The organism is Candidatus Bathyarchaeota archaeon (assembly GCA_018396705.1).
Lineage (GTDB): Archaea > Thermoproteota > Bathyarchaeia > Bathyarchaeales > Bathycorpusculaceae > DRVP01.
The window spans coordinates 57,672-115,142 of the sequence record JAGTQZ010000002.1 but is presented as its reverse complement, the minus strand read 5'-3'; the positions used below and the strand labels follow the sequence as shown (position 1 = coordinate 115,142).

General features: G+C 43.3%; 62 protein-coding genes (1 of these 62 cut by a window edge). 26 read left to right on the top strand and 36 right to left on the bottom strand.

What is annotated here, in order from left to right:
• From KEJ24_01395 to KEJ24_01375, 5 genes are all read left to right on the top strand, one after another.
• A protein-coding gene (locus KEJ24_01395; GenBank protein ID MBS7646482.1) for an NAD(P)-dependent oxidoreductase crosses the window boundary here: on the top strand, positions 1-314 show its 3' end. It extends 610 nt beyond the left edge of the window; only the last 314 of its 924 coding nucleotides appear in the window; its start codon lies beyond the left edge, outside the window; it ends in the stop codon at positions 312-314.
• A gap of 91 nt (positions 315-405) precedes the next feature.
• A complete protein-coding gene (locus KEJ24_01390; protein MBS7646481.1) occupies positions 406-1,335 on the top strand; it encodes a thiamine pyrophosphate-dependent dehydrogenase E1 component subunit alpha in 930 nt (309 codons plus the stop codon).
• A gap of 10 nt (positions 1,336-1,345) precedes the next feature.
• Positions 1,346-2,335: an alpha-ketoacid dehydrogenase subunit beta gene (locus tag KEJ24_01385; GenBank protein MBS7646480.1), complete on the top strand. Its 990-nt coding sequence runs from the start codon at positions 1,346-1,348 to the stop codon at positions 2,333-2,335.
• 8 nt (positions 2,336-2,343) lie between these two features.
• A complete protein-coding gene (locus KEJ24_01380; GenBank protein ID MBS7646479.1) occupies positions 2,344-3,516 on the top strand; it encodes a 2-oxo acid dehydrogenase subunit E2 in 1,173 nt (390 codons plus the stop codon).
• 39 nt (positions 3,517-3,555) lie between these two features.
• Positions 3,556-4,293 carry a lipoate--protein ligase family protein gene (locus tag KEJ24_01375; GenBank protein MBS7646478.1) on the top strand — a complete coding sequence of 246 codons (738 nt, stop codon included), beginning with the start codon at positions 3,556-3,558 and terminating at the stop codon, positions 4,291-4,293.
• On the opposite strand, the gene KEJ24_01370 is transcribed toward KEJ24_01375, so the two are convergent.
• From KEJ24_01370 to KEJ24_01350, 5 genes are all read right to left on the bottom strand, one after another.
• Positions 4,274-4,621 carry a carboxymuconolactone decarboxylase family protein gene (locus KEJ24_01370; protein ID MBS7646477.1) on the bottom strand — a complete coding sequence of 116 codons (348 nt, stop codon included), beginning with the start codon at positions 4,619-4,621 and terminating at the stop codon, positions 4,274-4,276. The genes KEJ24_01375 and KEJ24_01370 overlap by 20 nt on opposite strands.
• A 283-nt stretch (positions 4,622-4,904) precedes the next feature.
• The gene (locus KEJ24_01365) at positions 4,905-5,810 is read right to left on the bottom strand and encodes a signal peptidase I (protein ID MBS7646476.1); all 906 of its coding nucleotides are present in this window, start codon (positions 5,808-5,810) and stop codon (positions 4,905-4,907) included.
• A 113-nt stretch (positions 5,811-5,923) separates the two neighbouring features.
• The gene (locus tag KEJ24_01360) at positions 5,924-6,133 is read right to left on the bottom strand and encodes a hypothetical protein (GenBank protein ID MBS7646475.1); all 210 of its coding nucleotides are present in this window, start codon (positions 6,131-6,133) and stop codon (positions 5,924-5,926) included.
• 31 nt (positions 6,134-6,164) lie between these two features.
• Positions 6,165-6,365, bottom strand: coding sequence for a hypothetical protein (locus KEJ24_01355; GenBank protein MBS7646474.1), 201 nt, complete (start codon positions 6,363-6,365; stop codon positions 6,165-6,167).
• A 147-nt stretch (positions 6,366-6,512) separates the two neighbouring features.
• Positions 6,513-7,019, bottom strand: coding sequence for a GNAT family N-acetyltransferase (locus KEJ24_01350; protein MBS7646473.1), 507 nt, complete (start codon positions 7,017-7,019; stop codon positions 6,513-6,515).
• A 126-nt stretch (positions 7,020-7,145) separates the two neighbouring features.
• Between KEJ24_01350 and KEJ24_01345 the strand changes: the two genes are divergently transcribed.
• Together KEJ24_01345 and KEJ24_01340 are read left to right on the top strand one after the other, a co-directional pair.
• Positions 7,146-9,053 carry a hypothetical protein gene (locus tag KEJ24_01345; GenBank protein ID MBS7646472.1) on the top strand — a complete coding sequence of 636 codons (1,908 nt, stop codon included), beginning with the start codon at positions 7,146-7,148 and terminating at the stop codon, positions 9,051-9,053.
• Positions 9,025-10,905, top strand: coding sequence for an ATP-binding protein (locus KEJ24_01340; GenBank protein MBS7646471.1), 1,881 nt, complete (start codon positions 9,025-9,027; stop codon positions 10,903-10,905). Before KEJ24_01345 ends, KEJ24_01340 begins: the two co-directional genes overlap by 29 nt.
• 3 nt (positions 10,906-10,908) lie before the next feature.
• Here KEJ24_01340 and KEJ24_01335 read toward each other — a convergent pair whose 3' ends face one another.
• The 6 genes from KEJ24_01335 to KEJ24_01310 form a co-directional block, all read right to left on the bottom strand.
• Entirely contained in the window at positions 10,909-12,234 is a 1,326-nt protein-coding gene (locus KEJ24_01335) for a hypothetical protein (protein ID MBS7646470.1), read from the bottom strand.
• Positions 12,235-12,402: 168 nt separating this feature from the next.
• Positions 12,403-13,371 (bottom strand): pyruvate ferredoxin oxidoreductase, encoded by a 969-nt coding sequence (locus tag KEJ24_01330; GenBank protein MBS7646469.1) that lies wholly within the window; start codon positions 13,369-13,371, stop codon positions 12,403-12,405.
• A 15-nt stretch (positions 13,372-13,386) separates the two neighbouring features.
• Positions 13,387-14,619: a pyruvate ferredoxin oxidoreductase gene (gene porA / locus KEJ24_01325; GenBank protein MBS7646468.1), complete on the bottom strand. Its 1,233-nt coding sequence runs from the start codon at positions 14,617-14,619 to the stop codon at positions 13,387-13,389.
• Positions 14,620-14,635: 16 nt separating this feature from the next.
• The gene (locus KEJ24_01320) at positions 14,636-14,920 is read right to left on the bottom strand and encodes a 4Fe-4S binding protein (protein ID MBS7646467.1); all 285 of its coding nucleotides are present in this window, start codon (positions 14,918-14,920) and stop codon (positions 14,636-14,638) included.
• Positions 14,917-15,483, bottom strand: a complete 567-nt coding sequence (locus tag KEJ24_01315) for a pyruvate ferredoxin oxidoreductase subunit gamma (protein MBS7646466.1) — start codon at positions 15,481-15,483, stop codon at positions 14,917-14,919. Before KEJ24_01315 ends, KEJ24_01320 begins: the two co-directional genes overlap by 4 nt.
• 71 nt (positions 15,484-15,554) lie before the next feature.
• On the bottom strand, positions 15,555-15,887 hold the full coding sequence (locus KEJ24_01310; protein ID MBS7646465.1) for a PadR family transcriptional regulator: 333 nt from the start codon (positions 15,885-15,887) through the stop codon (positions 15,555-15,557).
• Positions 15,888-16,007: 120 nt separating this feature from the next.
• On the opposite strand from KEJ24_01310, the gene KEJ24_01305 reads away from it, so the two are divergent.
• Positions 16,008-16,334 carry a PadR family transcriptional regulator gene (locus KEJ24_01305; protein ID MBS7646464.1) on the top strand — a complete coding sequence of 109 codons (327 nt, stop codon included), beginning with the start codon at positions 16,008-16,010 and terminating at the stop codon, positions 16,332-16,334.
• A gap of 248 nt (positions 16,335-16,582) precedes the next feature.
• On the opposite strand, the gene KEJ24_01300 is transcribed toward KEJ24_01305, so the two are convergent.
• The 21 genes from KEJ24_01300 to KEJ24_01200 form a co-directional block, all read right to left on the bottom strand.
• A complete protein-coding gene (locus tag KEJ24_01300; GenBank protein ID MBS7646463.1) occupies positions 16,583-17,455 on the bottom strand; it encodes a prephenate dehydrogenase/arogenate dehydrogenase family protein in 873 nt (290 codons plus the stop codon).
• On the bottom strand, positions 17,452-18,525 hold the full coding sequence (locus KEJ24_01295; protein ID MBS7646462.1) for a pyridoxal phosphate-dependent aminotransferase: 1,074 nt from the start codon (positions 18,523-18,525) through the stop codon (positions 17,452-17,454). Before KEJ24_01295 ends, KEJ24_01300 begins: the two co-directional genes overlap by 4 nt.
• 59 nt (positions 18,526-18,584) lie before the next feature.
• Positions 18,585-18,851, bottom strand: coding sequence for a chorismate mutase (locus KEJ24_01290; GenBank protein ID MBS7646461.1), 267 nt, complete (start codon positions 18,849-18,851; stop codon positions 18,585-18,587).
• A gap of 2 nt (positions 18,852-18,853) precedes the next feature.
• Positions 18,854-19,960 carry a chorismate synthase gene (aroC, locus tag KEJ24_01285; GenBank protein ID MBS7646460.1) on the bottom strand — a complete coding sequence of 369 codons (1,107 nt, stop codon included), beginning with the start codon at positions 19,958-19,960 and terminating at the stop codon, positions 18,854-18,856.
• Positions 19,938-21,236 (bottom strand): 3-phosphoshikimate 1-carboxyvinyltransferase, encoded by a 1,299-nt coding sequence (gene aroA / locus KEJ24_01280; GenBank protein MBS7646459.1) that lies wholly within the window; start codon positions 21,234-21,236, stop codon positions 19,938-19,940. The genes aroC and aroA overlap by 23 nt, the downstream gene beginning before the upstream one ends.
• On the bottom strand, positions 21,233-22,120 hold the full coding sequence (locus KEJ24_01275) for a shikimate kinase (protein MBS7646458.1): 888 nt from the start codon (positions 22,118-22,120) through the stop codon (positions 21,233-21,235). Before KEJ24_01275 ends, aroA begins: the two co-directional genes overlap by 4 nt.
• Positions 22,117-22,986 (bottom strand): shikimate dehydrogenase, encoded by an 870-nt coding sequence (locus KEJ24_01270; protein ID MBS7646457.1) that lies wholly within the window; start codon positions 22,984-22,986, stop codon positions 22,117-22,119. Before KEJ24_01270 ends, KEJ24_01275 begins: the two co-directional genes overlap by 4 nt.
• The gene (gene aroD, locus KEJ24_01265; protein ID MBS7646456.1) at positions 22,987-23,670 is read right to left on the bottom strand and encodes a type I 3-dehydroquinate dehydratase; all 684 of its coding nucleotides are present in this window, start codon (positions 23,668-23,670) and stop codon (positions 22,987-22,989) included.
• Positions 23,667-24,746 carry a 3-dehydroquinate synthase II gene (locus KEJ24_01260; protein ID MBS7646455.1) on the bottom strand — a complete coding sequence of 360 codons (1,080 nt, stop codon included), beginning with the start codon at positions 24,744-24,746 and terminating at the stop codon, positions 23,667-23,669. Before KEJ24_01260 ends, aroD begins: the two co-directional genes overlap by 4 nt.
• Positions 24,743-25,552, bottom strand: coding sequence for a 2-amino-3,7-dideoxy-D-threo-hept-6-ulosonate synthase (locus KEJ24_01255; protein ID MBS7646454.1), 810 nt, complete (start codon positions 25,550-25,552; stop codon positions 24,743-24,745). The genes KEJ24_01260 and KEJ24_01255 overlap by 4 nt, the downstream gene beginning before the upstream one ends.
• A 26-nt stretch (positions 25,553-25,578) precedes the next feature.
• The gene (locus tag KEJ24_01250) at positions 25,579-26,874 is read right to left on the bottom strand and encodes a hypothetical protein (GenBank protein ID MBS7646453.1); all 1,296 of its coding nucleotides are present in this window, start codon (positions 26,872-26,874) and stop codon (positions 25,579-25,581) included.
• A gap of 264 nt (positions 26,875-27,138) precedes the next feature.
• Positions 27,139-28,179, bottom strand: a complete 1,041-nt coding sequence (locus KEJ24_01245; GenBank protein MBS7646452.1) for a homoserine kinase — start codon at positions 28,177-28,179, stop codon at positions 27,139-27,141.
• The gene (locus tag KEJ24_01240) at positions 28,176-29,669 is read right to left on the bottom strand and encodes a 2-isopropylmalate synthase (GenBank protein MBS7646451.1); all 1,494 of its coding nucleotides are present in this window, start codon (positions 29,667-29,669) and stop codon (positions 28,176-28,178) included. Before KEJ24_01240 ends, KEJ24_01245 begins: the two co-directional genes overlap by 4 nt.
• Before the next feature lie 15 nt (positions 29,670-29,684).
• The gene (locus KEJ24_01235) at positions 29,685-30,716 is read right to left on the bottom strand and encodes an isocitrate/isopropylmalate dehydrogenase family protein (protein MBS7646450.1); all 1,032 of its coding nucleotides are present in this window, start codon (positions 30,714-30,716) and stop codon (positions 29,685-29,687) included.
• Positions 30,703-31,209, bottom strand: a complete 507-nt coding sequence (locus KEJ24_01230; GenBank protein MBS7646449.1) for a 3-isopropylmalate dehydratase small subunit — start codon at positions 31,207-31,209, stop codon at positions 30,703-30,705. Before KEJ24_01230 ends, KEJ24_01235 begins: the two co-directional genes overlap by 14 nt.
• A gap of 3 nt (positions 31,210-31,212) precedes the next feature.
• A complete protein-coding gene (locus KEJ24_01225) occupies positions 31,213-32,466 on the bottom strand; it encodes a 3-isopropylmalate dehydratase large subunit (protein ID MBS7646448.1) in 1,254 nt (417 codons plus the stop codon).
• A 23-nt stretch (positions 32,467-32,489) separates the two neighbouring features.
• Positions 32,490-33,476: a ketol-acid reductoisomerase gene (gene ilvC, locus KEJ24_01220; protein ID MBS7646447.1), complete on the bottom strand. Its 987-nt coding sequence runs from the start codon at positions 33,474-33,476 to the stop codon at positions 32,490-32,492.
• A 19-nt stretch (positions 33,477-33,495) separates the two neighbouring features.
• Positions 33,496-34,008 (bottom strand): acetolactate synthase small subunit, encoded by a 513-nt coding sequence (gene ilvN, locus KEJ24_01215; GenBank protein ID MBS7646446.1) that lies wholly within the window; start codon positions 34,006-34,008, stop codon positions 33,496-33,498.
• A 4-nt stretch (positions 34,009-34,012) separates the two neighbouring features.
• The gene (ilvB, locus tag KEJ24_01210) at positions 34,013-35,683 is read right to left on the bottom strand and encodes a biosynthetic-type acetolactate synthase large subunit (GenBank protein ID MBS7646445.1); all 1,671 of its coding nucleotides are present in this window, start codon (positions 35,681-35,683) and stop codon (positions 34,013-34,015) included.
• A 326-nt stretch (positions 35,684-36,009) separates the two neighbouring features.
• A complete protein-coding gene (locus KEJ24_01205) occupies positions 36,010-36,318 on the bottom strand; it encodes a hypothetical protein (GenBank protein ID MBS7646444.1) in 309 nt (102 codons plus the stop codon).
• Between the two features lie 143 nt (positions 36,319-36,461).
• Positions 36,462-38,078, bottom strand: coding sequence for a 2-isopropylmalate synthase (locus tag KEJ24_01200; GenBank protein ID MBS7646443.1), 1,617 nt, complete (start codon positions 38,076-38,078; stop codon positions 36,462-36,464).
• Positions 38,079-38,158: 80 nt separating this feature from the next.
• Here KEJ24_01200 and ilvD point away from each other — a divergent pair, with 80 nt between their 5' ends.
• The 10 genes from ilvD to hisI all read left to right on the top strand — a co-directional run bounded on the left by ilvD (position 38,159) and on the right by hisI (position 47,390).
• Positions 38,159-39,823: a dihydroxy-acid dehydratase gene (gene ilvD / locus KEJ24_01195; GenBank protein MBS7646442.1), complete on the top strand. Its 1,665-nt coding sequence runs from the start codon at positions 38,159-38,161 to the stop codon at positions 39,821-39,823.
• 10 nt (positions 39,824-39,833) lie between these two features.
• Positions 39,834-40,667, top strand: a complete 834-nt coding sequence (gene pheA / locus KEJ24_01190) for a prephenate dehydratase (protein ID MBS7646441.1) — start codon at positions 39,834-39,836, stop codon at positions 40,665-40,667.
• A 274-nt stretch (positions 40,668-40,941) separates the two neighbouring features.
• A complete protein-coding gene (gene hisG / locus KEJ24_01185) occupies positions 40,942-41,907 on the top strand; it encodes an ATP phosphoribosyltransferase (GenBank protein ID MBS7646440.1) in 966 nt (321 codons plus the stop codon).
• Complete coding sequence (gene hisD / locus KEJ24_01180; GenBank protein ID MBS7646439.1) at positions 41,904-43,193, top strand: histidinol dehydrogenase; 1,290 nt, start codon at positions 41,904-41,906, stop codon at positions 43,191-43,193. The genes hisG and hisD overlap by 4 nt, the downstream gene beginning before the upstream one ends.
• A complete protein-coding gene (gene hisC / locus KEJ24_01175; protein MBS7646438.1) occupies positions 43,190-44,320 on the top strand; it encodes a histidinol-phosphate transaminase in 1,131 nt (376 codons plus the stop codon). The genes hisD and hisC overlap by 4 nt, the downstream gene beginning before the upstream one ends.
• A 3-nt stretch (positions 44,321-44,323) precedes the next feature.
• Entirely contained in the window at positions 44,324-44,899 is a 576-nt protein-coding gene (hisB, locus tag KEJ24_01170; GenBank protein ID MBS7646437.1) for an imidazoleglycerol-phosphate dehydratase HisB, read from the top strand.
• Positions 44,900-45,505, top strand: a complete 606-nt coding sequence (gene hisH / locus KEJ24_01165) for an imidazole glycerol phosphate synthase subunit HisH (protein MBS7646436.1) — start codon at positions 44,900-44,902, stop codon at positions 45,503-45,505.
• Positions 45,506-45,514: 9 nt separating this feature from the next.
• Positions 45,515-46,234 carry a 1-(5-phosphoribosyl)-5-[(5-phosphoribosylamino)methylideneamino]imidazole-4-carboxamide isomerase gene (hisA, locus tag KEJ24_01160; GenBank protein MBS7646435.1) on the top strand — a complete coding sequence of 240 codons (720 nt, stop codon included), beginning with the start codon at positions 45,515-45,517 and terminating at the stop codon, positions 46,232-46,234.
• Between the two features lie 5 nt (positions 46,235-46,239).
• A complete protein-coding gene (gene hisF / locus KEJ24_01155) occupies positions 46,240-47,043 on the top strand; it encodes an imidazole glycerol phosphate synthase subunit HisF (protein MBS7646434.1) in 804 nt (267 codons plus the stop codon).
• A 2-nt stretch (positions 47,044-47,045) separates the two neighbouring features.
• Positions 47,046-47,390, top strand: coding sequence for a phosphoribosyl-AMP cyclohydrolase (hisI, locus tag KEJ24_01150; GenBank protein MBS7646433.1), 345 nt, complete (start codon positions 47,046-47,048; stop codon positions 47,388-47,390).
• On the opposite strand, the gene proC is transcribed toward hisI, so the two are convergent.
• Complete coding sequence (gene proC / locus KEJ24_01145; GenBank protein ID MBS7646432.1) at positions 47,387-48,196, bottom strand: pyrroline-5-carboxylate reductase; 810 nt, start codon at positions 48,194-48,196, stop codon at positions 47,387-47,389. The two genes, hisI and proC, sit on opposite strands and share 4 nt — an antisense overlap.
• 214 nt (positions 48,197-48,410) lie before the next feature.
• On the opposite strand from proC, the gene KEJ24_01140 reads away from it, so the two are divergent.
• From KEJ24_01140 to KEJ24_01115, 6 genes are read left to right on the top strand one after another with little or no spacing between them, the layout of a single operon-like run.
• Positions 48,411-48,584, top strand: coding sequence for a hypothetical protein (locus KEJ24_01140; protein MBS7646431.1), 174 nt, complete (start codon positions 48,411-48,413; stop codon positions 48,582-48,584).
• 53 nt (positions 48,585-48,637) lie between these two features.
• Positions 48,638-49,819, top strand: a complete 1,182-nt coding sequence (locus KEJ24_01135) for a hypothetical protein (protein ID MBS7646430.1) — start codon at positions 48,638-48,640, stop codon at positions 49,817-49,819.
• A gap of 17 nt (positions 49,820-49,836) precedes the next feature.
• Complete coding sequence (locus tag KEJ24_01130) at positions 49,837-50,889, top strand: N-acetyl-gamma-glutamyl-phosphate reductase (protein ID MBS7646429.1); 1,053 nt, start codon at positions 49,837-49,839, stop codon at positions 50,887-50,889.
• Between the two features lie 7 nt (positions 50,890-50,896).
• On the top strand, positions 50,897-51,706 hold the full coding sequence (locus KEJ24_01125) for a [LysW]-aminoadipate/[LysW]-glutamate kinase (protein ID MBS7646428.1): 810 nt from the start codon (positions 50,897-50,899) through the stop codon (positions 51,704-51,706).
• Complete coding sequence (locus KEJ24_01120; protein ID MBS7646427.1) at positions 51,699-52,910, top strand: aspartate aminotransferase family protein; 1,212 nt, start codon at positions 51,699-51,701, stop codon at positions 52,908-52,910. Before KEJ24_01125 ends, KEJ24_01120 begins: the two co-directional genes overlap by 8 nt.
• Positions 52,867-53,982: a M20/M25/M40 family metallo-hydrolase gene (locus tag KEJ24_01115; GenBank protein MBS7646426.1), complete on the top strand. Its 1,116-nt coding sequence runs from the start codon at positions 52,867-52,869 to the stop codon at positions 53,980-53,982. Before KEJ24_01120 ends, KEJ24_01115 begins: the two co-directional genes overlap by 44 nt.
• 64 nt (positions 53,983-54,046) lie before the next feature.
• Here KEJ24_01115 and KEJ24_01110 read toward each other — a convergent pair whose 3' ends face one another.
• Both KEJ24_01110 and KEJ24_01105 read right to left on the bottom strand, forming a co-directional pair.
• Positions 54,047-54,652 carry a fumarate hydratase C-terminal domain-containing protein gene (locus tag KEJ24_01110; protein MBS7646425.1) on the bottom strand — a complete coding sequence of 202 codons (606 nt, stop codon included), beginning with the start codon at positions 54,650-54,652 and terminating at the stop codon, positions 54,047-54,049.
• Between the two features lie 10 nt (positions 54,653-54,662).
• Positions 54,663-55,538, bottom strand: a complete 876-nt coding sequence (locus KEJ24_01105) for a fumarate hydratase (GenBank protein MBS7646424.1) — start codon at positions 55,536-55,538, stop codon at positions 54,663-54,665.
• A gap of 158 nt (positions 55,539-55,696) precedes the next feature.
• On the opposite strand from KEJ24_01105, the gene radA reads away from it, so the two are divergent.
• Together radA and KEJ24_01095 are read left to right on the top strand one after the other, a co-directional pair.
• A complete protein-coding gene (radA, locus tag KEJ24_01100) occupies positions 55,697-56,704 on the top strand; it encodes a DNA repair and recombination protein RadA (protein ID MBS7646423.1) in 1,008 nt (335 codons plus the stop codon).
• A gap of 1 nt (position 56,705) precedes the next feature.
• A complete protein-coding gene (locus KEJ24_01095; protein MBS7646422.1) occupies positions 56,706-57,152 on the top strand; it encodes a hypothetical protein in 447 nt (148 codons plus the stop codon).
• 1 nt (position 57,153) lies between these two features.
• Here KEJ24_01095 and KEJ24_01090 read toward each other — a convergent pair whose 3' ends face one another.
• Positions 57,154-57,453, bottom strand: a complete 300-nt coding sequence (locus KEJ24_01090) for a hypothetical protein (GenBank protein MBS7646421.1) — start codon at positions 57,451-57,453, stop codon at positions 57,154-57,156.
• Positions 57,454-57,471: the final 18 nt, after the last annotated feature.

Below are 57,471 nucleotides of genomic sequence, written 5' to 3'. Positions count from 1 at the left end.
GGCTTGACCCAGCTTTGATAGTTGAAATATGGAACAACAGCATTTTCAAGACGTATATAACCGAAACTAAGGGAAAAAAAGTTATAGATGGAGACTGGACCCCAGCTTTCACGTTAGAACTTGCTGCCAAGGACACCCGATTGGCTGTTGAAATGGCAAGGGAAGTTGGTGCATGTGTCCCATTAGGCAGTCTCATCGAGCAGCTTTATAATACTGCAATAGCCAATGGAATGAAGTCACTTGATTATTGCGCACTAGCAGCTATGTATGAGCGTCTAAGCAATGTTAAAGTATCGCGTCCTTCAAAATCGTAAAGCCCCCATCCTCTCCTTTTTATTTTCCTCTATTTCATAATCAAATGGGAGTGAGCATTTGGAAAGTTTGAATCATAATCTTTTAACATGGATGTACACAAAAATGCTTGAAATACGTCGATTTGAGGAAAAAATAGGCGAAGAATACGGGAAAGGACTTGTACCTGGACTGGTGCATCTCTCCATAGGCCAAGAGGGTGTTGCGGTAGGAGTGTGCGCTAATTTGAAAGACGATGACTATGCAATCGGCACCCATCGAGGCCATGGAATTGCAATTGCGAAAGGAGTACCATTAGACAAACTTGCAGCTGAAATTCTAGGGAAAGAAAGCGGTTGTTGCAAAGGCAGAGGTGGTTCCATGAGAGTTGCATACATCAATAAGGGCTTATTGTATTCCTGTCCCATAGTAGGAACAGGTTTACCGTTAGCAGTGGGAGTGGGACTATCAATAAAATTACGTAGAACTAATCAGGTTGCCGTAAGTTTCTTCGGAGACGGTGCATCAAATACCGGGGACTTTCATGAGGCGTTAAATCTAGCAGCTATATGGAAGTTGCCCGTAATTTTTGTATGCGAAAATAATATGTACGCCATTTCGGTGCATATTAAAAAGTCAACGTCTGTAGAGAATATTTCGGAAAGAGCGCGTGGATATAATATTCCTGGAATCACTGTCGACGGAAACGATGTAATCGCAATATATAATGCGGCGCGTGAAGCTATTCAAAGAGCAAGAAACGGCGGTGGTCCTACTCTAATTGAATGTAAAACTTATAGAACGGTTGGTCATGGAACGACCGACCCGGGAGTTGCTTATAGATCCATAGAGGAAATTGACGAGTGGAAGAAGAAATGTCCAATAAACAGATTGAGGAGCTACTTGATTGCTAACAGGATACTTAGTGAGGAGAGTCTCCAACGGATAGAGGGTGAAGTAGAGGCAAGGGTTAAAGAGGCCATAAAATTTGCAGAAGAAAGTCCATACCCATCTCCGGACCAGGTAGCAGAATATGTATACTAATGGTGGTGATATGAGGGAAATAACTTATGTTGAAGCTTTAAATGAGGCGTTAAGAGAAGAAATGCGTAGAGACGAGCGCGTTATAATACTAGGCGAAGATGTCCAATTAGGATATTCCGGGCGCGGTGGCCTCTTTTTGGTCACAGCAGAGTTAATGAAGGAATTTGGACCAGAAAGAGTCAGGGATACACCGATTTCCGAGGACGGATTTGTTGGAGCGGCCATAGGGGCAGCTGCGACAGGCCTAAAACCAGTAGTAGAAGTGATGTACGCGGACTTTTTGCTTTGTTGCATGAACCAAATAGTAAATGTTGCTGCCAAACTACGTTATTCAACAGGCGGACAGTTAAAAGTCCCGCTTGTAATAAGAGCAATGATTGGACAGGGAAGAGGCGTAGGAAGTGACCATTCGCAAGTTCCTTTGGCTTGGTTCATGAATGTACCCGGTCTGAAAGTTGTTGCGCCAGCAACTCCCTATGACGCAAAAGGCCTATTAAAGAGTTCAATACGAGAGGAATGCCCAATAATGTTTTTCGAGTCGTTCCTTCTTTACCGCACTAAGGGGTTCGTGCCTACGGAGGAATATACGGTGCCATTGGGAAAAGCTGATGTGAAGAAGGAAGGAACAGACGTCACGATAGTTGCGGTGTCCACAATGGTGCCCCGCGCACTTTCAGCAGCTGAAAAATTAAAAGAGTTAAACATTAATGCCGAAGTTGTAGACCCTCGGACGCTTGTGCCCCTTGATAAAGAGACCATAATCAAGTCTGTAATGAAAACTAATCGCCTTGTAGTCGCAGAAAGTGGTGTAAAAACTTGTGGAGTTGGTGCCGAGATCGCTAGCATGGTCATGGAGGAAGCATTTGACTATCTGGACGCTCCAATAAAGAGGGTTGCTGCCCCACATATTCCAGCACCCGCCGCCCCAACATTAGAGCAAATAACAATCCCGAATGAAAATGATATAATAAAAGCTGTAAGAGAACTTTTCGAGAGGTAGCTTTTAAAATGAAAACTGTGATAATGCCTAAACTTGATTTAGCAATGGATAGCGGGACCATTGTAGAATGGTTTAAAAAAGAGGGCGAAAACGTCCAAGAGGGCGAACGTGTAGTAAGTATAATGACCCAAAAAGTTACTTATGAAATCAACGCCCCAACTAGCGGTGTATTATATAAAATATTGGCACCGGTGAATGCAGAAGTACCCGTAGGAAAACCTATTGCAGTTATCATGGAGCCTGGGGATAATGCTGCCGACATTGAGCGCTACATTAAAGAGGTCACAGTGGAAGAAGTTGTCCCAAAAATTGTTACAAAAGAACCGACAGTTGAGGCTAGAGAGGAGGCAAAGAAAGAGATTTTGAGAATAAAAATCTCGCCAATTGCTAAAAAACTTGCAGAAGAACATGGAATTGACATTACAAAAATTAAGGGAACCGGCCCAGAGGGCAGAATAACAAAGGAAGACGTGTTAAACGCAATAAAGGAGCTTGAAGCCAGGAAAGGAAAGGTCACGCCCTTAGCAGGTGTCAGAAAAATAATTGCCGAAAGAATGACTTTAAGCCATAAAACGATTCCTCCAGTAACCTATTCCATGGAGCTAGATGCCACACAAATGATAGCCGTCCGCAACATACTTAAAGAAAAGGAAAATATCGATTTATCCTATAACACACTACTCATCATGGCTGTTGCTAAGGCCATAAGAGACTTCCCAATTTTCAATGCAACTATTGAAGAGGAAAATATACGTATACTAGACGAAATTAACATTGGATTGGCCGTCGCAACGGACTATGGACTTGTCGTCCCAATAATTCACAACGCGGATAAAAGGGAAAATATTAGAGAACTCAACGCGACTGTTAAGGACCTGATTGAACGCGCTAGACAAAACAAATTGACGATCGACGAAGTATCCAATGGTACGTTTATAATCACTAACCTAGGAATGTTTGGAGTAGACATGTTCACCCCGATAATTTTTCCAGGTCAAGTTGCAATATTAGGAGTTGGCAGAATCGTGGAAAAACCGGTGGCCGTTTCTGGGCAGGTTATGATAAAACCAATGTTGACACTATCTTTAACCGCTGATCATAGAGTGATAGACGGAGCTTTAGCCGCTAAATTCTTGAGGAAAATCAAAGAGAACTTGGAGAACATACATCTCATGATATAAAGGAAGGTTTATTTACTCTTCTTCTACTTTCTCCCAAGAATGGAAGAATGGAGAATCCTCTACTCAGAATCAAATGACCCATACCTGAACATGGCTATAGAAGAAGCCATATTAACGGCGGTTAATGAAGGAAAATCACCGAGTACCGTACGTTTTTGGCGAAACTCACGGTCAGTGATCTTAGGACGCTCCCAAAACGTTGATGAAGAAGTAAACATAAAAGAATGCGAAAAGTACAAGGTGCAGATTTTAAGGCGCTTCACCGGGGGTGGGACAGTATATCAAGATCTCGGTAATCTCAACTGGACTTTTGTTATAAGCAGGTATAGCAAATTCTATCCAGAAAGTTTTTCTGAACTATATGAGTTTTCCTGCAACGCTGTAATTGAAGGGTTGAAAGAAATAGGTATAGATGCTGAGTTTAGACCACCTAATTCTATTTGGTTAAAAAACAAAAAAGTGTCTGGGTTGGCGGCTTATATAAAAAGAAATGCTGTACTCTGCCACGGCACCCTTCTAGTTTACGCTGAAATAAAAATTCTTTCAAAAGTACTGTCCAAACCACGATATGAGGTAACTAACATAAAGGATGAATTAAAAGAATGTTCCATATCAATGGATGACATTAAACACGCAATTCTCCACGGTATTGAGAAAACATACAAAATTAAAGTTAATCCTGGTGACTTGAACGCATATGAAAGTGTTCTTTCAAAATTCTTGTATAAAGAAAGGTATGAGAGAAAATCGTGGAACTTTAAAGGAACGACGTCATAGCTTTATAAGCTTTTACTGCATAGACGAGCGCTGGTGACCCAGCCATCGCAACCGCCACTTTTAATGCATCCATGATTTCCTCCTTTCTAGCACCGGCTTTTATTGCAGCATCTAGATGCCAAAGTATGCAGTCTTCACAACGTATAGCTACGGCAATGGCTAAAGAAATCAATTCTTTAGTCTTTATGTCGAGAAATTTTTTCTCTTCAGCAATGTATACATACTGGGCGAATCTGGATAGCTCAGGAACACTGGACATTAAATCTCCGAGATCCCTTCTCAGTTCCTCGAGTCTTTCCTTATATTTATCGTCCACGTCTTGCACCATCGAATATCTTTTCTTATCCTACCTATCATCGCCAATATTTAAACGTTTTATTGCTGGAGTCTAATTTTTATTTTTAGAGCTTCGGTTTTCACCCAAATGAGCTAAACCCTTAATCAAATTCTCAAATTAGCTTGAAAAGAGGTTTTTAAATGATAATGTTAAGGTAATGGGCATTAACTGTCAATTCTGAATTGATTTTTCATAAAATATTCTTTGAAAAACATCTGTAACTGTTCTGTTGTTGGATTAGACTGTAGAGGAGGTCTTTGCGCATCGCTGAACTTTAGAGTCTGCACCTTTTTCTTGACTTTAAAAAACTGTGGATTTTCCAAACGTTAAAAATTATTAGAATAATAGTGAAAAATTGATACCATGCAAATGTTGGGACGCCTAAACGGGTTCCACTGCTCATTTCACAATCAATCTTGTATGTTAGGAGGCTCTGGTGTAGAATAGCCTTCACGTTGAAGCTTTCGTGATATTGTTGGTCAGCGTACATGCCTCGAATGGTTGCGTTAGGAGGGGCAGCGCCAGGCTGCCAAAAAGTGAACGAGCCATACAAACTAAAAATTATTAATCCAATAATCACTATGTTCAAAACGGCATAATAGATGTGGCCTAAATCTATTTTTGAGGCGCTCTTTTTCTCGACCAGTTTTTCCTTATCATTTGAACCAAACGGCAACATTAGAATTATGAAGATTATAAGTAGTGCAAGGAATAGTATGTAAGTGTTTCTTCCCGAATTGAGGAATAGGGGGATGTTTCCAAGGTAAGGTATTCTAGCTATTACTTTGCCCACCAGATTTGTGGAAGGCCATGCAGGATCATCTACACCGCTGTTGTCCCCACGTGTTGTAATGTAGTATATACCGTTTCTGTCTTCTATTTTGACTGCTCTGTGAACTATTAGCTCATCTCCCTTTTTGTAAACTAGGATGTCTCCAGTTAAGCCTTTTGGGTCAGCATTTATTTGGGCTGGGTCTATTTTTTGAACCACTATTAGATCGCCAATGTTAAGAGTTGGAAGCATACTTCCAGAGGCTACCGCTAACACTGGGTAGGGTGTACCCAAGACGGCTTGTGCACTGTAGTATAGGCTGAAGACTATGAGAAATATCAGCGCTATTGTTATTGCTGTTTGGAAATAGTCATTTTTCCACAGTTTTTTTAGAGTTTCAATCGCCAACTTTCTGGCCTTCTTTTGAGCCTATGCTGTCTTGTAGAATTATCCTTTCAGATTTTAAAAGTTAGTGTTCTGTATCAATCTAAAGGGAGAAATAAAAGGGGTAAATGTACAGGCTATAGTTCTATGCCTTCAGCGCCTAGTTTGACTTTGCTTACTATGCCTTTGAACTTTTTTCCGCATTTTGGGCATTCATACATGCCAAAGACTGTCATAGTTATCCGCATTTGCTTGTCAGGGAACGGTGCGATAAGCTCCCACGTTTTGTAGGGGTCTTTAACTTCTGTTCCGCATTCAGGGCAAATGTTTTGCTTCGTTTTCGGCATGGTTAAAGCCAACTGTGAATGTTGTTATTTGCTAAACTTTTTTCTTGCTTAGTACTTCCCGGAAAGGTTTATTGCATTTAGGGCAGTCGAAAAGCCCTATTTCCAACTGCATTCTTTTGCCAGACTTGTCTGGACGGCCCGCCATGGTCCACTTCTTTTTAGGCGTGTTTACGACGGTTCCACATTTTGGACATTTAGCCATAATTTCTCCTCCAACATCCTCGATAACCATGGTTTTTCCATGATGATAGATAAATAATTTTCCATTCTGCCCGTTCAACATTGAGGGTCATTAACTGTTGAAGGTTTAAAGTAAATACTATAATTTTGAGTTAAAGATGAGGGAAGATTATTGGTTCTGTTCCACACTTTAGCTAGATTAATCAAGAAGTTTGCTGTACCATACGTAGGTTTGACTTCGCTTAAAGCCAAGATTCTCCACGAAACGCATGCCCGCCAAGTTTGTGCCTTCCACGTCTACTATGGCTATGCGGGCGCCCCTCTCTCTAAAGCGCTTTTCCAGTTCTCTATAAAGTCTCTTGCCAACGCCTCGGCGGCGCCTCATTTTTTTAACGCCTATCCATAGAAAATAGCCATAGGTCCATGGACTGAAAGGTCTCTTTAAAATGGTGCCTAATGCGAATCCCACAATCTTTTTTGTGTTTATGTCTTCGGCCACCAAACATAGTTCAGGATCCTCTTGGAAAAGCGAAAGCAATTCGTTGATGTTCCATGTGCGGTATGTGAACTGCAACTGCGTCGGTGTGAAAACTTCCTCGCTTAAACGCCAAACTTCAGGCAAATCTTCCAAAGTCATTTGCCTAACTTCAATTTCAACCCGTCGAGTTTTGACACTTTTGCGTTTTATAATAGGCTCTCCAGCCAATTTTTCTCCTTCAAGACTAGATTTGCGCGGATAACTGATATAAAATATTCTGAAATCATGGGGTGTTTTGAGCTTAAAAACGTTTTTACGTCTAAGCTTTTAATTGTTGGCTAGGTGGGAGTTGAGGTGCAGCTTTCGCCTTTAAGCAACGCCATAAAACGGACATGTAACATGCTTAAAATTGGGGCATCCATGCAAGTTTTAGACTATGAAAAGCGCTTTTCTTCGCTGAAGAACTTTTACGAAAACCTTCTTTCAAGCCTTATTAAAATTGGCTTTAATACAGAAGAAGCTTATCAAACTGCAAAAGAGTTTTTTGGAGCTTCTTCTGTACGTTTCGCGGGAATAGATGGAACCATGTACTCGCGTCCACTTTTTGACCTTGTCGTTTTCTTCGGAGGTGCCTACGCCTCAACCGGGACAATAACCTTTCATGAGGATGAGCCGCCAACAGTTAAGTATGACGAGCGAACTGCTAAGCATGGTGCGGGCATCTCCAGCGTGGTGCCCATCTACGTTAACGAAATTCCAGACGTGGATCAGACATTTTTTGAAGTTTCCCAACCCGACGAGATTAGCCTTGGAAAACCATTAACCGAAGAGTCAATAATTAACAATGCAACAATCGCCAACTGGATTATGACTTTTGCTGAATACTATTTGGCTTACAAAATGGCTAAAGACTTCGAACAAAATGTTCGAATAATTATTTTGGACAGAAGTCTGTCTGTTGAAAGGGCAAGCCTCCTCTACGATACTTCGAAACGCGCCTTGTGGAAAGCAAAAAGCAATATTTTAGGCTATAAAGTGGACGGAGAACCTATAGACATCAACGAATTAACCATTGCAAGACATTTTGTCTGTAACCAAAGGCTAGGCATACCTCCTCCAAGGGCGGACTACATCCGCTATGCTATAATAGACTTGCTTAAACGGAAAAGTGCCCTAACAAAAAGGCAGATTCTAGCAGAATTTGAAATCAAAGACGAGGACAGAGCGAAAAGAGTTGAACGCGCCATAAACAGCCTCGTGAAAAAAGGCGTTTTAACCGAAAAAGGCGAAATTTACGCCCTAAACCAAAGATATTTGAGGACGTGGGAGCGCATCAAAAAACTGGTAGTAGCCATAGGCGACAAATTCTTTTTCACAGAAAACCCTGAAACCAGCAATCCTATGAAAATAGTTAAAGACGGAAAAGAATATTGGCTTACAACACTTGACATCGCATTTCTAACACTTTTCACACTGCACATGCTGATGGAGGAATGTTGGAATAGACATATTCTCCTGATAGGCGTGACAAAAGACACAGCTGCAAGAGACTTTAAACGGCAACTCATCCCAATAATGTGCAATAACGACCTCTTGGCAACTAAAATTTTCCAAGAAATTTTGGAGAAATTGCCGAACACAGACCGCATGATTCTCCAGTCCACCAGCATATTAAATGCGGATAAGATTACACCTCCATGGAGTCTCATAGAGTATGATTCTGCCTTTAGAACCATGGTTTTGGACAAACAGAACCGGAAAGGCTACGTTTCAGGCGCCATTAAAAACAAGATAGGCTTGGAGAAAGTCTTCCTTAAAACCTATGTGCAGTTGAGTCAAGCCAAAACCGACCCTATGCTAAGGAGCAACGTGCTCCTCGTAGACCGCCTCGTCTATCCGGAATATGATTATAAGCCTGAAACCACTGTGGAGTTTTGGAACGAGCTCAGCGACGGCACAAAAGAGCCCATGGAAGTAATCCTCTTCATGGACAAGAACGTGCCAAATCCCATGCAAAACCTAACCATGAGCATTTTAGTGGCTATGGCGCCATCCAACATTCCAGAAGCTTTCGGACATAACACGCCCTTATTTATCGCAGACAAAATTGCCAAGTGGAATTACAGTCAATTCAAGCGGGTTGTAGATACAACTGCAGAATGGATTCTTAATAATCATAAATTGAGAAAGTTCATATTCTACATGAGCACGTTTAGAGAGAGGCGAACAGCCATTGAAGCCGCAAGAAGAGAACAAATTTAACTGTATGTGCTTCACAGACTTCGACGGACGGTTCAGGGCCAGGCTCGCCACCGTCGTGCCCCGGTTTTTTGGCGGGGCAGAAGAATCCAAAGTGGCTGGAACAAGCGCCCGCTACAACTGTCGCATAAAAGTGGAATACCAAAAAGACTTGATGGGCTTGCTGGAAGAGGGCATGCTTTTAGCCGTTAAAAACTTTAAGCAGGCGCTTTTGGGCGAGGAACGCTATACGCTTATGGAGATAAGCCGTGTCTGGCCTGAACACTTCGGGCTTAGAGGCTTGTCGGACCATGGCTATTATCCCATGCAGTTTGAAATTATAGAGCAGTCGGAGGCAGATTGGTTGACAGATGACCGTTCAACCATGATGATCCAAATAGACGCCATACCAATAAACTATGATTTAGTAATAAGTAAAAACTGCGAATACAGGTTTGTGAAGGGGTTTTCCTATCCAGTTGTGGGTAGCCCCGTTTACATTTTAAATAGTGAAATGATAAACCGGATGTATAACCAGAAAATTACCGAAAAGCTTGGTGTAGATCCGTCTAAAACCGTGGAAGATGCTAGGCTTGACCCGAGACTCGGTGTTGTGAAAATGTTTCAGACAAGCAACACAGTCATTCCAATATATGTGGATTTCGAGAAGCTCGTGCGCTACCATTTCGGCGTTTTCGCTTTTACAGGCGGAGGAAAAAGCAACTTAATGTCCAACATCTTGAGGCGAATCCTACTTCACACAAGTGACGTTAAAGTCGTTGTTTTCGACATAAGCTGCGAGTATGTGTTCTTGCTGCTTGACTTACTGGCGGACGAGCGAATTCCATCCAAGATTATTCTTGAACATCGAATAGACTCTCTTGAACAATTCTTCAACTCAGTCGTAAAGCCAAGAGAGTATGAGGCTGACGAGCGAATCAAGTTTGGATTAAAACGCATAATGGAACAAGATAAACTTGGATTCTACACTAGACCCAAACAGAAAATCCCGACTTACGCTCAATTCTTGGAGGAGTTAAACGATCAAAGAAAAAGCGCCACTGATAGACCTCACTATTTGAACGCCATAGATAGAATCCATGACGCTGTATTAGATTACATGGAGGCACATGGACTAAGCGAAAACCAAGAAGTAAGTGAAGACTTCATCAAATACATAGACAACGTCTGCATAGCCACGGTGGAAGAGTTCAAAGTCCACGACAAAAGCGCCTTCTACGGTTGGGCAACGACGAGAACAACAATACTAGACCAAATAAGGAAACGCCAAGAAGAAATGAAGAAGGAAACCGGCGGGCTGACTGTGGAAAAAATCCGGGAACTACTGGAAGGCGAGACAAGGCTTGTTTGCATCTCCATATCAGACCCCACAACAATAAAAGAATTAGTCATAACACTAACCCATGACCTACTCATCCGGAGAAAACGCATGTTTCAAGTTAAGCCCTATATCCTCCTAGTCTTCGATGAAGCTCAAGAATTCATCCCTGAGCTTTCAGGTGCAACAGGCATAGACAAAAAATGCAGCAAACAGGTGGAAACACTGCTTAGGCAAGGCCGCAAATACGGTTTAGGTGTTTGCATAGCTACTCAACGCATCGCCTACTTGAACACAAATGCTCTTCAACAACTTCACACCTACTTTGTGGGAACGCTGCCACGGCCATACGACCGCGCATTGATAAGCGACACTTTCATGATAGACAAGGGCATATTGGAGAAAACCCTTGAGTTCGCACCTGGAGAATGGTTGTTATCCAGTTACATTGCCACAGGCATAGAAAATGTGCCCATATTCATAAAGGCAGACAACGCTGAAAACGAGATAGAAAAATTCCTCAGAAACGCAGTTTAACCATTATGCCAATAAAGAGATCAGACCAACAAGCATTAAACAAGCCACAACTACCACAATAGGCATCACTAGAAAACCGTATTTGGAGAATTCTGAAAATGAAATAGTATACCCATGGTTTGAAAGAATTTTAGCCCACATTAACCCAGCAAGCGCTCCGGTCAGCATAAAGTTGGCTCCAAGATTGCTTCCAACAACAAGCGCTAACATAGCGCCAAACTTAACGATCCGGGGAGTTGAAAAAGCTGAGCCTTGAAGAGCCTTAACGAAGAATATTGTCATGGGATGATTATTCATTAAACCAGCGGCGAACGACGATGCAAAACCTACACTAAGCACAGCCGCTATAAGACTTGTAGAAACTTTTGAAAGTTGAAGTGCAAGCAAATCGGTCCAACCCGAGGAAGCCATACCTTCAACTATGACGAAAAGTCCGATTAGAAATGGTGCTATTTTCCACGGCATCCTTTTCGGAACAGTTAAGATATTGGATCGCGCCAGCAACAAATTATAAAGAAACATTACAAATGCGGATGCCAAGGCAATCATCCATGGATGAACCCCTGTCCACTCTGACGGCAAACTCATGAAGAAGATGGCGCCGCCAAGCACGATTAAACCAAAAACGGCGCCCCTCCTGTCCTTAAGAGCATGTTGCGGGCTAACATGCGGTGGTTGCATTCTGTCAGGTAGTTTCCGACGGAAAACTAGCAAAAGCAGCATGAGGCACGTGACAGTGGCGGAGACTGCTGGCAGAAGCATCCATTTAGCAAAATCGGCAAAGGAAATTCCATAAGCTTCGGCAATCACAATGTTAGTTGGATTTCCAACATAGAGCCCCATGCCGGAAATATTAGCAGCGAAAAACTGGGCGAGAAGGAATGGAAGAGGTGACACGGCCACACTGCTGCACATGTATAAAATTATTGGGGTAATCGTCAATACTACAACATCGTTGCTTGTGAAAAGTGTCAGTATAGACGTAAGTATGAAAAAGTACACGAACAGCCTTTTGCCAGAATTCCCAGCTAACTTTATAACCTGCAATGCGATGTACTTGAACAATCCGGTTAAATCTAAGGAAATACAGATGTATGCCAGAGATAATATCAAGATTATTATCGAGTAGGGTTTGATGTTTTCACAGCCAACGATACCCCTTACAATAAAGTTGGCATCTATCACGGATGTCACCCATAAGACAGCCACACATAATATTGGAGCTAAACCATAATCTAAGTGAAGATAAACATGCTTGAATGGAAGTTTAACCTTTGGATGCTTAAAAGTCAAGAGGATTGACGCCACAAAAGCAAACAAGCTAGTCATATGCAATGAATCCAGTGGGTTGTCAGCCTCCTAGGTTATGCTTGTTACCACCATGATTGTCATACTGCATTTTCAACGGCGTAATTAAAGGCTGAATAAAAACTTGACGCTGAGAAAACGGTGTTTAAAAAGTTAAAATCTTAAAAATGAGATAGAAAGGACTGGACCTTAGCTAGTGATCCCGCATTTTTTGAGAAGGTTTTGCCATCTCTGATCTGTTATTCGCTGTATTTCGTCGATAAGATTCTCATATTTTGATGTGAATAAGTGTCTGAACCGGCCTTGCATCGCTAAGTATTCTTTCACCGGCTTTTTCCTTTGAGGTTCTATTGCTATGACTTTGCTGGGTGCTGAAAGCTGATATTCACCTCTTATGCATTCCCATAACGGGAAAATGCATGTTTCCACCGCCAAACGGGAAAGCTCAATGGATTTTGCTGAGTCGCTTCTCCAACCTCGGGGGCATGGTGCAAAAACGTGTAGAAACGCTGGTCCTTCTACTTCTAGGCCTTTCCGCGCTTTAGTTATTAGATCACGCCAGTAATATGGTGATGCCGTAGCCACATATGGAATTTCGTGGGCCGCCATTATGTCAGCTATGGGCTTTTTGGGTTCAAGCTTGCCAGGTATGACTTGGCCAGCCGGCGAAGTTGTTGTAGCCGCGCCTAGAGGTGTGCCTCCGCTTCTCTGTATGCCCGTGTTCATATACGCCTCATTATCATAAAGCACAAACAAGAAGTCGTGACCTCTTTCCACAGCTCCGGAGAGGGCTTGAAAGCCTATGTCATATGTGCCTCCGTCTCCAGCAATGGCGATGACATCCACGTGCTCGCCTTTTATCCTGCCCTTTTTTCGCAACACTTTAATAGCTGATTCTATGCCTGAAGCATTTGCGGCGGCATTTTCAAAGGCTGTGTGAAGCCAAGGCACGGCCCAAGAAGTGTAGGGGTACAGTGTTGAAACTATTTCCATGCAACCAGTGGCCGTCGTCACAATTGTGGGGCCTCGAACAGCTTTCATTATCAATCTCATAACGATTGCTGGAGCACAACCCGCACATGCTCTATGGCCAGACATAAATAAGTCTGGTTTTTCAACTATATCCTTGACCGTGAACCCCCATTTTTCACTATCCATTTAACTATTCTCCTCTTACTCTCTTAGACCTACATATCTTATTGGAGTTTCGACACGACCTTTTTGGAGGACTTCTTGAAGATCTCTATAAATTGCACGGATTTGCATTGGATTTATATCTCTTCCACCAAGTCCATATATATAGTCGACAACGAAGGGTCGCTTTTCAGAATCGTAAAGGGCATGGCGAACTTCATGAAAAACAGCACCACCATGGCCGCCAAAACTCATACTTTTATCCATCACAGCCACGGCCTTTACATTTTCCAAAGCTTTACGGATCCCTTCTACGGGAAATGGCCTAAAAGTGCGAATTCGCAGAAGCCCAGCTTTAACGCCTTCAGCTCTCAACTCGTCGACAACTGTTTTCACGGTACCCGCCGTTGAACCTAGACATACCGTGGCAATTTCGGCGTCATCAAGGTAGTAGGGGTCGAGAAGCCCGTTGCCATATCTTCTTCCACTTATTTCAGCGTATTCATCGTGCACTTGCCTAATGACTTCGAGGGCTTTATTCATGGCCTCTTCCTGTTGGCGTTTGAACTCAAAATAATAATTTGGAAAAGCTGCTGGCCCGAGGGTCATTGGATTATCTGGGTCAAGCCTTAAAGGCGCAAATTTTCCCTCATGAGTAAGCACCTTTGGAAACTTACGTACTCCCACAAACCTTTTCACGACATCGTCTGGAAGCACATTCACGTTCTCCAACGAGTGACTCAATTGAAAACCCTCAAGGCAAACCATGGTAGGCAATAGAACCTCAGGATGTTCCGCTATCCGGAAAGCTTGTATAACCGAGTCGTAAACCTCTTGTGCGTTTTCCGCATAAATCTGAATCCACCCGCTGTCCCTCTGTGCCATGGTATCTGATTGGTCACCATGAATGTTCAAAGGGGCAGATAAAGCACGATTCGCAATAGCCATGACAACTGGTGCACGGCATCCAGACGCAACGAAAAGCATTTCATGCATCAAAGCTAAACCCGCCGAAGCTGAAGCTGTAAAGGCCCTTGCACCAGTCAAAGAGGCAGCCAAGCATGCCGTTAAAGCGCTGTGTTCAGATTCTGTACAGATAAAAGCTGTTTCAACTTCGCCGTTAGCCACGTACTCACTGAACCTTTCAACAATAATTGTTTGGGGCGTTATTGGATAAGCAGCCACAACATCTACATCGCACTGCTTAACGGCATATGCAACAGCTTCGTCCCCGTTTAAAGCCAAAAACTTTTGCTCGACAACACTTTTCATAAAACGCATCTCCCATTTATTCAATTTTCATCTCTATCGCCTTAGTAGGACACTCGTTGGCGCAGATGCCGCAGCCCTTGCAGTAGTTGTAGTCAAATTCGATGTCACCTTTTTCAGCTATCCAATGTATGGCGCCGTCTGGGCAGAACATTACGCATAAAAGGCAACGGATGCACTTTCCCAAATCTCTTACGGGCTTGAAGGTTTTCCAATCACCTGTAAGAAAGTCGGTGCTTGGTTTCCAGCAAACCGCAGCAATAGAGATCTCTTTCCAACTTTTCTCTTCTTCTTTAGAAGTCATGTGGAACGTGCCTCCTTATAGGCTTCCTCTATGACAGCAAAGTTTTTCTCAGCTATGTCGCTTCTAAAACGTTCCTTAACCGTTTTTTTAAGGCTTTCCAAGCTAACCAGACCTGTGGCCCGTGCAACAGCTCCAAGCATGGCTGTGCTTGTTATGGGCAAACCCAAAATTTTTATGGCTATTTCAGTTGCTGGAACAGTCCAGACTTCAAGTTCACTCTCTTTTAAAGCTTTCTTAACATTGTTCGGGCTTTCCTTCGAATTTATTATAAGCTTTCCTCCCTTACCAACTCCCTCAGTAACGGGCACAGTTTTCAACAGCGTCGGGTCTAAAACCACAACAACATCAGGATTATAAATTGCACAATGCACTCGAATAGGTTCAAGGCTTATCCTCGTGAAAGCTGATACAGGTGCCCCCATTCTTTCAGGGCCAAACTCCGGAAAAGATTGAATATATTTACCTTCATAAATCGCAGCTCTCGCAAGTAATTCGCTGGCCGTCCACGCTCCCTGTCCGCCTCTGCCATGCCACCTAACTTCGATAACCTTTTTCAAGGCCATTCCTCATAGACTTCGAGGATAGCAGTTACTACAATATACGTTTTTCTGAGATAAAAGTAGAAAGACATACATCAAAGCATAATTTCTTTTAATACTTCTTTAACAGGTGCCCCGAGTAGGTCTTTAACACGATTCAAGAGTTTGACACCATTTTCAGTTGTTGAATAATACTTTATACGTCTTCTCCCCTTTTCCATCCATTTTCCCTGTATTAAACCGCTTTCTTCAAGTTCATAAAGCAGAGGATAGACAACCCCTGGGCGGAAACTCCATCCAGCTAATCGTTTTAACTCCCTTGTAATACCATATCCAGACATGGATGCTTTTGTTAGAAGCCATAAAATCATGACCCTACTGAAGCCTCTGACAACGGCTTTTAAAATTTCTTGCTCCAATTCAGCCATATGAGGGAGCCCTACCAGAGATTAATTTCTACATGTAGGCTTAAATTGACATGGAATATAAGCATTCTTAATATGGAAAGTTTGATATATCATGGTTTAAATTATTTTGCTTGAAAGCCTATGGTTAGAATCAGCGACGCTTTCCTTCGCAGTCTCGAAAAACCAGTAATACTATGGCTTTTGTCGCATAAGCCAAGACACGGATACGAGCTCATATCTGAATTTAAGAAACTAACTGGAAGAACACTGAAACCCAGCATAGTTTACCCCTTTCTGCATAGACTTGAAATGGAGGGATTTGCAAGCAGCCAATGGACTTTAAAGGGCAATCGCAAGATCAAACATTACACCTTAACGAAAAAAGGGGAGGAACTCCTCCAAAAAATGCGGGAAACATTCACGAAGACAGCCAAAGAGTTTCTTGTAGAATTGATCGGAGAGAAATAAAACGGCTTGAATACAAGAACTTTCATTTATACCATTTAAGAACCGCTTCAATAGATTTTTCTGGATAACCCATCTGCCTCAGCATTTTTCGAAGTTGCCGTTCATCCAAACTTGGGACACCAGTTAGGGCAATATGCAGTTGTTTTAATTAATACATATTCCAAATATAGATATATTTTACACTCTAATTTCAGATATCGAGTATATTTTCGCATCGGACATAACTAAAAATATTCCAGCTTAAATTATCAGTTTTCAAGAGCCTCAAGCATTCTATACATGGACTCATAAGCTTTGAAAAACTGCGGATCTGCCTTGGACAGTTTGCTTTTCAGCAGCTCCACTTTTTTGATAAACGCAGTTTTATCTTTTTGTTTTAATATTTCCAGCCATTCTTTCGTTTTATCCAAGAAAAGTTCTCCAAGCTTGTCCATTTCTGAAATCCCCGTTTGTATACTTACTGCAAGCTCTGTTTGTTCCGAAGTCATGGCTTCAATTATTGTTAACAGTAGCTTGTAGCTTACTCCAGAAATTTCTTTCGTCTTTGCAAACTGTCCATGACTTAATATTGTATCGCAGACAACGCAGCTTAAAAAATAGGGGAACCCTATTACAACTGACATGAGCTTGTCATGTTCCCGTGGAGTCATAAAGAAAACTTTGGCACCTTTACTTTCCAGCCATGCTCCAAAATTTTTCGCTAAAGCCTCTTCCTCAGCGTTTGTAGGTGTAAAAATGAAATTCTGGTTTTTTATACTTCGGGCGCCTGGACCAAACATTGGATGGGTGCCAAGTGAGACAGCATTCTTAATATATCTATGCATTATGTTTACCGGGTTTTCCTTAACAGAGCATATGTCCATAATCTCTTGTCCAGAGTGGATGTGCGCATGTACCTCTTCTATCACTTTTTCGAAGTTTTCGATGGGTACACATATGAATATACGGTCTGCACTTTCCACAGCTTTTACATTGTCTGCCGTTTCGACGTTTAGTTCTTCCCGTATTCTTTTTAGTTTCTCAGAGTCCTTGTCTGAAACTATAACGGTAAAACCTTGGTCTAGAAAGAATTTAGCAAACCATTTACCCATTCTTCCGGCGCCTATTATCGCTATTTTCATTTAAAAGCCTCAGCGATTATCTTAAGGCCTGTCTCAATTTCATCGTCCGGTGCTGTTAAGGATATTCTAAAGTGTTCTTTATAATCGCCAAATGATGTTCCTGGAGTTACTGCAACTCCTTTATCCAAAAGGTCAAAAGAAAATCTTTCAGAATCCAATCCGTCAAGTTTTGGGAATATATAGAAGGGTGCATCGGGCTTTGTAAACTTCAATTTTGTTCCCGAAAATATTTTACAAGCTAAATCCGCCCTTTTCCGGTACTCATCTCGTAGCCTTGACGCAATTTCATGTCTAAGCTCCAGCGCCTTCATAGCCGCATCTTGTATAAAAACGGGGACATTTGTCAACGTTATTTGATTAAGTTTTATAATTTTGTCTACAAGCGTTTTATCCGCGATTAAGTAGCCTATCCTCCATCCAGTCATGGCAAACGTTTTAGAGAAACTCTTAACTATTATGGGTTCGCCTCCAAAATCCAGAAGGCTTTTGGTTTTGACGAAACTTATGTCTGCATAAACTTCGTCTGACAGAATTTTTACACCTTTACTATTAGCTATGTCCACTATTCTCTTTACAACTTTTTCAGCCATTACTTTGCTTGTGGGATTGTTAGGATTGTTAAGTATGATCAACTTTGTTTTCTCATCAATAAGCGCCTCTAGATCTTCAGCTTTCACTTCCCAATTTGACTCAAACTTAGTTTTTATAAGCTTCACATCAGCACCTAAGCTTTTGGCTGCTAAGTCATATGCTGTCCAATGTGGACTCGGGATTATCACGTTGCCGCCTTTTTCAAATAATAGATACATTACAGCGAAAATCGCCCACTTGGAACCCGGAGTTATCACAATGTTGTCCGCTTTAACACCATGGATCTCAGCTAGAGTTTCTCTCAATTCTTTCTCTCCGGCGGCGGAGGCATATTTTGTTTTACCTTTTTTCATTGATTCAAAAGCAGCCTCAATAATCTCCATTGAAGTTTGTTGATCGGGGTCTCCAAGGTTAAATTTTATAATTTTCTTTCCTTCTTTTTCAAGTCTTATTACTTTCTCGTTTATTTCGTATAACATTTCAACCAGTCCAGTTTGGAATGTATAACGAATATTTAAGATTTTACATAAGAAAGAGTTTATTCAGACTTTTGTATGCGAATGCTTATGTCGATTATTTTTTGAAAAAGATTTTTAACATCTTCAGCGTCAAGTCCAAACTCCGCGGCTTTCTCTGATATGTGCTTGTATTTTTCCTCTTCCCTTTTGGGGTCTCTGACGGGGATTCCTTGTTTCTGTTTTATTTCGCCTATTTTCTTGGAAACTTCAATTCTTTCTTTTAGCAGTAGGAGAATTTTCTCGTCTATTTCGTCTATTTTCTGCCGTAATGCGGCTATTTTTTCCAAGGTTACCTCTTCCTTCCTAGAACTTTCGGGATTATTCCAGCCCTTATCATGAGGTCTGTTAATGTTATTGCAACCACAGCTTCTATTACCGGAACAGCTTTTGGCACTATGCACGGGTCATGCCTGCCCTTTATTTGCACAGTGGCCTCCTCGAACGTTGACAAATTTATGGTTTTCTGTAGTTTCGCTATCGACGGTGTTGGCTTAAAAGCCGCTCTAACCACTATCGGCATACCATTGGATAGACCTCCAAGCACCCCGCCTGCGTTGTTTGTTAAGGTTACTACTTTGCCGTTTCTTATCGTATATGCATCGTTGTTTTCGGATCCCTTCAGTGTGGCTGCTTTAAATCCTGCACCAAACTCCACTCCCTTAACGGCGGGCACAACGAAGATGGCCTTTGCTATATCAGCGTCTAACGCGTCAACTATTGGCTCGCCGACACCTGCCGGAACATTTAATGCAATACATTCCACTATGCCTCCGAGACTTTCTCCTTCCCTTCTTGCCTCGATTATGGCTTTCTCCATTGATTCAGCGTACATTGGATCTGGGCATCTAACCGAGTTTTTATATGTTCCTTCTCTAATCTGCTCCAGCGTTGGTGTTTCTTTCATTTCAATATCGCCTATTGCTTTGGTGTACGCCAACACTTCAACCCCGAACATTCGCAGTAATTTCTTTGCAACAGCTCCAGCCATAACAAATGATACAGTAATTCTTCCAGAGAACCTTCCGCCGCCTCTGTAGTCGTTGAATCCATCATATTTAATGTGGGCGGGGTAGTCGGCGTGTCCAGGTCTTGGCAAATCTTTTATAGCGTCATATTCTGAGGGGACAGCTTCCTTGTTCCATACCAGAATACAGATAGGCGCCCCAGTAGTGTATCCTTCAAATACTCCGGATAGAATTTCCACGACATCTTTTTCGATTCTTCCCGACGTTATTTCCTGTTTGGGCGGTATCCTCTTATCCAGTTCTGCTTGCACGTCTAGTTCGGAAAGTGGAAGCCCTGCTGGGCAACCATCTATAACTGTGCCCACGCATTTGCCGTGGCTTTCTCCGAAAGATGTTACAACAAAGGCTTTACCAATCGAGTTCGCCGTCAACTATATTCGCTCCTAACACGGTTAAGTCTCTGAAAAAGTTGGGATAAGATTTTCCCACGCATTCAGCGTTTATTATTACTGTGTCACCCTCAGCGCCTAAAGCCGCGGCGGCGCAAGCCATCGCTATTCTATGATCATTATGAGGATCTATTACAGCGCCATGAAGTTTACACGGCCCCTTTATTATTAGGCCGCTCTCCTCCATGATTATGTGAGCCCCCATTTTTCTAAACTCTGTGTAAAGAGCGGCAAGCCTGTCAGATTCCTTGTACCTTAACCTTCCAGCATTGCATATTTGAGACACTCCGCTTGTATAACATGCAATTGCTGTGCACGCCGGCACCAAGTCTGGGATATCTCCCGCATCAACATTTATTGCGTCGCGAAGTTCACCACTAACTTCGACAAACCCTTCACCGATTTTAACTTCTAAACCTGCATGCCTAAGTATTTCTAAAATCGCTTTATCTCCCTGCTTTGACGTATAATCAAGATTGTGAATTCTTATTTTTGATGATGTTATGGCGGCGGCGGCCAGAAGATAAGCCGCGGAAGAAAAATCTCCAGGAACCTTATGCTCAAAAGGCAGGTATATTTGCCCGCTTGGAACTTGTATTTGAGTGAAATCTTCTGAAATTCTAACTTTTACGGAGTGTTTACGCAGTACATCCAGAGTCATTTCAATATAGCCTTTTGATTCAACCGGTTTTGTAAGGCTTATTTTAGTGTCATTTTTCGCGTGGGGGCACGCAAACAGAAGACCAGATATGAACTGGGAGCTTATGTCGCCTCTTAAGGTTGTTTCTCCACCGTCGATTCCTCCGCCGTGAACTATTATGACGGATGGATTTTCGGCATCATATCGGGTATTCACTCCAAGCTGTTTTAGGCTTTGAAGCAGCGGTTCTATGGGTCTTCTACTCAGCGATTGTCCCATCACAAATGTTGTGTTTCCAAGGGCAAGGGCGGAAACTGGTATCATAAAGCGTAAGGTGGTTCCCGACTCCCGGCAACTCACAGGTCCTGCGGGCGTCTTTAGAGGCGGTGGTTGTCCATTCACTTCCCAGAGTTCGCCTTTTTGTTTTACTTCGGCTCCGAAGGCTTTTACAGCCTCTAAAGTTGCTAGCGTGTCGTCGGAAATTAGAGGCTTTTCTATAGTTGTTTTGCCACTTGATAAAAGTGCGGCAATAAGCATTCTATGCGTATAAGATTTAGAGGGGGGGGCGTTAACTTCCCCCCTTAAGTTTTCAGCTGGTTTAATGACAACTCTTGTCATGGAGAAACGCCCAAAACTTGCGCTTTTTCATGATTTATTTGCGTCTCTATTATTTCTCCCTCGTACTGCATCAAGGCTTCCCGTACACCATCAATCTTTTCTTCGGCGACAACAATTGTTACGGCTGGTCCTTTACCGCATAATCCGGCGGCAGTTGCTCCAGCCATTAAAGCATCCAGAACAATTGAAGAATCATATCCTAGAGCCGAAGAGTATATCAGCCCATTAAGCGTTAAAGCTTGCCAAAAGTTACCCTTTAAAGCTTCTTTATATGCTATCTTGACCAAGGGGGCTATGGCCCGCGTTTTCTGAACATTAACACTGCTTGTGTAAACTTTAGTTTTAGGTATGTGAAACAAGACGGTGAGGTTTTCAGGCGCTTCAAGGCGTTTAATTATCTTCCTCTTTAAGTTGTCTGTTATGACTATTCCGCCAAAATAGGATGCACAAGCGTCGTCGAAAGCACCTGTTACTGTGACTTTTGCTTCTAAAGCTCCTTCAACACCCAAATTTACTACTGTCAAGTCATCAACCTCTTTCCCTAGCGCAGCCACTGTGGCGAGAGCTATGGCGTTTGCAGCAGCGCTGCTGCTCTTTAGGCCGCGGGCAATGGGTATGTTGGACCATGTTTTAACCTCTGCCCCGAATTTGTCGGCAAGCCCAAAATATCTCAGAATCTTATTCACAGTTTTCTCTATAAGTATAGTGTTCTCGGCAGGGTCTGAAACAATTTCACCCTTTATAATTGGCGGACTATCTGTCAACTTAACCTCTGCTTTTGTCCATAATTTTACTCCAAAGGCTGCTCCTTTGCCAGTTGCGATAGCGTTTATTATGGTTGCTCCACCATAGCTTATAGCAGTTGCAGTAGTTTTTCCACTCAAATTTTGATTTCCACCCCGCAGAGTTTTTTCAAAATAGCTTCCCTCATAACGTTTACAGGAGCAGGCTGATTCCACCAGATTTCAAATGAAGCAGCACCTTGAAAGACGAGCATTTCAATGCCATTTATAATTTTGGCGCCAACAGATTTAGCTTCTTTTAATAGCTTCGTTTCAATAGGACTATAAACTATGTCCATTACTGTAAGCTTCGGATTTAGCATATCCCTCTCGACGATGGTTTGGCCACTGTTAGGGTACATGCCAACGGAAGTGGCGTTAATGAGCACATCTACGTTTTTAAGCCATTCTTTAAGGAGGTTTGTTGAAAGGCTGTTTCCGACAATTTTTTTGTTAAACTTTCTTTGAAGCGATTCCGCCAACCTTTTAGCCTTCTCTCCGTCTCTGTTTAGAATTCTAAGCTCGTCTGCCTCTTGTGCAAGTTGGAAAGCTATTGCTCTTCCGGCGCCTCCAGCGCCTAAAAGTAGGAACTTTTTACCTTTAGGCTCCACTCCATTCTCCTTTAAGGCTTTTATTGCGCCGACGCCGTCGGTATTGAAGCCTACAAGCTTCCCGTTCGCATTAAGCACCGTGTTAACGGCTCCAACGAATTTTGCCGCAGGGTCGATTTCGTCCAAGTAACTGGTGATGGCAGTTTTATGGGGCATCGTAACATTCATTCCATAAATGCTGAACCCGCGCACACCATTCACAGCATCTTCAAGCCTTTCCTTTTTCACCTTAAAGGCAACATAAACAGCGTCAAGCTTCAAAAATCTAAAAGCAGCATTATGCATAACGGGGCTTAGCGAATGATCAATTGGGTCGCCGATTACACAGAACACTTTGGTTTTTCCAGAAATTTCCATTTACATGGCTCCTAACGCCTTATACGCCGCCTTCATTTCTTGAATTGTCATTTGCCCTGAAGCAGTTTCCCCGCCGTGTTCCAAGGCAGCGATTGTGAAGTATCCTCCAAAAATCGGCGACAAAAGTCTTGAGGGTTTACCCAGAGCCCCCATAGCGAAGCAGACAATCTTAGCTTTTCCACCCTCCTCGTTTAGGAAACGTAGTAAAGTTAAGTTGTCTTGTAGACTTCGCGCCATTGTCACTATTTTGCAGATGTCTGCGCCTACTGCAATTTCGTTTTTAAGAATTTGCTGTAACTTTGTGATTTCCGGCGTTTCTTCAAAGTCGTGAAAAGACAGTATTGGTTTAACTCCTAAAGCATGCAGTTCCTTAACAAAGCTGCTCAGCCAAGGTGTGTCAAGTTCTATGTCCACGTATTTAAACCCGTTTGAAGCAGCATTGTAAAGAATTTTTCTGCGTTCTTCATCCTTCCCCAAAAAATTTCCGCCACAGTTAGGTGTTCTAATAGTTGCGATTAGCGGTGTTTTTGCACATCCAGCGACGTCTTTCAACTCTTTAAATCCGCCGAGACAGTCTAATCTTATCTCGATAAAGTTTGCCTTATGCTCTTCCGCTTTTTGGATCAGCTTCAACGCGTCATTAAAGCTTTTAGGCATTATGGAAACGCATATTCTAACGGTCAAAGCTCTACAACCTTCTCCTCTTTAACAAGGGTTCCGAAGTGCCTTCCACCTTCTGAAATGTACGCTAAAACCTCGTCTCCGGGTTTAAGCTTCGTAACTGACGTAGAGTCATCCTTTGTTACAAGCCTTATCGTTTCCGCATTTTGAACTATCGTCTTGAAGTTTTTACCCTCCCATTCAGCCTCAATTAGTAGAAGAGGACGCCACTCAATTTTGACTCTGCCAATATTCGTGAACCTAGCTTTGCCATTTCTGTCCACGATCATTAACTCGTCTCCGGCTTTGAGTTCTGAAAGATATCTTGTCTTATCTGGAGCACACAGCGCGTACAGCGACACTGGACCCGCATTCACCCTGAAAGGTCTAGGTTGAACAAAGGGATTTTCGTGAACCTCCGCTTCCACTAGGAATAAACATGCAGATTGACATCCGAGAAGGAGTCCCTCACCCTCCTTCATTAAATCGCACGTGTCAACGCACACTCTGGCTCCGGTTCCTATCTGTTTAACGCCAACTATTTTTACCGGTACAAGTTTAAACTGGGGTAGCTGCTTTTTGACTAGATACGCCACCTTTATAACCTCATTTGAATCTGCCGTTTTTAAGACTACTCCGTCGGCTCCCAGTTCAAGAGTTTCAAGAGCTAGTTTGGCCTCTTCCAATGATGAAACCTCTGCCAAAAGCTTGCTTGTTCCTCTTATGTTAGCTATAAGGTTCTCTAATGGTATGATTTTCCAGTCCAAACAGTTGATAATAATGTAATCGGCTGAAAGATTTGCAGCTTTGACAGCAGCCACTTCGTCCTCCTTGCCCTTAACCGTTACCCGAACCGCCACTGGTTTGCCAGCAGTCTTCAACTTTGCTAACTCTTCCGACATAAGGGGTTCAAGGACTTGAATGTCGCACTCGCGAATCTTCGCGGCAACCTTTACCCCTAACTTCTTTTTCTTAACGTCGTTTAATTTCTGCTCATCCTCAACATACACGACATCACACGTTTGACTTGCAGAATCGAGCAGATGTTCCATGACATTTTGCGGAACAGTTTTATCTATTTTCAGCCAAAACTCTTTCAAGAGTAGACCCCCACTTTAGCCTTGACATCGGATTTAGGACAACATTCTGCCTTTAAAAACATCACCGCATCCTCTATGCTCCATCCCTCATGCACTATGCCAACAAGAGCTTTAGTCATAGCTGTTGGATCTTCATGTTGGAAAACGTTTCGACCTATAGATACCCCTGCGCAGCCGGCTTTAACTGCATCATAAACCATTTCCAGCAAACTTTGAGCCGTGTCGACTTTTGGCCCGCCAGCGATTATCACCGGGACAGGACACCCCTCAACAACTTTTCTGAAAGACTCAATATCTCCTGTATAATTGGTCTTTATTATATCTGCGCCTAGTTCTGCACCAAGCCTAGCTGCGTGGGCAACAGCCTCTGGGTCATGCTCATTTTTTATTTTCGCTCCTCGCGGGTACATCATGGCAAGCAGAGGAATCCCCCATGCGTCACATTCGTCCGCTATTTTGCCCAGCTCCACCAGCATGTCAGGCTCATGAACCGCACCCACGTTCACATGAACCGAAACGGCGTCACATCCCAGCCGAATGGCCTCTTCGACGCTGCAGACCCCCACTTTCCAATTTGCGTCAGGCCCTACCTTTGTGCTTGCAGAAACATGTATAATGAGTCCAAGCCTTTTTGTGTCAACGTTTTTCGCTATACCTTTATGTAGAACAACGGCGTCTGCGCCGCCAGCAATAAGCTTGTCAATGGTGTTTTGCATGTCTAAAAGTCCGTTAATAGGGCCGCATGTAACCCCGTGGTCCATGGGAACAATCACAGTTTTGCCATCTTCGCCAAGTATTCTCCGCATTCGTCTACTTTTTCCACTTACCAATTCTAGTTTGCCTCCATAACTTTGATTTCTAAGGATTTTTCAAAATCCTCTTCCAAAGATTTCTTAATAGCCGCAAAGGCTTCATCAGCATCCGCCATATCAACAAAAACATGTATTCCAGAGGCCACTGTGAACAATCCGTAAATGTTAATGCCTTTTGAATCTAAAGCTTTAGCCAAGTTAACAATTACTCCCGGGGTTTCTTCAAGCTCTGCCGTTTTGATTTTAAGCAGGGCAAGGTTTTTTCTCACAGCTATGGCTATGGCCTCCGGATAATCGTAAACAATCGAATGAAGCGGCTCAAGGACTCTGCCAAGCATACCCTCTGGAACATAGAGAATAAGCGAATCATAGTTGGCTGAAATTCCAAGAAGAGGAACCTCTGCACTCTTTATTTTCTGGATCGCTTGCTGTAAGACTTCATGAGACTGGGAAAGCGCTTTTCCAACAACGGTTACGGAGGCTACGGCTTCTGGAAAACTCATGCTAACGACATTTTTTGAAAGGGCACCTTTAATGACAGTGCCTTCAGCAGCCAAGTCGCAGTGGTTATGGTTTATGATTTTAACGTCCATCCATTCCTCCTTGTATTTTAATGCTTTTCTCTGCAGAAACTTGTGGGAGGAGCTTGCAAGCCCAATTAGTGAATCAACATCTATTTCAGGCACTTTTCTTGCAGACTTGACAAGTTTAGGGTCAGCTGTCATTATGCCGTCAACATCAGTAACGAGGATAACTTGCTTTGCCTTAAGCGCCCAAGCCAAGACAAGCGCTGTTATGTCGCTTCCACCTCTCCCCATAGTTGTAATTTTGCCATCTAACGTCTTCCCAACAAAGCCGGGAACAACTACAACGACGCTTTGATCAAGCAGAGGTAGGACATGTTTGACAACACGTTCCTTGCACACTTCTAAGATGGGATCAGCGTTCATTGGCACATCGTTGGTGATTATTGGCCAATCTGGGTCCGCTGGATCAAAATAGCGACATTTTACACCATTGGCCTTAAGGGTTGCCGAGAAAATCCTCGCGCTAGTCCTTTCTCCCATAGCTAGTACGTCGTCAACGTCTCTGCCCCATGCTGTCTTTTCGCAGTTGGTAGCCTTCTTCACAGTTTCAAGCAATAAGTCGGTGGTTTTACCCATAGCAGAAACCACTACAACAACTCTTGCTCCTTTGTTCAACTCTTTTATGACGGCTCTGGCAGCGTTAGCTATTTTTTCGCAATCAGCTAAGCTGCTTCCTCCAAACTTTACAACAAAAATGGAACCAGAAACATTACCTTGTTCCAGCCTCACACCATAAACCTCCAAAAGGAGAGAACCGAAACCGAAACAGAAGCGGTCGCGGTTTCTCCCTAATAGCTAAATATGTACCAATAGCCACTAAAATAAAACCCGAATTGGGTGTTGATCGTGGCTATTGGATTGTTCATATCAGACCAATAAACAGAAACCTTCCAATATTTATATCTTTTGGTTTCAGTTTCATGTTTGGACGAATAAAGGAAAATGCAAAAGTTTTCAACTAAAACTCGGATTTTAGATTGAACGCTTATGAGCTTACTTTTCTTCGCTCCTAACGACCGTCGCGCCCGGCCCAGGTTTGGCGATTATAGCCTCGCATTGTATTCCATACCCTTCAAAACCTTCCTTCATAGCTTTCAAGACTTTGGCCTCCACATTTTTGGAGGCGTCAACAAGCGCTAAGACAGAGGGGCCAGATCCGCTTATTGCAACACCAGCCGCTCCGGCGGCTATGGCATTTCTTTTAACCTCAGCCAGTCCGGGGATTAAACTGGCCCTGTATGGCTCAGCAAGCAAGTCTTTCATTCCCATCCCCATTAAGGTTAGATTGCTTGTTAAAACACCAGCAACAAACGCAGATGCCCTTGCAATGTTATGCACAGCGTCAGACAGCGCCACTTGTTTGGGAAGAACTGAGCGAGCTTTGGATGTTTCCAGCACTATTTCTGGGGTGACTACGACAAACTTGATATTTTCAGGCATTGGAAGCTGTATCACTTCAAAAGGTTCATGTGAAACTACCGCCGTGAAAAATCCCATGAGAGCCGCAGAAACATTGTCATAATGGGGAACGCCCGCGGCCGCTATTTCGCCTAAAGCTGCAAATTTTACGAGTTCTTTTCTTGTAAAACCTAACTGTAAAGCTTCATTCACAGCCAACGCGGAAGCTGCTGCACTTGCTGCGCTGCTTCCCAAACCGCTTCCAGGCCGTATGCCTTTTTCAATGCTTATAATAAGCCCGTAACTTTTGCCGGATGCTTTCAAAAGGGCCTTTGCAGCTAGTCCCGCAGTGTTTTCGTCGGGATTTGTTGAAACAAGCTCTGAATTTTTCCCTTTAACAAACAATTGAATTTTGTTATCTCCTTTCACCACGTCAACGGCAACTTTATCAAACAAGGCGTCTAATGCAACTCCGAAGACATCAAATCCAGCGCCTAGGTTTGCCGAAGTCGCCGGAGCTTTTGCCTCAACATGGGCAAGAACAAATGAGCCGTTGGCATTAGCCTTGCTTTTTCTATGTCTGGCTTCATCGCGTTCAGTAACCGGAGCCAATCCCGGTGATGAAGTATGTTTCAATTCCCTAAGCCTCTTTTGGTGAGCAGTTTGTTTATCCCGTTTATCATGGCCTCGACGCTTGCCTTGACGATGTCTTCGCTTGCGCTGCTGGCGGAAACTATGTTTCCATGGTCGTCTTCAATTTTTATTATGACTTCAGCAACGGCGTCTGAGCCGCCTGTTATTGCTTCAAGCCTATACTCTCTCAGTTTAACCCCTATCAACATGTTTACGATTTTCTGTATCGCCTTTATAGCGGAATCCACCGGACCGACACCTGTCTCAGTTGCAATGTACTCTTTATCGTTGAGTATCAGCTTGACGGAGGCCATGGGTGTGGTTTCACTTCCAGTTACAACAGTGAAGCCGGCTAATTTAACAATATTTTTTTCAGGTATCCCTGTAACGGCTCTAGCTATTGCGAAAAGGTCACCATCAGTGACCGTTTTTCCCTTGTCACCTAAGCTTTTTACACGTTTAAAAATCTCGTTAAGTTGGTCCTCAGTGACGTGAAATCCCATGGCCTCAAGCTCAGCTTTTAGCCCCTGCCTCCCCGCATGTTTACCTGCAACTATTTTTCGTGTTCTCCCAACCATTTCTGGTGTTAATGGTTCGAAAGTTTCCGGCTTAACCACAACTCCTTTAGTGTGTATTCCAGATTCATGGGCAAAGGCGTTTTCGCCGACGATAGCCTTATTTGGCTGAAGGGTGATTCCGGTTATTCGTGAAACAAGTCGTGAAGTTTCATACAATAACTTCGTGTTTATCCTTGTTTTCTTGTTGCATATTAGTTGAAGAGCCATCACAACCTCTTCTAGAGCAGCATTTCCAGCCCTTTCACCCAGACCATTCACGGTCACGTGGACTTGCGTTGCACCACCTTCAACACCGGCTAGAGAATTTGCCACTGCCATTCCGAAATCGTTATGGCAATGCACGCTTATCGGAACAGTTATTGTCCTTCTCAGCTCGCTTATGAGATTTTTCATAAACGTTGGATTTGCAACTCCGACAGTGTCCGGTATGTTTATCCTATCCACTTTGTTTTCCTGTGCAACTAAGCACACTTTTTTGAGAAAGTCAAGCTCTGTTCTGGTTGCATCCATAGGAGAAAATTCACATATAAAGCCATGAGCCTTTATGTACTGAATAATTTCCGCGGTTTCCTTTAACACTTGCCCCCGCGTTCCGTTTAAAACATATTTTATTTGAATATCAGACGTTGGGATAAACGTGTGAATCGAGTCTACCTCACAAGCCATCGCCATGTTTACGTCGCTTTTTGTCGCCCGTGCAAGTGCGCAGATCTCTGCTTTCAAGCCAGCCGCAGCTATACTTTTGACAGCCCTAAATTCTCCCTCAGAAGCCGATGGGAAACCAGCTTCGATTACATCTACTCCTAATTTGTCAAGCTGTAGAGCTATCTCCATCTTTTCCTCTGGAGTTAAAGAAACTCCAGGAGTCTGTTCACCGTCCCGCAATGTTGTGTCAAAAATTCTAATGTACTCCATTTCATCAGCCTAAGCTTATATTTTCATGACTTCCTTGGCTATCGCCTCACCCATACCTATAGTGGTTAAGGAACCGCCAAGATCCGGAACCGATAATGCTTTCCGCAAGGCCTCTGCAACACCCCTGTCAACTGCTTGTGCAGCTTCAGAACAGTTTTTGTCGTTGTATTTTTCACCCAACCATTCAAGCATCATTTTTGACGCCAAAATCATTGAGCATGGGTTGGCCGTATGCGTTCCGACACGTGTCGGCGCAGATCCATGCACAGGTTCGAAGATTGCATAATGGTCACCTATGTTTCCGCCCGGAGCCATTCCTAAACCTCCAACGAGTTGGGCGGCTTCGTCTGAGAGTATATCTCCAAACATGTTCGTCGTAACTATCACATCGTAGTTTTGCGGTTCCTTGATAAGCCTCATAGCTGCCGCGTCAACATATTGCTCATTAAACGAAATATTGGGATATTCTTTCGCTATTTTTCTGCAAACTTCAGCGAATAATCCACATGTTTTTCTCATAACGTTAGCTTTGTGTACAGCGGTCACCGCCCGCTTTTTGCCGCGAAAATCAGCAATCGTGAAAGCTTTTCTGGCTATTCTCTCGCAACCCTTTCTCGTTATGACTCTCAAAGCCACGGCGGTGTCATCGTCAAGGAAAAACTCAAGCCCTTTATAAACGTCTTCAGTGTTTTCCCTAACAATAACTAGATCTATATCGTTTCTAAGGCAGGACACCCCCGCGTATGACTTCACTGGACGTATATTGGCATAAAGATCGAACATCAGTCGAAGTTTAACAATGACATCTGCGGCGGTCTCTCCCACGGGACCCTTTAGGCAGACATGCGCATTTTTTATAGCCTCAATAGTTTCCTCTGGAAGAGCCACACCACGCTTTTCGAAGCAAGCATCTCCAGCCTCGAGGAATATGTACTCAAAATTTAGGTTGAACTTCTCTTCCACAGCATTTAGAACTTTTAAGGTTGCCTCGGTAAGTTCTGGTCCAACACCGTCGCCTGGAATTATGGCAACTTTATAGCTTGCCACTTTTTTCCAACCTCCTTTTTAAATGTTCTATTAAGCCACCTGCACTTATAATTTCTAAAACAAAATCTGGAAGTTTTGACGCTTGCAGCTTCACATTTTTTGTCAAGTTTAATATTTCGCCACTTGCCAAGTTTATGAGCAAATGGTCTCCTTCGCCTGTTTTTTCAAGAATTGCTTGGCATTCAATTACGGGTAATCCAATGTTTATGGCGTTTCTATAGAATATGCGGGCAAAGGATTGGGCGACAACACACTTCACACCCGCATACTTCAGAGCGATGGGAGCTTGCTCACGACTTGAACCGCAACCAAAATTTCTTCCAGCTGCAACTATGACTCCCTCCCGTGCTTTCAAGTGGAATGTTGGATCCAAGCCTTCCATGGCATGCCTTGCTAGCTCGTTTGGATCAAGGGAAGTTAAATACTTGCTTGGAATTATAACGTCGGTGTTTACGTTATCCCCAAAAATGACAGCTTTACCTTTAACTTCCAAAGGCTACAACCTCCTTGGGTCAGTAATTTCCCCTTTCAGGGCAGAAGCGGCAACTGTTGCCGGAGACGCCAAAAATATTTGGGCTTTCGGGCTTCCCATTCTTCCAACAAAGTTTCTGTTTGAAGAGCTAATGCAAGTTTCGCCATCAGCAAGCAGCCCCATATGTCCACCGAAACATGCGCCACATGTTGGGCTGCAAATACACGCGCCAGCCTCCGCGAGTGCTCTAAGCAGTCCCTCTTTCAAGGCTTGTAGATAGACTTCGTGAGAGGCTGGTGTAACAATAAGCCGTACACCTTTCTTGATTTTTTTGCCCTTAACAATTTCCGCGGTTAATCTTAAGTCTTCGACTCTACCGTTGGTACATGATCCAATAAAAGCTTGGTCTATTGGAGTGCCCTCAACCTCTGAAACTGGTTTGACGTTATCAACGGAGCTGGGACATGCAACTTGTGGTTCTAGTAGGCTGACGTCAACATCGATCACTTTCTCGTATTTAGCGTCCTCATCGCTTTTTAATAGGTTGATGGGCTTGTTGGTTCTATTCTTAACGTAAGCTAGCGCCGTCTCATCTGGATTGATTATTCCCGTCTTCGCTCCAGCTTCTACAGCCATGTTGCAAATGGTCAGTCTATCGCTTACACTCATACCTTTAATGGTTGGTCCATCAAATTCCATGGCCTTGTAGGTAGCTCCATCAGCTCCTATCTGGCCGATGATGTTTAATATCAGGTCTTTTGCACCGACAAACCTCTGAAACTTGCCAATAACATTGAATTTTATTGTTTCTGGGACTTTAAGCCATATCTTGCCCGTGGCGAAAACGGCGGCCATTTCCGTTGAGCCTATTCCCGTTCCAAATGCTCCCAATGCGCCATAAGTGCACGTATGAGAGTCTGCCCCAACAATAAGTTCACCTGGTCTCACATGACCCTTTTCCACCATAACTTGGTGGCAAACTCCGCCAAATCCAACATCATAGAAATACCGGATATCTTGCTCTTTTGCGAATTTCCTCATGATTTTGTGGAGTTCAGCTGACTTGGCAGAGTCTGCTGGAACTTGATGATCTAAAACCATCACAATTCTCTCGTTTTCCCAGACTTTTTTTACGCCTATTTTGTAAAAGGCTTCAATAGCCAACGGTCCCGTTATATCATTTATCATGGCCATATCTACGGTTGCTTCCACGATTTCACCTGGACTAACCTCCTTTCGGCCTGAAGCTTTTGCCAAAATCTTTTCAGATATATTCAACTACTTGTTTTCCTCCGGAATTGCTATTTTTCTAGTCCAGCGATTTTTCTAATGAACTTGCCAACTTTTTCTAGTTCATGATTTTCAATTTCCTTCATTAACGTTTTTAGCCTTTTTTCACCTTTTTTATGCTCTTCTATCCATTCCTTAGCGAAAGTTCCATTTTTAACGTTTTCAACAGCTTTCCTCATGTTTTCTTTGACATGGTTGTCTATCACTTTTGGGCCGACGGTTAAGCCACCATATTTAGCTGTGTCTGAAACGGCTTGCAACATTCCAGTTATGCCCTTCTGGTAAATCAGATCCATTATTAGTTTAGCCTCATTGCAAGCCTCGAAATATGCCAACTCTGGGGGGTAACCATTTTCAACAAGAACCTCAAACCCGTTTTTTATCAGTTCAATTAGTCCACCAACGAGCACCGTTTGCTCACCTATTAGGTCACTTTCAGTTTCATCTTTGAAAGTCGTTTCCAAAACGCCTGCTCTCGTACATCCAAGCCCTTTAGCAATTGCCAGAGCCGTTTCTTTGGCTTTTCCGCTAAAGTCTTGGTGAACGGCTATGAGGGCTGGAACACCAAAACCTTCGACGAAGGTTTCTCTAAGCCTTGCACCTGGGCTTTTAGGAGCAACCATAATGACATCAATGTTTTTGGGAGGCACTATCTGTTTAAAGTGGACATTGAAGCCATGTGCAAAATTCAAGGTTTTTCCTTCAGCTAAATGCGGTGCTATCGACTCTCTATAAACTTCTGGCTGATTCATGTCCGGTATTAAGAAGAGTATTATGTCGCCTTTTTTTGAAGCCTCTGGCACTGTATAGACTTCAAATCCGTCTTTTTTTGCTTTATTCCATGATTTGCCGTCCGGTCGAAGCCCAACTATAACTTTTAAGCCTGAATCCCTTAGGTTTTTGGCTTGAGCTTCTCCTTGGCTTCCATATCCTATTACGGCTATAGTTTTACCTTTTATGGATTCTAAATTAACGTCATTATCTAAATACACCTTCACCATAATTCTTTACCACCTCCTATCTTGTTTGGGGCTCACCTCTAGACAGGGCGGTTATCCCTGTCCGGGCGATTTCCTTAATCCCATAGGGCTTCATAATGTTTATAAAAGCGTTTATCTTGTCTGGGTCTCCGGTAACTTCAATCGTTAGAGATTTATGTGAAACATCTACAACCCGCCCTTTGAAAATCTCCGCATAATTAATTATGTCTGTCTTCGCCCTGTAATCCGGGGCCGTCACCTTTATTAGAGCCAGTTCACGTATAACCGTGTTCTTAGGATCCAGTATACTAACTTTAACTACTTCAATAAGCTTTCTTAACTGCTTAACGATCTGCTCAACAAGTTTTTCGTCTCCATTAACGGTTATTGTTATTCTTGCAAGCTCTTCTCTTTCGGTTGGACCAACAGAAATGCTTTGAATGTTAAACCCTCTTCTCCTGAACATATTAGAAACTCGGAAGAGAACCCCAGGTCTATGTTCAACGATTGCCGAAATAATGTATTCCTGCGCTGAGGTTTTTGTTTCCATAGGCTTACTCCCATATCATCCATTTCAGCCCTTTGCCGGGTGGAACCATAGGAAGAACATTTTCTTCTGGAGAGATAGACACGTCAATAACTGTTGTAACATCGCTTTTTATGGCTTTTTTGAGCACTGACGAAAATTCTTCAAGGGATTTGGGACGGAAGCCTTGGGCACCGTAAGCCTCAGCTAACTTTACAAAATCCGGCACTTTGCCAAGCTTAACCGCAACGTATCTTCCGCCATAGAATAGCCTCTGCCACTGCGCCACCATTCCGAGGACTGAATTGTTTAAAACTATGACTGTTACTGGAATGTTTTCCAAAACAGAAGTTGCAAGGTCTTGTTCAGTCATTATAAAGCTTCCGTCACCGGCAATGTCAACGACGGGAACCTCTGGACGCGCAACTTTTGCGCCTAACGCTGCTGGAAAACCAAAACCCATTGTTCCGAGGCCTCCTGAGGAAATAAATGTCCGCGGCTTGTAAGCTTTCAGATAAATTGCAGCCCACATTTGGTTTTGCCCTACTTCCGTGGTGATAATGGCGTCTTCAGGTAAAATCCGACGGATTTCAGCCATAACCCGTGGCGGTTTTAACTCACCCTGACAATTCGCTTTTTCCTCCAGCTGTTCCTTTAATTCCCTTATTTTTGCAGTCCAAGCAGAATTTTCTTTTTTAGCCATTTTTCTTTGTAAAAGCATATGTATCTCTTGTAACGCCTCTTTTGCGTCGGCCACTATTGGCACGTCAGCCTCGACGTTTTTCCCAATCTCTGCCGCATCAATGTCTATGTGGATTATTTTTGCATCTTGACAGAATTCATCCACTTTGCCCGTTGTTCTATCTGAAAATCTTGTACCCACAGCAAGCACTACATCCGCTTCTTGAATTAGACGATTCGACGCAATTGTGCCATGCATCCCCAATAGGCCAGTTGCCAAGGGATGGTTTTCAGGAATGGCCCCCTTCCCCATAAGCGTTGTCGCAACGGGTGCCAAAAGGAGTTCAGCAATCGCTATAAGCTCTTCTGAAGCATTTGAGGTTATAACACCGCCACCAGCAATTATCATGGGCCTCTCAGCTGACACAAGCAGTTCAACAGCTTTTTTCACCTGAAGCGGATGCGGAGCATGATTTGATGGACGACGAATGGTCTCCTCATGATCTTCAATTTTCACGTCAGCGAATTCGATCTGTACATCTTTAGGCACATCCACTAAAACCGGGCCTGGCCTACCGGACGACGCTATATAAAAGGCTTTTTTAATTGTTGTAGGTATCTCGGAAGCATGGCCTACTTGAAAGTTATGTTTAGTTATTGGACAAGTTATACCAATAATGTCTGCCTCTTGGAAGGCATCCCTTCCTATAAGCTTCCTTGGAACTTGACCAGTGAAGGCAACGATAGGCGATGAATCCATATAGGCAGTGGCTATTCCAGTCACAAGATTTGTTGCACCCGGCCCGGATGTGGCCATACAAACGCCAACTCGTCCACTTGCACGAGCATATCCATCCGCTGCATGTGCAGCACATTGCTCATGCCGCATCAAAATTGTCCTTATGCTGGAATCTGCAAGAGCATCACAGATGTCAAGAACCGCCCCACCAGGTATGCCGAAAATAACATCCACCTTTTGCATTTCCAACGCTTTCACAAAAGCCTTAGCACCACTCATGGCAACCATGAAAACGCCCTCCAAAAGTTACACTAATAATAACACTAGACGACTCTCGTCGTAAGATAAACGAGGCGACCTTCCATAACCTGCAATTCATTGCATTTTCAGTACATTTTGCAAATAAAGTTGGTCCTCCAGAGAACGCTATCCCTCATTTTGCCTCCATCCTCAATGTTTACGGCCCCTCCGGCCTAGTTTCATACCAGAAAGAGAATTCAAACTGGTCATTGAATTCCTTGAAATCCTTAGTGGTGGTCTTTAATTCATTCTTTTTCAAGTTTTCCCTTCGTTTTGTCATTGATGCACCGTACCCTTCCCACATGTTATTTTGTTTTAAATAAAGTTTTTGGGCAATAAAACTTGCCCAAAAACTCATGTTTACCTTCAGTTAACAGCAGTAGGATCTTTCCCTTCTCTGTGAGACTTACAGGAACTCCCTTCGCGTTTTTATTTCCGGTGATTATCATTCCTGCATCTCTTAGTTTGTTTAGGTTCCATCTGATGGTTGATCTAGGTACGCCCTGTTCAATGGATAATTTGTTTACAAGCTGATAATATAGCAGACCATGGTTTTCCTCTATTTTAGAGAGATATTTTATCTGTTTCATGCTTAGCTTTTTTCTAACCAGCATGTCTAATATTTCTGCGAAGCTTTTGCATATATGTTCACAATCTACTTGTCGGTCTTTTTCGTTAAACGTGGAATTTGCAGATTGAGCATGAAAAGAGGTAGTGTTATAGCCGTTTGATTTGGCGATCCCTCGATTGAAGGGGTCTATCCCTCCGCATTAAAGTCACCTCGCAATTTGGGCGTCAAGTTTTCCACGTTTGAACTAAGAGAGTTCGTGTTTTCACGCTTTGATAGAATATTGTTTATTCCGTTTAGCACAGCTTCAACACTTGCCATAACAATGTCTTCATGAGCCCCCCACGCCGTTGTTGTGACATCTCCCTTGCTAAGGTGCACCATCACCTCAACTATGGCGTCGGTTCCCCCTGAAATTGATTTAACATAGTAGTCATTAAGCTTTATGGGTTCAATGGTTTGAATAGCTTTTCGTATGGCGTTTATTGCCGCATCCACAGGTCCAACTCCAGTAGCCGCGCTCATGATAACTTGACCTTTCACATTTAGTCTTACGGAAGCCGTTGGAGTCACCTTGTTTCCCGTGACCACTGTTAATTCTTGAAGCTTTAGCGTTCTATGTCTCGGCATGTTCATGACTGTTTCCGCTATCGCCTCTAAGTCCAGATCAGTGATTTTCTTGCCCTTATCACCTATCATTTTAACTTTTGAGAGAATATCCCTTAACTGTTCCTCATTCGGGAATATACCCATTTCATTGAGAACAGCTTTTATCCCCCTTGAACCAGCATGTTTGCCAACTACAAACCGTCTAGTTCGCCCCACAAGACTTGGTGGAATCGGTTCATACGTAGTGGGATCATTCAAGATAGCATGCGTATGTATCCCTGACTCGTGAGTGAATGCATTTTCGCCAACTATAGCCTTATTGGGCGGTACTTGAACACCCGTCAGCCTAGAAACAAGCATGGAAATTTCATATAATAAGCTCAGTTTTAGGGAAACGTCTACGCCATAAAGCAACTTCAATGCAACGGCTATCTCCTCTAAAGCGGCGTTTCCAGCTCTCTCGCCTATGCCATTTATCGTGGCATGAACCTCTTTTGCACCCGCCCTTAAAGCTGCAATAGAATTGGCCACAGCCATTCCAAAGTCATCATGACAGTGGACTCCGAAGGTCACACCCGGAAAACTCTTCGTTAGATATGCGTAGAATGCGTAGGCTCTTTCTGGGGTTAAAACTCCAACAGTATCACACGGAGTTACGACATCTGCACCAGCTTCTATGCTAGTTGCAATCAATTTTTTAAGAAAAGATGCTTCGCTGCGCGTTGCATCTTCAGCTCCGAATTCAACTTTAAGGCCATGATTTTTCGCGTACTGAATACATTCCTCCGCAAGCTCTAGAACTTGTTCATATGTTTTACCAAGTTTATTTTTTATGTGGATTTCAGATGCGGGAATCACTAGAAAAACAGCATCTGCGCCACTATCTATAACAGCGTCTATGTCTTTTTTGCTTCCTCTTGCAAAACTGAATACTTCCGCCTTAAGGTTTTCGTTTGCAATCATTTTTATCGCTTCGAATTCTCCTTTTGTGGATGCTGCAAAACCAGCTTCGATGGCGTCCACTCCAAGCTCGTCAAGCTTTTTAGCTATTCTAACTTTCTCTTTAGGTGTCAAGGAAACTCCAGGGGTTTGTTCACCGTCTCTGAGGGTAGTGTCAAAAATTCTTATTTTTTCTGCAAAGTTATCCACTAATAAAGCTATTCCCCATTTATGAACCTCGGCTAATGAGTAGCGCATATTTATATTAAAGCTTTTCTATCTTGAAATTCATCTCAACGCAGTAGGAAGGTCAACAACAGGATGAGGGCTGGTGGAAAATGAGAAGCGATGTTTTAAAGAAAGGTCTTACTCGTTCTCCTCAAAGAGCCATATTAAAATGTCTTGGATTAACAGACGGTGACTTAGAAAAGCCGCTTATAGCGGTTGTTAACAGTCATTCAGAAATCGTTCCAGGTCACATGCATCTACGCCAATTAGCTGAATATGTTAAACAGGGTGTTCGGTCAGCCGGCGGAGTCCCATTTGAATTCAACACAATTGCAATATGTGATGGACTGGTGATGGGCCATATTGGAATGCATTATTCTCTTCCGTCACGTGAATTAATTGCGGATTCTGTAGAGGTTATGATTCAGGCAAATCAGTTTGATGGAATGGTTTTGATAACAAATTGTGACAAGATAACCCCCGGTATGCTTATGGCTGCTGCAAGACTGAACATTCCTTCAATAGTTGTAACAGGAGGGCCGATGCTTTCAGGCAGATACAGAGGGAGAATAGTGGACGTGACAGTGATTTTTGAAGCAGTCGGAGAAGTTAAAGCGGGAAAACTTAGCCAAGATGAATTAAAAATGATTGAAGATAGGGCCTTCCCAGGATGCGGTTCATGTAATGGCATGTACACGGCGAACACTATGGCATGTATTACCGAAGCCTTGGGCATGTCTCTTCCTGGATGTGCTACTGCTCTTGCTGTTTCATCTGCAAAATCGAGAATAGCCAAGGAAAGTGGAGAAAAAATCGTTGAACTTGTCCGAAGAGATATCAAGCCAAGGGACATAATGACATACGAGGCCTTTGAAAACGCCATTATAGTAGACTTGGCCCTTGGTGGATCAACAAACACCGTGCTACATTTGAAGGCCATAGCGAAAGAGACGGGTGTGGATCTTCCACTAAGGGTATTTGACGAATATAGTAGGAAAATTCCGCACTTATGCGACATGAGGCCATCTGGGCCTCATGACCTTCAAGAATTAGACGAGGCTGGGGGGATCCCAGCCCTGATGAAAGAGCTAAGACAATTTCTACATCTAAACGCGGTAACCGTGACCGGGGAGACCGTATGGGAAAACATCAAGGATGCAACGGTTTACAATAGAGAAGTCATCAGACCCATCGATAACCCGGTGCACGTGGAGGGTGGATTGGCCATATTGTATGGGAATCTTGCTCCAAAAGGGGCTGTTGTCAAGTTAAGCGCCGTTCCCCGCAAAATGCTTCGCCATAGCGGTCCGGCTAAAGTCTATGATTCTGAGGAGGAAGCAATTAAAGCTATTCTAGATGGAAAAATAGTTGATGGCGACATTGTAGTGATTAGATATGAGGGGCCAAAAGGCGGACCGGGAATGAGAGAAATGCTTTCGCCTACAGCAGCAATAGTGGGCATGGGCTTGGCTGAATCTGTTGCTTTGGTCACTGATGGAAGATTTTCGGGAGCAACAAGAGGACTTTGCATAGGTCACGTCTCACCAGAAGCTGCGGAGGGGGGTCCCATAGCAATACTGGAGGATGGAGACACTATTGAAATTGACGTACCTAAAAGGAAAATAGACGTAAAATTAAGTGACGACGATTTGAAAAGACGTTTCGCATGCTGGAAGTCTAAGCCTCCAAAAATCTCTTTGGGATACCTCCAAAGGTATATTTGCCTTGTTGGATCGGTTGATGAGGGGGCAACCTTAAGAGGACAGCCATGTTAAGTGACCAGTCATGGGGAAAGAGAAGCATCTAAAAGTTGCTTTCCAAGGCGAGATTGGCGCATATAGTGAAATGGCTATCTACGAATACTTCAACGATAAAATCCAGCCTATTCCATGCAAAAGCTTCTCAGAGGTTTTTAGAAAAGTTGAGTTGGAAGAAGTAGATTACGGTGTACTTCCAATAGAAAACTCGATAGAGGGCAGTGTTAACCAAGTTTATGATTTGCTGTTGACTCATGACCTTAAGATTTGCGGGGAGGTTATCCTCAAGATAGAACATTGTTTAATAGGAAACACCAATGCCGATCTAAGTTCTATAAAAAGGGTTTACTCGCATCCGCAGGCTTTGGCTCAATGCTCTAAGTTTTTGGAAAAAATAATGTGCGAGGTAATACCGACCTACGATACAGCTGGCAGCGTCAAAATTATAAAAGAAAAACATTCAATGGATGAAGCCGCAATAGCCAGCGAAAGAGCAGCAGAAATTTACGGAATGAAAATTCTCGCGAGAAATATATCAGATGTCCCAGACAACTATACGCGGTTTGTAATTCTTTCGAAAATGGATGCATCACCAAGCGGTAACGACAAGACTTCAATAATTTTCTCAGTTAAACATGTTCCAGGAGCACTTTACGATGCTTTAGGTGTGTTTGCAAAAAGAAAAATAAACCTCACTAAAATAGAGTCTAGACCTACGAGGAAAAAGCCTTGGGAGTACATATTCTACCTTGACTTTGAAGGCCACAAAACCGAACCGGAATGCATGGAAGCCCTTAATGAGCTTCGAGAAAAAACTCCATTTATAAAGGTTTTGGGCTCCTATCCAAAGGCTACCGGTTGAATCTAGCTTTTGTCAGGTTATTGACCACAGTCTCTTGTCTCAAGAGTTTTCAGCACCTCCAAGTAGTTTATCAAAAATGGCAATAAGCTTATATTAAACTACAGTACTTCCTTAAGGAAGTGGTGCAAAATGAGGGAATGCGTTCATACGGGGCGACTGCTTTCATTTCTGACGGCCTTAGCCAATTGCTAAAATTCAGCTTGTACGTTTTCTGGATTAATGAAAATTTTGCAACTCCCTTTAATATTTCGATAATGCTGAGGTGAGATGAGCTGTGAAAGTAAAATTTGCTGTTCCAGCTGGTTCACTGCAAAAGGCAACATTTGAAATCCTTGAAAGAGCTGGATACCGCGTGTCAGGACAGGAAAGGAGCTATAGACCAGCCATCAACGATCCCGAAATCGAATTAAGACTTTTAAGGCCCCAGGAGATTCCAATATTGGTGAGCGAAGGACTATATGATATTGGAATTTCAGGCATAGACTGGATTAAGGAAACAAACGCGGATGTCGAAATGCTCCAAAATCTTGAATATGGAAAAGTGAAGCTTGTAGTTGCCGTGCCAAAGAATTGGACAGAAATAAACTCGTTCTCGAGCCTACTAGAAAAGTTCTTAGCTTCTGGAAGAAATGTCAGAATATCTGCGGAGTATCTAAACATCACAGCAAATTACATTAAAAATAACCAGACATACCTCAAGTTTTTCGGTGACGCAGAGCCATTAATAGTTACACCATGGTGGCGAAAAGGCCAAAATTCGAAAGTCGCCATATTCCTGTCGTTCGGAGCCACTGAAGCTAAACCGCCAGAGGTTGCGGATGCAATTATTGACGTCACCGAAACGGGTACAAGCCTTGAGCAGAACAACTTAAAGGTAATAGATGTTGTGATGGAATCCACTGCATTTTTGATAGCGAACAAAAACTCGCTAGAGTCTGAAAAACGCGAAAAAATTTTTGATATAATGATGATGTTAAGAGGTGTCGTTGACGGTTCGAAAAGGCTACATATATTTGTCAACGTTAAGAAAGAGAATTTGGAGCGGCTTCTCCAAGAGTTGCCAGCATTGAAAAGGCCTACTGTTGCTCCGCTTGCTGATCCCGGCTGGTATGCAGTTAACACGGTGATTGAAAGAGATTCCTTCTTCAAAATTCTTCCAACAATACGAAAACTTGCGCAAGGACTTGTGGTTTATGAGCCGAGGCAAGTCCTGGCTCTAGAAAAGGTAGACCAGCAATGAAAATAATAAACATATACGAGCCATCTTCGTTCAAGCAAAAGTTTATGCATAGGGAGCCTGTAAAGGATAAGACTAAATTAGAAGCTTACGTGAAAGGCATAATCAAAGAAGTCCAAACAAAAGGCGACACGGCCCTAATTAAATTTGCAAGGAAATTTGACAAAGTTTCCCTCGATTCTAAAAGTTTAATGGTTAGCCGTGAAGAAATAAGCGAAGCTTATGAAAAAGTCACGGAAGATCAGATTAGCACTATAAAGGCTGTTAAGGAAAGACTTGAGACTGTTGAGAAACAAGTTTTAGAACGTTTAAACATGGAAATAGAGCTTGACGGAATATGCATTAAATTTTGTACACGTCCGATCCAGAGGGTGGGCTGCTATGTTCCCGGTGGAAAAGCTGCATATCCTAGCACCTTGCTGATGACTGTGATTCCAGCGCTTGTGGCAGGTGTGCCGAACATAGCCGTCTGTTCACCACCCAACCGGAACGGCTTGCTTAATCCTTTGACGCTGGTTGCAGCAGATATATGTGGAGTTAATGAAATCTATAAGGTAGGAGGGCCCCAAGCTATAGCGGCCATGGCCTATGGCACCGAAACTGTAAAGCCGGTGGACAAAATTGTGGGGCCGGGAAACATTTATGTAGCCATTGCAAAGAGACTAGTTTCCCGCAACGTGGCAATAGATTTTCCCGCCGGTCCAAGCGAACTTCTCGTTCTTGCAGATGAAAATGCAAATCCACGGTTTGTGGCTCTTGATATGTGCGCCCAAGCGGAACATGGACCGGACTCTACGGTTGGCCTGATTACAACGTCTAGGAAACTAGCTGAAAAAACCATTTCTGAATTGGAGGACATAGCGAAATCTACGCCTAGGAGCAGCATAGTTACGGAAGCTTTGTCAAACAATGGCTTTGTGGTTGTATGTGATACAGTGGATGAGATGGTTGATCTTGCAAACGCTTTCGCGCCGGAACATGTCGAGGTAATGTTGAAGAATCCAGAAGATGCTGTTAAAAGGCTAAATGCAGCGGGTATTGTTTTAGTAGGGCAGTATACTCCAGCCTCTCTAAGCGATTATTATGGTGGAACAAATCACGTGCTGCCCACGGGAGGGGTTGGAAGGATTTTCTCGGGTTTATCGTCTCTTGATTTCGTGAAAAGAATAGCCATTGTAAAAGGCTCGAGAAAAGGGTTGTCAAAAGCTTATGAGTATATCAGAATTTTATCGAAGGCTGAAGGATTGCCAGCTCACTTTAGAGCAGTGGAGGAGCGAATGAAAAATTGAAAAATGATAGGGCCGCATGGATTAAGCAGAAGCTTGAGGAGATGCGACCAAATATATACGCCTTTGGAGAATCTTCAAAACTTGTAGGGCAACTTTTCAATCTTGAACGTTCAAAAATTGTAAAGTTAAACGCGAATGAGAACTTCTTCATTCCCCGTGAAAAACTTCTTGCACTTATGATGGAAGCTTTGGAAGAATTTGATCCGCGTATCTATCCGCAAGGAGAAGAAGATGAAACACTTCGGGAGAAGCTTGGCGGTTATGTGGGCCTCTCAGCCAACTACATAGCCGTGGGTAATGGAGGTGACGAGTTGATAGCAAGGGTAGCCAACCTGTTTCTTGAAAGGGGAGAGCAAGCTATCACTATTTCACCCACTTTCACAATGTATCATTATGCAGTGAAACTTCAGAGGGCTGAAGTTATTGAAGTCCCATTGAAAACGGATTTTTCTTTAAATATCGAGGCATTGCTGTCAAAGGTAACGCCAAAAACAAGATTGCTTTTCTTATGCTCGCCGAACAACCCCACGGCAAATCAGTTCGAAATAGACGACATAAAGTTTTTGATTGAGAATTTTCCGGGGATCGTCGCAGTTGACGAAGCCTACGTAGAGTTTGCCGATTACTCGCTTGTGCCACTTGTCCCAAAATATGACAATTTGATAGTTATTAGAACATTTTCTAAGGCCTTTGGCCTTGCAGGCTTGCGTCTCGGATACTGCATTGCAAATGATGAGATCATCAGAACATTGTCGAAAAATGTTGGATTACCCTATCCAGTGAGCATTTTTTCTTTAAAAGTCGGTGTGAAGGTTTTGGAAAATATGGATATTTTTGAAGAAGCTTTTGAAAAAACTCGGATAGAGCGAAAAAAGCTTATGAAATCCTTGAATGCAATCGATGGAGTTAAGGCTTTCAATTCAAAGACGAATTTTGTATTGTTTAAAACGGAGAAACCTTCAGACAATGTTTATCGCAGTTTATTAGAAAAAGGCGTCCTCGTTAGAAAAATGGGAACGGTCCTTGGCTTCCAGAATTGCTTAAGAACAACAGTTGGCTTACCATGGATGAACGCAAGGCTTATTGAAATACTCAAAGAAACATGCCAGTCAAACTCTGGAGGCTGAACAATGAGAATTGCCGAGATTTCTAGGAAAACGCGGGAAACCGAAGTCTGCGTAAAGGTCAACCTTGACTCCGTAGGGAAGGCCGACGGTAACACGGGAATAGCTTTTCTCAACCATTTAATAACTACGCTAGCCTTTCACAGCTTAATCGACATCACAGTTTCTGTAAAAGGAGACCTCAAACACCACATAACAGAAGATGTGGCAATATGTTTGGGTCAAGCGGTCAGAAAAGCATTAGGCAATGGTGAAGGAATAGCCCGATTTGGATTCGCAGCGGTCCCAATGGACTGCTCCCTTGTTTTCTGTGCCGTTGACTTGGCAAAACGTCCCTATGTTAAAATCGATTTAAAATTCAGGGGCAAAAAAATTGAGGACATGCCATGCGAGGATATTTACCATTTCCTAGAAAGTTTTGCCACGTCCATGCAGGCCAACGTCCACATATGGGCTCAGTACGGAGCTAATGATCATCACAAGGCTGAGGCAGCCTTTAAAGCTCTTGCGCTTTCACTGAGACAAGCAGTAACCATCGATCCAAGGAGGAAGGGTGCACCCAGCTCTAAAGGGTTGATTTAATTGCTGAAGGCAGTTATCCTCGACTACGGTGTTGGAAACATTTACAGCCTCAAATGTGCACTAGGCAAAATTGGATTCACACCATCAATAGGATTCAATAAAAAGTTACTCAACCAGGCAGACGTCGTAATCCTTCCAGGCGTCGGAAACTTTTTAAAAGTTTCGGGAAAATTGGCTTCCATTAAGGAGCACCTAACCGATTTAGCCAAAGAGGGAACGCCAATTTTGGGCATATGCTTAGGCATGCAACTTCTATTCCAAAAAAGCGAAGAGGGCCCAGGTGAAGGCTTAGCGCTTCTTGGAGGTGAAAATGTTAGGCTGCCAAGTTTGGTCAAAGTGCCTCACATGGGATGGAACATTGTTCAAGCGGTAAAGCCAAGCACTCTGTTTGATGGTATAGGAGACTATTTTTATGGTTACTTTGCCCACTCATACTATCCAGTTCCAGCCGAAAAAGATGTTGTATGCGCTGAAACCACCTATGGTGTAAGTTTCGCCTCCGTCGTCGCAAAACGAAACATCTTTGGCACACAGTTTCACCCGGAGAAGTCAGGCTCGCAAGGATTAAAGTTCCTTAAGAATTTCCGCAATTTTGTTAAGAGGTGAAACGCAGCGGTGAAAATCTTTCCAGCCATCGACTTAATGGATGGAAAGGTTGTGAGACTTCTTAAAGGTGATCCAGAAGCAGCGAAAATTTACGATTGGCTAGGGAAGCCTGTAGAGGTAGCTAAAAAGTGGGAAAAAGACGGAGCAGACGCCCTTCACGTAATTGACTTAGACGCTGCCTTAAACAGGGGAAACAACTTCGCTACAATTTCAGAAATAGTTCAAGCAGTGAAAATACCTGTACACGTCGGAGGAGGAATAAGAAGCGAGGAAGCAGCGGAAAAACTTCTTAGCATAGGCGTGGACAAAGTTATGCTTGGAACCCTGGCTTTTAAAAAGCCAGAAGCCATAAAATACTTAATAGAAAAATTCGGTGACTGCATTATCGTGGCGCTCGATTATGATGAAAATGGCAGGGTTATGATTGAAGGCTGGAGAAAAGAGGCTGAATTGAGCGTAGCTGAAGCTATGAAAAAATTCTTGAAGCTTAAGGTTAAAACTTTCCTGTTAACTTCAATAAGTAGAGATGGCACTCTTAAAGGAGTAAGCATTAACATCGTAAAGCGAATTTGCGCCCTGCAGAAAGCGCGGATAATTGCGGCTGGCGGAGTGAGTAGTTTAAACGACTTAGCCATTTTAAAGCAAGCCGGCGTTTATGGCGTGGTTATAGGAAAAGCCTTGTACGAAGGAGTTTTTACATTAAAAGAAGCTTTAGAACTTGCCAGGTGAAATGAATGCCCTTAGCGAAGCGTATTATACCATGCTTGGATGTTGATCATGGAAGGGTTGTTAAAGGGGTGCATTTCCTAAACCTAAAAGACGCTGGAGACCCCGTGGAGTTGGCAAGGCGATACTCAGAAGAGGGCGCAGATGAACTTGTTTTCCTCGACATTACAGCCTCACCTGAAAAACGGAAAATATTGAAGGACGTTGTAGAGAGAGTTGCCGCAGAAATAAATATCCCCTTCACGGTGGGCGGTGGAATACATAGCCTTTCAGATGCAAGAGTTGTACTCTGCAGCGGAGCAGATAAAGTATCAATTAACACCGCAGCTGTTGAACACCCCAGCTTAATTACAAGGCTTGCAAAAACCTTTGGGAAACAATGTGTTGTTGTCGCCATCGACGCTAAGAGACGATACGAAAAAACTGAAGGCAAAACCATGGTTGAAACAAAGGATGGAGCATGCTGGTTTGAAGTATACACGTATGGAGGACGCAAGCCCACAGGGATAGATGCAATTCAATGGGCAACCAAAGCGGAAGAGCTCGGAGCCGGAGAAATTCTCCTCACGTCTATGGATAGAGATGGAACAGAAAACGGGTACGACTTGGAATTAACTAGGAGCATTTCTGAAAACGTGAATATTCCAGTCATTGCAAGTGGAGGCGCAGGCAAACCAGAACATCTTCTTGAAGCCTTCTCCATTGGAAAAGCCGACGCCGCCCTCGCCGCATCCATTTTCCACTACAATAAATATCCGATACCATTTATTAAGAGGTTTTTGAAGGAAAAGGGGGTTGAGGTTCGCCTTTGAACATGAAAAAAATCAACATCGAACAGTTAGATTTCCAAAAAGGCGGCGGCTTAATTCCAGTGATAGTGCAAGACTTTAATACAAAAGAGGTCCTCATGTTAGCTTACACAAACCCTGAAGCTTTAAGAAGGACTTTAGAGACCGGTTATGCCCACTACTGGAGTAGATCTAGACAGAAGCTATGGATGAAGGGTGAAACCTCTGGAAACACCCAAAAGATTAAAGACATTCTAGTAGACTGTGACTACGACGCATTACTCTTTCTAGTTGAACAGAAAGGAAACGCATGCCACACAGGAGAGAGAACATGCTTCCATAACCAGATAGAAAAAGAAAAACGAGGTTAGACTGTTTCTTGGATTATTTCTCCCCTAATTTTTTGGCATTTTTCCGTTGCCTCTTTTATGGCCCTCATTAAGGCTTGGCGGATTTGGCTTCCCTCCAGCTCATATATAGCTTCAATTGTTGTTCCACCTGGCGTCGTAACCATATCTTTTATTTTGGCGGGATGCTCTTGTGTTTCCAATATCAGTTTTCCCGTTCCAAGAACTGTTTGGGCTGCACTGTAAAGCGACAAATTTCTGGGCAAGCCAACTCTCAATCCAGCGTACATTAAAGCCTCGATAAAGATTGATATGTAGGCAGGTCCGCTGCCGCTCAGGGCTGTTATGGCGTCCATGTATTTTTCTTCAACTTCTTGAGAGACGCCTATAGCGTTTAATAGTTTTTCAACTTTCTTTCTGTCGCTTGCCGTTATATCCTCGTCGCAGCAGTAAGCCGTGTAGGACGCTTGAACCAAAGCGGCGATGTTTGGCATTGTCCTAACAAACTTAGCTTTGGGGACTATTTTTTTGTAGAATTTTAGGGGAATTGTAGCTGCTGTTGATATTACAAGTTTTCCCTCAATTTCGCTGCTTATTTCTTTGAGAACTTTTCCAACATCTTTAGGCTTCACGCATAGGAAAATAACGTCAGCGTTTCTTGCAGCTTCCTTGTTGTTTGTAGTGGTCTTTGACCCTAATGCCTCCAGCTCTTTTAGCTTTTCCGCGTCGCGCCTTGTAGCGATAACGTTGCCCACGTATCCTGCCTTTAAAAGGCTTTTAACTATGGCGCTGCCGAGCATTCCCGCGCCTATTACAGTTATGGTCTCCATGTTCCATCAACCTTTCCAATTTGGTAACGCAAAATACGTTATGAGCTTATATAGCTTCCTATTTTGCGCTAAAATCCCACACTTGGTTTGAACAATTTTGGACGTAATCAAATTCTTTGTGGCTATTCTTGGTCTTTTGTGGCTTTTAAAGTAATATGATGACCAAAACATATATAAGAAGCCTTAAGCGCTTCCATGAAGCGTGTGATATAAAATGGAGTCAGTCTGCCCAGAATGCGGTGCAAAAATCGAAGTACCAAGCGACGTTTCAAAGGGTGAAATCCTATCGTGTCCAGATTGCGGACTTGAACTTGAAGTCAAAGAAGTCAACACAGACTCCGTAGTAATTGAAGAACTCCAAATTGAGGGAGAAGACTGGGGCGAGTAGCCAACCCTCAATTTTCTTTTCTTCCTCTTCATAACTTTTAAACCGGATGCGCCATGAGCATAGCAATTCTCTGTGAGCAAACAGGAACAGATGAAATGGGGATACAGCTAACAGCCGAGAAGCATGGCATAAACTTAACATTTATACCATTCCGCAAAACTTCTTTTTTAATAGCAAACAACCGTTGGCAAATCAAAAGTTTGAGTAAAGATTTTTCAGAAGAGTTAAAAAATGTCTCCGTGATATTGAATAGGGCGCAGAGCAAGAACCGCCGATTGTTTATTGGAGCAATTTTTGAAACACTGGAGAAGAAAGTTCTAAATCCTCTGCAAGTCGAATATGTATGTTTCAGCAAGCTTAGGACACTTCTCCGCTTTTGGAAAGAAAGGATCAGTATACCAGCAACGGTTTATGTGCCATGCGACCCTAAGGAGAAAACTGCTGATGGACGTGAAATTTCAAATGAAACTGAAATCGCCCAATTAGTTCAGCAAGCGATTGGGAATAATCCCGTTGTGGTGAAACCAGATGCAGGTTCACATGGCAGGGACATCAAACTGGCCGCTGAACAGCAGGAGCTCCTTAATATTTTGAGCGAAATTAAGCCTTCCATCATAAACCCGATTGGGGTATTAGCCCAAGAGTTTATTAATAAATGGTTTTTCGATTTGAGAATAATTGTCGCGAAGGAGAAAGGTAAAGAGGCCTGCTGTCACCCAAATGCAATGGCTAGAACGGGACTTAGGGATTTTAGGACAAACGCATATTTAGGCAACATGGTTTTCGGGGTAAGTTTGCCCCAACAAATAAGAGAAAAAGCTGTAAGATGTGCTGAAGCTATAGGAAAAGGTTGTGACGCTTGGGTTTTAGCCCTCGACGCGATGATAAACTTTGGAAAAGAGATGGCGGTCAGCAATGAACTTGCAATGGAATTTGAACGGTTAAAACCATTTTTTGACGAGATACAGAAAGTCAAAAAGGAGAAAGTAACGAAGGAAAATTTTATCCAATGGAACGAAAAATTGGAAAGGTCGTTTAACAATTACGCAAGCTCCGAGGCGTACCGCCACATCCAAAAAACAATACAGGAACAGGTTAAAGACATGAAAGACCATATAATGTTTCACGAAGCAAACGCTTGCCCAGATTTCTGGGAACAAACTAGACTGGCCGCCGAGATAAACTTGGCAGAGCAACTTTTAAGATGCGCGGAGAGTCTCCTTGACAAAAATTAGGTTTGGAAGTGGCTAAAATGAGGGTAGGCGTTATTGGCGGTTCAGGATATGTTGGCGGAGAACTTTTGAGACTACTGCTTTTCCATCCGAAAGTAGAAGTAACTCTAGTTACTTCACAGAAACAGGCTGGTGAGTATGTTCACACTATACATCCAAACCTAAGGGGAGCCACGCAGCTAAAATTCATTCCTTACGGGTTGTCTGAAATAAAAGAGAAATGCGATCTGGTTTTCACAGCCTTGCCGCATGGTGCCTCAGTTAAATATGTTCCAGAACTGCTGAATGCAGGCTTAAAGGTTATTGATATGAGCGCAGACTTCCGCTTAAAAGATTCTGAAAATTATCCTAAATGGTACGGATGGAGCCATCCAGCTCCAGAAATACTTGCAGAAGCGGTTTATGGCCTCCCAGAACTTCATCGAGAAGAAATAAGAAAAGCGAGGCTTGTAGCTTGCCCTGGTTGCATGGCAACCGCCACCATCTTAGCCTTGGCACCGCTAGTTAAAGCAGGCTTCATTGACAAGGATAGAATAGTCGTAGATGTTAAGGTAGGTTCATCTGGTGCGGGTAATCGCCCATCAATAGCATCACATCACCCTGAAAGGTCCGGTGGAACGAGGCCATACAAACCAGTTGATCACAGACATATTCCAGAGATAGAACAAGAGTTGAATTTAATCGCTGGAAGGCCGGTGAAGGTCGCGTTTACCCCGCATGCTGTAAACATAGTGCGCGGTATACTTTCCACAATTCACACGTTCCTGGTTAAAGAGGTAACAATGAAAGATGTTTGGATGGCTTACCGCTCAGCTTATGAGGGTGAACCCTTCATCCGTTTTGTCAGATATAAAAAGGGACTTTACCAGTTTCCAGATCCAAAAATAGTTGTCGGCTCAAACTTTTGTGATATAGGTTTCGAGCTGGATTCACGTGTTAACAGGCTTGTAGTTTTCTCTGCGATAGACAACCTTGTAAAAGGAGCCGCGGGCCAAGCAGTTCAATGCCTAAACATAATGTCTGGATTTGACGAAAAAACAGGCTTAAACCATGTAGGTTTCCACCCGGTGTGAGAAAATGCTGATTGTTGTGAAAGCTGGGGGAAACGTTCTTAAAAATAATCTTGGCGAAATTGCCAGCGACGTAGGAGATGTTGTCCACAAAGGCGGAAACAGTGTTATCTTCGTCCACGGAGGGGGAGCCGAAGTAACGGCTATCGCTGAAAAACTTGGCCAAGAACAGAAATTTGTAATCTCTCCTGAAGGTTTCAGAAGCCGATACACAGACAAAGACACAGTGGAAATCTATAATATGGTCATGTCCGGCAAAATCAACAAAAAAATTGTCTCAGTTTTTCAAAGCTGCGGAGTGCGCAGCATTGGACTTTCGGGTGTAGACGGCGGTCTCCTCAAGGCAAAAAGAAAGGAAAGAATGATCATAGTCGACGAAAGGGGAAGAAAAAAAGTCATTGACGCTGGATTTTCCGGGAAAATACACGAAGTAAACAGTGAACTCCTTAAGCTTCTTATAGGAAACGGGTACGTGCCAGTAATATCACCGGTAGCCATAGGAGAAGAATTTGAGCTTTTAAATGTTGACGGTGATCGCGCTGCTGCTAGCATTGCCGGCGCAGTAAAGGCAGATGAACTTGTTTTTTTAACCGATGTGGAAGGCGTTATCCTAGACGGGAAAGTCGTACCAATAACGAAAAGTTCCGAAATCAAAGAGGCCCTTCCAAAAATAGGCGCAGGCATGAGCACCAAAGTACACGCGGCCGCTGAAGCTCTAAACATTGGTGTTAAAGAAGTGATAATTTCTTCTGGACTGCGGAAATCTCCAATTACATCAGCTATTCGACATGAAAATGGAACAGTGATAGTTAATGGATGAAAGTTCCATCATGACTTTAGAAGACAAGTACATGATAAGGTCCTACGCAAAGAGGCCTATAGTGATTTCCAAGGGTGAAGGTGTTTATCTATGGGATATAAACGGTAAAAAGTACTTGGACTTTACCGGAAACTATGGAGTCTGCATTCTCGGTTACTCTCACCCAGCCATAGTTCAGGCAATAAAAAGGCAGGTAGAAAGGCTTATCCCGTGCCATGGCTCCTTTTACAATGAGACAAGAGCGAAGTTCCTTGAAAAGTTAATTAAAATCGCGCCTAAAGGTTTGACCAAAGCCTTTCTTGGAAACAGTGGAGCCGAAAGTGTTGAATGCGCCATAAAAATGGCGCGTAAATACACTGGGAAAACAGAGATAATCGCGATGATGGGTGGCTTCCATGGAAAAACCATGGGTGCCCTTTCCGCAACATGGAAGGAAAAGTATAGGGGGCCTTTTCAGCCTCTTGTGCCGGATTTCAAACATGTGCCAAGGTTCAACCTGCAGAAGATAAAGGAGGCGATCACGGAAAAGACTGCAGCAATCATAGCTGAGCCGGTGCAAGGCGAAAGCGGTGTCATAGTTCCACCTGAAGGATTTTTCCAGTCTTTAAGAGAGTTGTGTGATAAAACAGGAGTTCTCCTAATATTGGATGAGGTCCAAACTGGAATGGGCAGAACCGGGAAAATGTTTGCTTGTGAACATTGGGCCATAACACCTGACATTTTATGTGTTGCCAAATCGATTGCCGGGGGCTTACCTCTTGGAGCAACTTTGGCCAAAGAGGAAATAGCGTCTGCCCTTGAAGTTGGAGAACACACAAGCACGTTTGGAGGGAACCCCGTTGCATGCGCTGCAGGATGCGCCACGATCGATGTGCTTATCGAAGAAAAGCTTCCAGAAAAAGTTGGAAAGCTTGGGCGTTACTTTTTGGATAGATTAGAAGAATTGCAGTTACGCCACAGAATAATGAGGGAGGTACGCGGCTTAGGCCTCATGGCAGGAGTGGAATTAAAGATTGATGTTTTAAATGTGATATTGGGTGCTCTGCAGAAAGGGGTTCTCATGCTCGATGCCGGTAAAAACGTGTTACGCTTTTTGCCTCCATTTATAATTACCGAAAAAGATATTGATACAGTTATAACGGTAATGGATGAAATCTTGAATGGAGAACATTGCCCAAGAACAAGCCATTCAGTTTCTAACTAGTCTCCTAAAGTTTTACAGTCCATCAGGCAAAGAGCAAGAAGTAAGCGTCTTCATTGCAGATGAAATGAGAAAATTTGGATTTAAGGTCGACATTGATGGTGTTGGAAACGTGCTAGGCAAGGCTGGACATGGAAAACCAGTGATTTTGTTATGTGGACACATTGACACTGTTCCGGGATATATTCCAGTAAAAAAGGTTAATGGCAAACTGTATGGAAGAGGCGCTGTGGATGCGAAGTCCCCATTGGCAGCCATGATATTGGCTGCCACCTCTGTTTTAAAAACAATGTCTTCTGGAAAAATTTTAGTAGCCTGTGTTGTTGAGGAAGAAAAAACCGGTAAAGGCATCAGACATTTAATAGAAAGTGGGCTGACAGCAGACTACGCCATTTTTGGAGAGCCAAGCGACACTGGAAACATAATTATAGGTTATAAAGGGATGTTGAAGGTTAGAGTTACTTGCAGAACAGCTGGGGGTCATTCGGCAGCTCCTTGGCTGTTTGAAAACGCTATTGAAACAACTTTTGATCTTTGGAAAACTCTAAAGGAGACTTTGAGTCAACATGATTCTTCAAAGGGTCGCTTCTACTCGGTCACTTCTTGCCTAACCTACTTGAGGGGAGGAAGCTTCGCCTCAAATGTTCCATCTAAATGTGAAGCCTTGATAGATGTTAGGGTTCCACCCCAATTAACATGCATTCAGATATATGACGAAATAAATAGAGGTATAATGCAATACCAAAGCGCAAAGCTCGGGGTTAAATTCAAAACAGAATTAGTTGATTCTGTGGAACCCTTTGAGGCAGATAAGAACAGCCAACTTGTTAGGATATTCACACATGCTATTAGGAAAATCGTTGGAAAAACTCCGGTTCTTTTAAGGAAGACTGGAACCAGCGATATGAACCTGCTAGGCAGAGCGCTAAAAATACCTGTTGTAGCATACGGCCCAGGTGATTCAAGCCTAGACCACGCTCCAAACGAGCATGTGAGCATACAAGAATACTTGACAAGCATACAAGTGATTAGAGAAGTCTTGATAAGGCTATTAGGTCAATCTTCCAGCATATAAAACAGAAGAAAATAGCGAATCGACTTTTTGCGGGACAAAATTGAAAAATTGGGGATTTGGAAGTTTAAACGGGTAAGCCCAGCTTCTGGTATATCTTCTTCCTGTTTTCTTCAACGTTTTTCGCCACATCCATAAAGAGATTGTTGCCGTGGGAGTCTATAGCCACCGTTAACGGGCCGAAGTTTTCAACTTCAAATATCCATAGGGCTTCGGGTGTTCCAAGGTCAAGCCATTCGACGCCTCTAACATCTTTAATAGCTTTTGCTGCCAGTATTGCGGCGCCTCCAGTGAAGGCCCCATAAACAGCGCCATACTTTGCCATTGCATCTGTTGTTCTTTTACCCATGCCGCCCTTGCCTATGACGACACGAACTTTGAAGTTTTTAATGAACTCGTCTTCGAAAAGATCCATGCGGGTGCTTGTTGTCGGACCAGCTGCCACAGCGACCCATTTGTCACCTTCCTTGCTGACCACTGGGCCGCAGTGAAAAACTGCCAAGCCTTCAAGGTCTATTGGTAGCTTTTTGCCTTCCTTCACATATTCTAGGGCACGGCGATGGGCTTGGTCTCTGGCTGTTACGATGGTGCCAGTTATGTAAAGCACGTCGTTTACTTTCAGTTTGCGGATTTCCTCTTCGGATATAGGTGTTTTAAGGTGGTATACTGCCATGTTTTTCACCTCAAACTTTTCCTTTATGAGTTAAATATTCAACGGTTCCATCTGCGTGAATTCTTGCAGAAGCCCTTCTGGCAGCCCAGCAGTTGAAGGCCACAGCCGCCGGGAAGGAGGCGGGATGTCTAAAGGCATATTCCACGTGCACGCCTAAAACAGTGGTTTTGCCGCCAAGCCCCATGGGGCCGATCCCAGTCATGTTGGCTGCCTCGTAAAGTTCCTTTTCAAGTTTTGCTATTTCAGGATTTGGGTTCGGCTCGTTTAGGGGTCTTAAAAGCGCTTTTTTAGCGAGTTTCATGGCTATATCTGCTCCGCCGCCCATGGCCACACCCACTATCGTCGGGGGGCAGGGCTGAGCGCCAGCCTTAATAATTGATTCAATGACAAACTTTTTCAAGCCATTGATTCCCTCTCCTGGTACAAGCATCCCAGTTAAGCAAACGTTCTCGGAGCCGCCTCCTTTAGTCATAACTGTTAAATCCAACAGGTCGCCGGGCACGATCTCCCAGTGTACATACGGTATGAACCTTCCAGTGTTGTCGCCGCTGTTTTTCTGCGTGAACGGATCAACAGCATTCGGCCTTAAAGGTATCTCTTTTGTTGCTTTTCTGGCAGCATTTACTAAAGCATTTTCGATTTTGTCGAGACCTCGCACCTCAGCACCTGCACTCACATAAAATATTATTGTGCCTGTGTCCTGGCATATTGGAGCTTGATATTTCTCTGCAAGTTCAATGTTGTCTAAAATAGCTTTTAGCTGAGTTTTTGCCGCCTCGCTTGTTTCACCTTCATAAGCCTTTTTCAAGGCTTGTTTTACGTCTTCTGGAAGATATATCACCGCCTGTTTTATTAGGTTAAAAGCAACATTTTCAACAGTCTCAATCTTCAAGGGTTTCCCTCTTGCGGGGTGTTTGTTGACACTTGACTAATATAAAGCTTAAAAAAGTTTCCAAACACTTTAACTCATCTCTCCATGGAACCTGGCAACCAATTCCACGTTTGCTTTAAATACCGCCTGATCTAATTGTCTCTGGGAAATTTATGTCAGAGGAAGAAAAGGGGAGCCCCACAAGGCAGAGGTATGAAACCCTCGAAGACCTCCCGGGGATTGGGCCTTCGACAGCCCAAAAGCTTAGAGAACTAGGCTTCCATACGGTTGAGTCTCTGGCTATGGCGACTGTCCGCGAACTAGAACCGGCTGGCATAAGTGAGAAAAAGGCTTTAGCCATAATCAGTGCAGCCCGCTCTTCCATTGGAGTATCCTTCATCCGCGCTGATGAACTCCTTAAAATGAGGCAGAATGTGTTGCGGCTTACAACCGGAAGCAAGGCTTTAGACAAACTTTTAGACGGGGGACTAGAAACTCAAACCATAACCGAGTTTTACGGGGAGTATGGCAGCGGAAAAAGCCAAATATGCCATCAGCTCTGCGTGAATGTACAGCTTCCGCCTGAAAAGGGAGGCCTTAATGGGGCTGCCCTATACATAGACACCGAAAACACTTTTAGAACTGAGCGTATAGTGCAGATGGCGAAACATCTTGGACTTGATCCTGAAAATGTTGTAAAAAACATAATTTACGCTGAAGCTTACACGTCGGATCACCAGATGTTTCTGTTAGAGAACGCGGATAAAGTGATAAAAGAGAACAATGTTAAACTAATAGTAATCGACTCTTTAACAGCCCATTTCAGAAGCGAATACCTCGGGCGGGAAATGCTTGCCTCTAGACAGCAAAAACTCAACAAGCACATGCATAAACTTATACGCTTAGCGAGAGCGTTTAACGCCGTGGCGGTCGTAACAAACCAAGTTATGGCGAAGCCAGACATGTTTTTTGGAGACGCTATCCACCCGGTGGGCGGTCACATTGTAGGACACACAAGCCACACGCGGATATACCTTAGAAAGGCCTCCCATGGTCCCGTGCGAATTGCCCGTCTGGTTTCAAGCCCATACCTGCCTGAAGGGGAAGAAGTGTTTAAAATAACTGAAAATGGCATAGAGGACGTCTCAGAAGAGGACAAAGCCAAGGCCAGTGGGCGTTAGAATGCCTGTACCCTCCGCTATGGTTACACGTTTCTTCCAGTTAATTCTTAACAAACAGTTTGCTGAAGCTGAACGCGAGTTAGAAAGAATCAAACAGAAAATGCACAAAACAGAGTGGAACAGGGGTTACTTCAGAGCCTTATATGGAATGCTACTCGTAAAAAAATCCAACGCTAACGATTCTTACGCATTTTTTGCGAAACTGAATTTAAACGACAGAGAAACACTACAAGCCTGCAGGCAGGAATTTCTAGAACATGTGAGAAACCGACTTCACGGCGACTTCGACCGCGGCTTTTTCGCAGCATGGGCTGATTTTACACGGATTATAAGCAAACTAACCGTTAACGAAATCCAACAGGCAACTCCACAACAGAATGAAGAAGAAAACGGCAAAAAGCCTCCAGATGACGAAAGCCAAGCTAAAATTGAGGATTTCATTGAATAAATTAAGCGCTTGCAATTACTGTGTATAGAAGCACCCAGAAAACAAGCCAGGACAAAATATAAATGCCTATGCCCGTTGTAAGGATTTTCTGGGGCTTATCCACTTTCCATACGAATTTTGGCTTGATTATGTAATAGGACAGCATGTAAACTATAAATGCAAAAGCAACACCGTTCGTTAAAACGTTTACATTAAACTTCATGTTAATGGTATTCGTTGCCAAGCCATAGCCTATGCATATTAAGGCTGCTACTATACCTAAGGCAAACCGCAACCAGTACAAGGCTTCTAAAGGCTTCATAACCCTCCACTTCTGCAC

What these genes read in the sequence shown, in the direction of transcription:
- ilvD (MBS7646442.1), top strand. Translation starts at nt 38,159, where the DNA reads ATGAGAAGCGATGTTTTAAAGAAAGGTCTTACTCGTTCTCCTCAAAGA.
- KEJ24_01135 (MBS7646430.1), top strand. Translation starts at nt 48,638, where the DNA reads ATGAGCATAGCAATTCTCTGTGAGCAAACAGGAACAGATGAAATGGGG.
- ilvB (MBS7646445.1), bottom strand. Translation starts at nt 35,683, where the DNA reads ATGAGTGGTGCTAAGGCTTTTGTGAAAGCGTTGGAAATGCAAAAGGTG.
- KEJ24_01295 (MBS7646462.1), bottom strand. Translation starts at nt 18,525, where the DNA reads ATGTTATACGAAATAAACGAGAAAGTAATAAGACTTGAAAAAGAAGGA.
- KEJ24_01375 (MBS7646478.1), top strand. Translation starts at nt 3,556, where the DNA reads ATGGAAGAATGGAGAATCCTCTACTCAGAATCAAATGACCCATACCTG.
- KEJ24_01270 (MBS7646457.1), bottom strand. Translation starts at nt 22,986, where the DNA reads ATGGAAATTTCTGGAAAAACCAAAGTGTTCTGTGTAATCGGCGACCCA.
- radA (MBS7646423.1), top strand. Translation starts at nt 55,697, where the DNA reads ATGTCAGAGGAAGAAAAGGGGAGCCCCACAAGGCAGAGGTATGAAACC.
- KEJ24_01095 (MBS7646422.1), top strand. Translation starts at nt 56,706, where the DNA reads ATGCCTGTACCCTCCGCTATGGTTACACGTTTCTTCCAGTTAATTCTT.
- KEJ24_01385 (MBS7646480.1), top strand. Translation starts at nt 1,346, where the DNA reads ATGAGGGAAATAACTTATGTTGAAGCTTTAAATGAGGCGTTAAGAGAA.
- KEJ24_01200 (MBS7646443.1), bottom strand. Translation starts at nt 38,078, where the DNA reads ATGCGCTACTCATTAGCCGAGGTTCATAAATGGGGAATAGCTTTATTA.
- KEJ24_01140 (MBS7646431.1), top strand. Translation starts at nt 48,411, where the DNA reads ATGGAGTCAGTCTGCCCAGAATGCGGTGCAAAAATCGAAGTACCAAGC.
- KEJ24_01120 (MBS7646427.1), top strand. Translation starts at nt 51,699, where the DNA reads ATGGATGAAAGTTCCATCATGACTTTAGAAGACAAGTACATGATAAGG.
- hisF (MBS7646434.1), top strand. Translation starts at nt 46,240, where the DNA reads ATGCCCTTAGCGAAGCGTATTATACCATGCTTGGATGTTGATCATGGA.
- KEJ24_01390 (MBS7646481.1), top strand. Translation starts at nt 406, where the DNA reads ATGTACACAAAAATGCTTGAAATACGTCGATTTGAGGAAAAAATAGGC.
- proC (MBS7646432.1), bottom strand. Translation starts at nt 48,196, where the DNA reads ATGGAGACCATAACTGTAATAGGCGCGGGAATGCTCGGCAGCGCCATA.
- KEJ24_01300 (MBS7646463.1), bottom strand. Translation starts at nt 17,455, where the DNA reads ATGAAAATAGCGATAATAGGCGCCGGAAGAATGGGTAAATGGTTTGCT.
- aroA (MBS7646459.1), bottom strand. Translation starts at nt 21,236, where the DNA reads ATGACAAGAGTTGTCATTAAACCAGCTGAAAACTTAAGGGGGGAAGTT.
- hisI (MBS7646433.1), top strand. Translation starts at nt 47,046, where the DNA reads ATGAAAAAAATCAACATCGAACAGTTAGATTTCCAAAAAGGCGGCGGC.
- KEJ24_01205 (MBS7646444.1), bottom strand. Translation starts at nt 36,318, where the DNA reads ATGCTGGTTAGAAAAAAGCTAAGCATGAAACAGATAAAATATCTCTCT.
- KEJ24_01090 (MBS7646421.1), bottom strand. Translation starts at nt 57,453, where the DNA reads ATGAAGCCTTTAGAAGCCTTGTACTGGTTGCGGTTTGCCTTAGGTATA.
- porA (MBS7646468.1), bottom strand. Translation starts at nt 14,619, where the DNA reads ATGAAAAGTGTTGTCGAGCAAAAGTTTTTGGCTTTAAACGGGGACGAA.
- KEJ24_01315 (MBS7646466.1), bottom strand. Translation starts at nt 15,483, where the DNA reads ATGGCCTTGAAAAAGGTTATCGAAGTTAGGTGGCATGGCAGAGGCGGA.
- hisD (MBS7646439.1), top strand. Translation starts at nt 41,904, where the DNA reads ATGAAAATAATAAACATATACGAGCCATCTTCGTTCAAGCAAAAGTTT.
- hisB (MBS7646437.1), top strand. Translation starts at nt 44,324, where the DNA reads ATGAGAATTGCCGAGATTTCTAGGAAAACGCGGGAAACCGAAGTCTGC.
- KEJ24_01330 (MBS7646469.1), bottom strand. Translation starts at nt 13,371, where the DNA reads ATGGATAGTGAAAAATGGGGGTTCACGGTCAAGGATATAGTTGAAAAA.
- KEJ24_01240 (MBS7646451.1), bottom strand. Translation starts at nt 29,669, where the DNA reads ATGGAGTACATTAGAATTTTTGACACAACATTGCGGGACGGTGAACAG.
- KEJ24_01355 (MBS7646474.1), bottom strand. Translation starts at nt 6,365, where the DNA reads ATGGTTATCGAGGATGTTGGAGGAGAAATTATGGCTAAATGTCCAAAA.
- KEJ24_01320 (MBS7646467.1), bottom strand. Translation starts at nt 14,920, where the DNA reads ATGACTTCTAAAGAAGAAGAGAAAAGTTGGAAAGAGATCTCTATTGCT.
- pheA (MBS7646441.1), top strand. Translation starts at nt 39,834, where the DNA reads ATGGGGAAAGAGAAGCATCTAAAAGTTGCTTTCCAAGGCGAGATTGGC.
- KEJ24_01370 (MBS7646477.1), bottom strand. Translation starts at nt 4,621, where the DNA reads ATGGTGCAAGACGTGGACGATAAATATAAGGAAAGACTCGAGGAACTG.
- KEJ24_01305 (MBS7646464.1), top strand. Translation starts at nt 16,008, where the DNA reads ATGGTTAGAATCAGCGACGCTTTCCTTCGCAGTCTCGAAAAACCAGTA.
- ilvN (MBS7646446.1), bottom strand. Translation starts at nt 34,008, where the DNA reads ATGGAAACAAAAACCTCAGCGCAGGAATACATTATTTCGGCAATCGTT.
- KEJ24_01380 (MBS7646479.1), top strand. Translation starts at nt 2,344, where the DNA reads ATGAAAACTGTGATAATGCCTAAACTTGATTTAGCAATGGATAGCGGG.
- KEJ24_01310 (MBS7646465.1), bottom strand. Translation starts at nt 15,887, where the DNA reads ATGGCTGAATTGGAGCAAGAAATTTTAAAAGCCGTTGTCAGAGGCTTC.
- KEJ24_01130 (MBS7646429.1), top strand. Translation starts at nt 49,837, where the DNA reads ATGAGGGTAGGCGTTATTGGCGGTTCAGGATATGTTGGCGGAGAACTT.
- KEJ24_01335 (MBS7646470.1), bottom strand. Translation starts at nt 12,234, where the DNA reads ATGACTAGCTTGTTTGCTTTTGTGGCGTCAATCCTCTTGACTTTTAAG.
- KEJ24_01360 (MBS7646475.1), bottom strand. Translation starts at nt 6,133, where the DNA reads ATGCCGAAAACGAAGCAAAACATTTGCCCTGAATGCGGAACAGAAGTT.
- KEJ24_01115 (MBS7646426.1), top strand. Translation starts at nt 52,867, where the DNA reads ATGGAGAACATTGCCCAAGAACAAGCCATTCAGTTTCTAACTAGTCTC.
- KEJ24_01110 (MBS7646425.1), bottom strand. Translation starts at nt 54,652, where the DNA reads ATGGCAGTATACCACCTTAAAACACCTATATCCGAAGAGGAAATCCGC.
- KEJ24_01255 (MBS7646454.1), bottom strand. Translation starts at nt 25,552, where the DNA reads ATGCGGAGAATACTTGGCGAAGATGGCAAAACTGTGATTGTTCCCATG.